Source organism: Legionella feeleii (assembly GCF_001467625.1).
In the GTDB taxonomy this organism is placed as follows: Bacteria; Pseudomonadota; Gammaproteobacteria; order Legionellales; family Legionellaceae; genus Tatlockia; species Tatlockia feeleii.
Genome location: NZ_LNYB01000031.1, coordinates 21,195 through 78,865 on the forward strand (window position 1 = coordinate 21,195; position 57,671 = coordinate 78,865).

The window sequence follows — 57,671 nt, forward strand, 5'->3', positions numbered from 1 at the left end:
ACAGGCTGTAACCCGGGATTTCCCCTATTACCATAGTAAATACCTTGATTACGCTACGCTGCATCAAGGCGACTGACTACTGACTGGTTGATGGTAGCCTGGGTGCAAGCCGCAGGCTGTAACCCGGGATTTTCCACTATTACAATAGAGGTTGCATAAACGCACTTAAATCCGGTCTTTCCCGCATGCGATATTGGTAAACAGCATAAAAGGCAATGACGTTCTTCAAGTAATTGCGTGTTTCATGCCAGGGAAGGGTTTCAATCCAGATGTCGATTTGCTTGGGGGGATGATTCCTGAGCCAATAATTCACTCGGCTAGGACCGGCGTTATAGGCTGCCGCTATTAACACTGGATGTCTATTAAAACGATTGGCTAATTGTTTTAAATAGGCAACACCGATGTTGATATTTTTTTGAAATAAAAACAGCTGATCTTTATCACCATAAGCAATTTTTTCGCGTTTTGCTACCACCTTTGCGGTAGCAGGCATCACTTGCATTAGGCCACGGGCACCCGCTGGTGAGATGACATCGCGGCGAAAACCGCTTTCCTGCCGGATAATGGCGTAGATAAATTCACTGGGAATTTGGTAATTTTTAGCATATTGGCTAATAGTGGGTTGATACGCCAAGGGGAAGCGTAACACCAATTGATTATTTAACTCATCGGTATTGCTTAAATAAACTGATTTACCATGCCACTGCAAATCAGTTGCGATCCAATATATCAGGGCACTCTTATCCTCTTTGGGGAGTTCACTCATAAAATCAGTGAGGAGCCTCGCGGCTTGTAACTCCTGTTTGGATTGGTAGAGGTACTTAATATTATCTGTAATGGGTTGGTAGGGTTTTAAGATAGCCATATTGGATACTGGCGGTTCATTTTCAAAGCTCGGAGTCCGGTTTAATCGCAGGCTGGCCAGGAAACCATAGTAATTCCTTGATTTTGCAACGGACTGATAGATCGCTTTGGCTTCATCTTTTTTCCCTCTGGCTTCCAGGGCGCGGGCCAACCAGTATTGCCAACATGGTTTATCTTTATCAGGAGAATGATTGATTAGGTACTCGACTTTAGCCCATTGCTGTCTCTTAAGCGCATAACGGATTTGCCAATCAAGCAGAACGTCGTTGTAATAAGCCGGGTTTATCTTGTTAAACCAGTATTGCGTATCTTCATGATTACGCATCGCCTTATAAAGTGCCAAATGGGCAAGAAAGGCTTGTTGTTGCGGTTTGGTCAATAATTTTTTAGTTTTGACATGTTGCCAGTATTTGATGGCTTGATCCATGTTGATGGATACCAGCCTTTTTAAACCATAAAGATAGAAATAATCGTGTAACTCACCAATCTCAAGCTGGGTAATACGGGACGGACTCTGGTAAATAGCAGCCAGTATTTGTTCGTCTTTGAGACGAGGTTGTTTATATTGTTTAAGTAAATAGCGGGCTAAAGGCAGATTGCGCTTGTCGAGTGCCAGGATAATTCGCTGGGTAATCAGTGCTTCATCAAAACTGTCGCTTTTCACCAGCAGCTTAAATAGCTCATTGCAAGCAGAGGGTTGGGAACTTCCTGATAGCCATAAAGGTTTGGCAGCTTCCAGAGCCTCTTGGGTTTTGCCTTCATAATAGTTTGCCAGGTGGTTATAACACTGGAGATTAATATCGTTTGAGTTTTGATAATGCTTAATGTAATTGGGCCAATCTTTTTGATGGGCTAAATGATATAGCCATCTTTCACGTAATTTTTTGGCGAGCGGCGTATCGCTGTCAATAAACGCATAAAAATCCGGACCAGGCTGCACAGGCAAGTTCTGGCTCCACTGTGTATAAGCCATAAACCGGTTTAAATAAGCTTCGCCTGATGACGCATGGGTCATCGCTGATGAATATATCAGGGCTAAAATAAATAATATTTTTTTCATAACCTCTCAGTTACCACAATTGAGGATCCCTTCAAATGGTTCGCTCCCTGTTGAGTTGCCTAATTTCTACAACCCAAGTTAAGGGAATATAAACTTTGCTATAGAATCATTATAGTTAAATTGATGCTAGCTGAGTACGCATAGCTGTAATCGTTGTTGCATAATCACCACTGGAGAATATAGCAGAACCAGCAACAAATTGGGTAGCTCCCGCTTGTGCTATACGGGCAATATTTTCTGTGCTGACGCCGCCATCAACACAAATAGGGAGCGAGGGATAGTGCTGTTTTATCAGACTGATTTTATTGATTATTTCCGGGATCAAGGTTTGCCCGCCAAAACCAGGATTAACGGTCATGACCAGAATAAAATCCAGGCGATGGATACACCAGTTCAGGCAATCCAGTGACGTCGCAGGATTTAGTACCAGGCCTGCCTCGCAACCTTGCTGCTGGATAAGTTGCAAGCTGCGATCGAGATGGATTGTTGCGTCAGGATGAATGCTAATTCGTTTGGCACCCGCTTTGGCAAATTGGACAATCAGATCGTCAACCGGTTTTGTCATCAAGTGCACATCAATCGGAACACTGGGAAAACGATTATGTAATGCCTGGCAAATGGGGGGGCCAAAGGTAAGATTAGGTACGTAATGGTTATCCATGACATCAAAATGAATCATATCAGCACCGGCCTGCATGACTGCAGTGACTTCTTCGCCAAAACGTGTCATATCGGCTGAAAGCAACGAGGGTGCAATAAGGTAGGTCATTCTAGGCCCTAAACGAAATAGAAGAAATTATAGCAGGCATTAAATTGTGATTTGAATACCTGCCAGATTAAGACACTAAGCTTCACTGAACGTGTAGTTAAAGAACAAATTAAGCGTATGGACCTGGAACCGTGTGTCAAATGCGCTTATTGTCCTTGTCGACATATAACGATAGTCGAGTCCGAAAGAAGTCTCATCACTATAAAAATAACTTAAGCCAAGAATGATTTGCCCAACAGGGGTATTGGCGCTTGTTTTTCCGCCAGTGATGAAAAATTCATTGGATGGTTGTGTCACTGTAGGGTTAGCGATACCGTAGAAATTAAGTTGGCTTGAAATATGCGCATAACCGATCCCTAAACCAATGTAAGGAACAAAACTAGGATCATCATCTTCGTCATAGATGTCATAGTAGCCATTTATCATCGCCCCACCGAAACTCGTATTACCTTTTATTTGTATTCCGGGTGTGCCGCCAGAGGTAGCAAAAGGAGCCAATGAGTTCACAACAAACGCATTGAAGGGAACGAAATGCCGTTTAAAGGACAAGCCATCGACAGTCAGTCTGGTAACAGGGTTGTAATCGAAAAATAATTCCCCTTCGACGCGGAAATAACAGATCCGATAGCCAATCTGACCACCGCCGCCACCGCCAATACTGTAAGCGATTTGTGTGCCTGCGAGATCAGAAACGACTCCCCTTGGACGAGGGTGAGTGCCGGCATTGATTCTGGGAGCATAAGACACTATCCCTGTTGCACCAGCGTACCAACCTTCAGCCGGAACCGCTGAAAACACAGAGCAACTAGCCAGCAATAAACCGGCCAAGCCAATATGACGTAATTGTTTCATGTGCGCTATCCTTATTTATAACTGCTTTGATCAAAGCGGTAGGTGACTCCAATGCTGGCTATGTGAATCTGGACGACCTTACCAAGGTGATTGGCACGATCAGTTCCAACATAACGATAGGCAATGTCAGCAGAATAATTTTCAGCAAAATTATACATTAAGCCGGCAGTGGCCTGATAAGCAAAAACATTATCCGAGCGTTTGAAACGGGTTCTGAAAGGTGCTTCACTGTCCAGTTCAGATTGAACCCAGCCGTAACCTAAACCAGCACCAATAAAGGGTGCAATACTGGGAACCATTTCGGGGAAATCATAATAGACATTGGCCATGCCTAAAGCGGCATTGAATTGCCCCTCAATGCCGAGCTGTCTTATACCCATCACTTGAAAATGGCCAAGATCGGCATGAACATAAGTAAACTCGGCTTCATAACGCAACGGAGTGCTTTTAAAGCCAACGCGACCACCCGCATTATAACCGCCATTGTACGAAGCGCGTGTGCGAGTCCAGCCATAATAGCTATTACTGATATTATCGGGTACATAGCTGTAGCCACCGAAAACGCTTGAATACCAGCCATCAACAGGCGCCGCTGCTGCAGCAAGGCCGGAAGCCAGTAATGCGGCAGAAAAAAGTGCAATTCTCATGACATACCTTGTTATTTTTATTATTTATATTTAAAGCAATCCAATGTTAGCGATTTGCGTTTATTTTGCAAGCAACTTTTGCTGCTTGTATTACCTCATTGATGCGTTAAGATGATAGATGCCTATGGACAAACGGAGCAAGGATATGCCCAGAATTATTGATCGCCTCGAGGACTTTGGTAAAGAACTTATTGATTTTATTTCAGATAGTTCTGAGGAAGGTAATAAACGTTTACAGGAAGTCTTTAAAAAGGCAAGCAAGGAATATAATCAATATCAGGATTCTTATTTATGGTCCTGGCTTTATTACTATACTCGCCAGCGAACCGCAGCATTTGAAAAAACCATTTCAGCGTTAGCGACTGTTGTTGATCCCATTATACAGTTGCAAGAGTTTAGAAAATTTGTCAGCGAAGGAGAATGGAAATCGACTTCAGCCAATATTGATCTCTACATTTTTTTAATTCGCTCCATCGAAGGCTATGAACCCGAAGAGGATCATGTTTTACGTACAGTCATCATACCACGCTTGAATCAGTTGATCTGCAAGGATATTGATAACCTGATTAAAGCGCATGAGAAAGCCATGCAGGAAGCTGAAATACGGAAAAAAGAATTGGAAGCAATGCTCGCTGGAAAGCGCAAAGAGATGGAGAATGTTGTTCTCTTTGATAATGAAAACACCGCGAAGGAGCATGCAGGAGAATACCCGGAAAAGCAGGTTTTCTCTCTGATCCGCCTTTCTCCTGAAGCAGAAAAATCGGACTGGCAATTAACCTGGCATGATTCAACCGGGAAAGCGAACCGATTGGAGGTTTATGGCGAATTAAAGCAGTTACTACAGGAAAGCAAGGTATTGCCGGAAGAAAACTCAAGCCGTCAGTTTAAAATAAAATCAGCCTGTACCAAATTAGTAGAGGAATTGCTGGCAAGAACTCCGGTGTTGCTGAATCCATCTGTGGGGCTGTTGAAAGATCTCACCTCTACTTATGTGCTATCCACCAAACCCATGCAAATTGTCTGGTATGACAGTTTGGGCAATCGGCAACCTTTAAATTTGCATAAATACCCTCAGCTTGAGGCGTGGTTAGGCCCTAAAACCGAGGTTACAGAAAAAGATTTATCTCGCCTGAAAATGTATTTACGCCATATTGTAGTACGGCGTGAGGTCGATGAAGATAAACAGAGCAATGTCTTTGAACTCTTACGTAAGAAGCATGGCGAGACGTTAATAGCAACGGACAGTATTGCTGCTGTTCCTCCTTACAAGCTTACCGCAGGAACTTATTTATTAATTCGTGAGCCTGATGCAAAAACCGGTGCCTGGGTTTTATATCAAAGGCAAAAGGGAGGAATCAATCAACGGATCAATACCGATAATTGGGAAACCTTTCATGAAATTCTTGCTCAAAATAAAGATTTTTCAGCGGCAGAATTAAGCCTGGTTGAAAAAAATAAATTGCGTGAATGCATCAAAAAAGCCGATAAAATTTTAGTAAAAAATAAATCGTTGTGCATTGCAGTTAATCATTTTTCTGCAGGCAATGCGACGACTTATGAACCGGGTACCTTTATTGTGACCAAGCAAAAAGAACAATGGCAGTTGTTCTATATTGATATGTTGCAGAAAGCCATTGAGGTGGATTTAACACAGTGTAGTCAGGTTAAGCCTCTTTTCGCACAGTGGTCTGGTTTACCTGAGGTTCTTGGAACAGTACAACTTGGCGAACTGTCTAAATTACTTGCTGATTTTAAGCCTGCTGCCCGTCTTAAGGGGGTCGATGTTTCTGAATTGGAACGATGCCTGGCAGCTGGAAAGCAAAAAAAGGAAAAACAAGGAGCAGAAGAGCCAAACTTAACAACACAAACCCTTACTTCTCCTGAAGTACCCAGTAAATCGTTATGCTTGGCAGTGAATCATTTCTCACCTGCCAATGCGGCAGGTTATAAACCCCGTTCATTTATTGTCACCAAGTTGGAAGACCAATGGCAACTGTTCTATATCGATAGCTTGCAAAAAGTCATCCCGGTTGATTTGGATCAATGTAAGCAGGTCAAGCCTCTTTTTGCGCAGTGGCTTGTCATGCCCGAGACTTTGGGAGAGGATGAATTAGAGGCGCTGTCTAAGTCGTTAGGTAATTACAGACCTGCTGCCCGTCTTCCGTCTCAGGATCTTTCTGCAGTGGAAAAATTTTTGTTTGGTAGGCAACAGGCACAAACACACCCACAGCCGACAATGGTAGACTCCCCTACCATACCGGAAAAAATGCAGCAGGTGAGTCAGCCCCGGTTATTTAATAATACGGCTAAAATTCCCCTGGGAAGCGATGACATAGACTCGCCTGTTTTTACAGTGTAACCGCTTACCTGTCTCGGCATGTCCGAGACATCCAGCTATCGGGGACTCAGGGTTATATCGTAACAGGGTTAATAAAAAATTTTTTTTGCAAGCCACTCAAACATCATGGTTTGGGTGGATTTAGACGCAGTATCCATACTTTGCATACAAACAAACGAAACATTCTCTTTTTTGTCCGCTTGGGCCAGCTTATTTCTGATTTTGGTGGGATTATGACTAGCCGGATTTATCGTAATGGTTGCCAGGGAATTATCAAACACCACCTTTTTTGCTTTAATTTCTAAATGGTGTGACAGAGAAATCGGCCAAAATTGTCGTTGATCACGCAATGGATGGTTGAGGTTTTGAGCCAATAACTCGGGTTGTTGGAGAAAAAAATTTTCCAGGGTCGCTTTCTTTATTGGAAAGGGGGCGTGAGGCAGATGAAAAAACTTCCTTTGCCAGCCTGCTAGTCGGGCACTATTTTCTTGGACTTTTCGATGCTCATTCAGTTTGTTTTTTTTAAAATAGCCTAGCCATTTTTTTTCTGTCTGCGTTTTCCAATTCCCCCGGAAGACAAGTTTAGAGTCACGAAAAAAATCTTCATAGTGAACTGGGCGAATTAAGAAACAATCATCATTAAAATAAATAAAATGATTGGCTAAACCTTTGATTCGCCATAAGACAGATTCGATTGCCAGGCTGTTAAAGGTAGGCAAACAATGTTCAAAACCCAAAAAAATCTCACGATGATCAATGAGTTTTACTTTGTTTTCATGAGGGGTACCGGCAAACGTTTTCATCAGCGGAGGCGTTTGTGCATCGGTAACAATATAAATGGTTCGCAGCCAAGGCGCGAAACGCAATAAGGAATGGACACAGTAATCGAGTTCGCCTTGTTGATTAAATCGGGTGGGTGCAGCAGTTTCAGGTCTTTTATCAAGACCCATTTTAGCGAGATAGGAGGCCAATTTTTCAGCATGCGCTTGATCGTAACCATCTACCCAGGTGATCACGGCATCGACTGGCTCATGAATTGAATGGCTACTCATTTAAAATCCTGAAGTAATTGGATAGCGCCAATCACGTCCAAATGCTCTGGGACTGATTTTAACACCAGGAGCAGCTTGACGCCGCTTGTACTCATTTCGCTTGATCAAGCGAATCACTTTGTTGACATCACTAGCAGAAAAACCCATTTGAATAATCTCTTCGGCGGCAAGGTCATTTTCCATATAGGCTTTAATGATTGCATCCAAAATGGCATAGTCTGGTAAACTGTCTTGATCAGTTTGGTTTTCTGCAAGTTCAGCACTTGGCGGGCGGGTAATGACTCGTTCAGGAATCACTGCTGATAACCGATTGCGGTAGCGAGCCAGGGCATAGACCTGGGTTTTCAGGACATCTTTCAATACCGCAAAGCCACCCGCCATATCGCCATATAAGGTCGCATAACCGACAGACATTTCACTTTTGTTGCCCGTTGTTAAAACCATCTTGCCCGTTTTATTGGATAGGGCCATTAACAACATACCCCGAATTCGAGCTTGTAAATTTTCTTCAGTGGTGTTGTCTTCTGGCAGTTGGGCAAAGCAGGGCGCCAAGGTTGTTAAAAGACTTTTAAAGGCTGGTTCAATAGAGAGGAGGGTGCTTTTTACCCCTAAGGCCTGCAACTGTAATTTGGCATCTTCGAGACTCATGTCAGCGGTGTAGCGAGAAGGCATCATGACAGCATGGACTCGATCAGCACCTAAAGCATCGACGGCAATTGCTAAAGTCAGGGCAGAATCGATTCCTCCTGATAAACCAAGCAAAACCCCTGGGAACCCATTTTTTTCAACATAATCGCGGGTACCGCAAAGCAAGGCTTCATAAATTAATTGCTCTGGATCAAGAAGCGCTGTGATGTGGCCTGTTATTTTTTGTTGATCAAGAATCACTGTCTCCAATGACTCAGTAAAGGCTGGGGCACGTGCACAGAGCGAACCTTGTTGATCAAAGGTCATCGATTGACCATCAAAAACCAATTCATCCTGGCCGCCTGCCTGATTAACGTAAAAAATGGAGATACCACGTCGTGCATGGGTCTGCAGTAGATTTTCGCGTAGTTGTTGTTTTTCATAATCAAAGGGGGATGCATTGATGCATAGCAGGGCATCAATCCCTTCCTGGATCAGTTGCTCGACAGGACCTTCTTGCCAGATATCCTCGCAAATGCAAAGACCCAGGCGATATCCTTTAACGGTTAAAATGCAAGGCTTTGCAGCCCCAGGTGTAAAATAACGTCGTTCATCAAAAACACCATAATTAGGTAACTGTTGTTTATGGTAACGGGCAACAAGATTACCTCGATAAAAAACGCTTGCAGCATTAAAACATTGTTCTTTTTCCAAACTAGGATGACCAACAATGACATAACAATCATTGGTATTTGCCTGAATAGTTTGTAATGCCTGCTCCACTCTCTGATGCAAATTTTGCCGAAAAAGCAAATCTTCTGGCGGATAGCCGGTAATAGATAACTCTGGAAAAAGGATCACATCATGCTGTTCTTGTTGGGTTTGAATCACATGGACTAGTTTTGCAGTATTCGTTTCAATTGCTCCAACAGTAGGATTAAGTTGGGCAAGCAAAATGGTTAAAGTTTGATGCATATGGTTTTGGTACAAGCGCGACATAAAAATGATTTAGTTTATAACATCAGGCTGATTATGTCGTTAATTATAGACATTATATTTAATTAATCGACTCGGCCTGAAAATTAGTACAGTACGATATCAAAAATAAGCCAACTTCGGTATAATATTGCGTTCAAGTTTTGTTATAGAAGATTGCCTATGCTAAAGGAAGCATTATCACGGATGGCTGATGTTTTTTTACCTGCCGTGTTGATGCATGGTCAAGAGTACCAACAAAAAGGACATGTACTCAATATTCGTCTCAGTGATGGTTTGCTGAAAGCACGTGTAAAAGGGCATTCTGGTCAGATTTATGATGTTCATATCGATCTGAAAACCTGGCCGGCAAAACCAGCTCACTGCAGTTGCCAATACAGGACGAATTGTAAGCATGCCGCAGCCAGCCTGTTTGCGTTACAAGTTAGGGAAAACTACGAAATTCCTGCTCCCTCAGGTAACAAGCGTGAGCAATCATTAAATACCTGGTTAACAACTTTACGTGAAAAAGAAGTAAAAAAACCGTCGGTAGACAGCTCACATGAGCTTGTTTATTTGCTTGAACCCCAGCTTGGTGGCCATGAACATCGCATGGTGATAAGGCTGGCAATCGCTAAACGCCTTAAAAAAGGGGGGGTAGGCAAAAAAATAATCCTCAATAGTATCTCAGAGGGAAAAAAACAACACTTCGCCGCGGAAGATAATGAAATTGTCAATTCCTTACTCGTGAAATGTGCAGTTCAAGGTTGGTTTGAACGCTTAACTATTCGTAACAGTGATTTGATAGAGAAAATTCTGGCTACTGGAAGAGCTTATCTAAATACGGATGGGGAACCCTCACTAACCCTGGGCGAGCGGGTGGAGGCCAATTTTTGCTGGCAATTAGAGGCGACAGGCCAACAGCATTTGGTTTTAGAGGTTAATGGTCAACAAGTACTCCCTTTATTGCTTGATAGGCTTTTGTATTTTGATGAAGATAACTATGTCATTGGTTCTTTAAATAGTCCTTATAGTCTGGGCGAATTAAAAAACATAGTAAATATCCCTGTTGTTGGTTTGCACCAGGCTTCAGAGGTCGCGATGAAAATCGCTGAAACTTACCCGCAGTTACCCCTGCCTAAAATTTATGACTATAAAGAGGTTCGTGCCCTTAAACCCCAACCTGTACTCATTTTTGATGCAATCGAATTAGACGTTTCTTCGGCGGCTGCAGCTCAAAATACACATACAATTCTTTTAGTTATTGATGTGCTTTTTGACTACGAAGGGTTAAGAGTAAAACTTGACGATGTCTCTCCTACCCTGGTGCGGGAAGAGAATGGACGTTTGGTTGCTATCCGGCGTGATGTGGTTGAAGAGAAAGAAAAAAATAATGAAGTAGAACAAATTCTTAAACTTCGTAGCGCAACGTTTACTGAGAAATTGCATTCTCCTTATGAATTACGTGATGAAAAAATATTGGCTCATTATAGTGACACTGATGATTTACCCCGTTTATACAACCAGGTTATTCCCCTGTTGAAAACGAAAGGATGGGAAATCGAGTTTGCCCATCCTTTTTATGAAGAAATTGTTGATGCTAATGAGGTTGAATGGTTTTCTGAGTTGGCTGAACGCGGTAATGATTTTTTCTCATACCAATTAGGTATTTTAGTTGATGGAAAACAGGTCAGTATTGTACCCCTGGTCGCAGAGCTTATTGATAGATTTGATAAGGACAGTATCAATAATTTACCAGACGATGAAAAAGTAAGATTGCGTTTACCAGAAGGGAAGGCCTTACAGGTGAGCTTGGGACGAATCAAACCATTAATCCGTTTTCTTTTGCAGTATGGTACTCGTCATGTCAGGGATGCCCAACCCTTAGAGATAAGCCGTTACCAATTAATCCTGATGCAAGAAACAGAGCGGGCAATGACAGCAGTTTCTGCCCGTTGGCAAGGCGGTGAAAAATTTCGGGAACAGCTGCGGCAACTAGTGACATTGGCTGACTTGCCAGCAGTTGAATCACCAAAAGGCTTGCGTACTGTTTTGCGCGATTACCAGCATCAAGGATTGAATTGGTTGCAATTTTTACGTGTTTGTCGTTTTGGCGGGGTATTAGCTGATGATATGGGGTTAGGTAAAACGGTACAGACTTTAGCTCATCTACAGGTTGAGAAAGAGCAGGGGCGTTTAACCAAAGCCAGTTTAATTGTTGCGCCAACGAGTCTTGTGGGTAATTGGTATGAAGAAGCAAAGCGTTTTACGCCAGAGTTAAACGTTTTGGTCTTTCACGGTCTTGAACGCCATGAGGATGTGTTTGATGATTATGATTTAATTATTTCGACTTATGGTTTGATTCAGCGGGATAAATCACGTTTTATTGATTATCCTTTTTATTACCTCATTCTTGATGAAGCACAATCAATCAAAAATGCACGCACCAAAACAACGCAAATAATCCAGCAGATTCAAGCCGAACATAGACTGTGTTTGTCGGGCACTCCTTTGGAAAATCACCTCGGTGAATTGTGGTCTCTCTTTCATTTTTTAATGCCTGGGTTATTAGGTGACGCCAAACAGTTCAGGCAATTTTTTAAAACACCCATTGAGAAGCAGGCCGATATGGAGAGGCGAGCGTTATTAGCCAAACGTGTCCAACCTTTTATGTTGCGCCGTACTAAAAACCAGGTTGCCAATGAGTTACCTGATAAAACGGAAATGACTCGGACGATTGAGTTGACTGGTGCTCAACGTGATCTTTATGAAGCAATTCGGATGAGTATGGAGAAGAAAGTACGGGAAGCGATCGCCAAAAAGGGAATGAGCAAAAGTCAGATAGTCCTTCTTGATGCCTTACTCAAGCTAAGACAGGTTTGTTGTGATCCAAAATTGTTGTCGATGCCAGGTGCTGAGATTGCGCATGGAACTTCAGCCAAATTGGATACCTTGATGGAGTTATTGGAAAGTTTAATGGATGAGGGGCGCCGGGTTTTGGTTTTCTCACAATTTACTTCCATGCTCAAATTGATAGAAGAGCAACTCATTAAAAGAGACTACTCTTATCTAAAGCTAACCGGGCAAACTCAGAATCGGCAGGTCTTGGTCAATACTTTTCAGGAAGGGAAGATTCCTATTTTTTTGATCAGTTTGAAAGCCGGTGGTACTGGTTTGAATTTAACACGGGCTGATACAGTGATTCATTATGATCCCTGGTGGAATCCAGCTGTAGAGGATCAAGCTACTGACAGAAGTCATCGTATAGGCCAAGAAAACCCCGTATTTGTTTATAAATTAATTACTTCTGGTACGGTGGAAGAAGCTATTTTGGCAATGCAAGAGAAAAAAAGACAATTATTTGATGGGATTCTATCTGACAAGTCGAGTGCTATGAGCACCTTGACTGATAGTGATGTTGAACAATTTTTTATGCCATTACCTAAATCATAAAAACAGTTTTTAATCCAACGAAATGATAGATCGCTGATTGCAAAGCTTCACATCATAGCCTATTCTAGCATATGAGAAAATTTATGGAGAAAACTCATGAGACAATGGAAGGCGTTTTTAGCATTGATTCTTACGGTATTATTTATACCTGTTGCCCTGGCGCAATCACCTGCTGGAACATGGACAACAATCGATGATAAAACAGGCAAGAAAAGAGCAGTTGTTCGTATTAACGTGTCTGGAAACACACTTAGTGGTACTATTGTGAGTGTTTACCCCCAACCAGGCGATACAGGGATTTGTTCAAAATGCCCAGGCGGCTTTAAAGACAAACCAATCAAAGGATTGCAAATTGTATGGGGATTAAAGGACAAAGGTAATGGTGAATGGGATGGTGGTCAAATCCTTGATCCAAAAACCGGTAGAATCTACCGTGCCAAGATGACTTTGAAAGGCAATAAGCTCTATGTAAGAGGTTACGTTGGTGTTTCTATACTTGGCCGTACTCAAGTTTGGGTTCGCTAAGCAGGTAGTTTTAGCAGAGTTTTGTCCTTTTTATAATCTTGATGTTTAAAAAGACACACTAAAGTGTGTCTTTTTTTGTTTGATATACAAATAATTCTCAAATTATAGCGGTTTACCAAAATCATGGCAGAAGTACAAACACGAAAAAATACGGCAGTGGATCCATTGAAGCGTCCTCCTCATTCGGCTGAGGCTGAGCAAGCCATTATCGGTGGATTGATGCTTGATAATCAGGTTTGGGATAATGTGAATTCAAAATTATGCGAGGCAGATTTTTATCGCACAGAACACCGCATTCTTTATCGTGCCATTGCCGAATTGGCGAAAAAAGAACATCCTTTTGATGTTGTCACGCTGTTGGATACCCTAAAGTCAAACAATGAACTCGATGATGCTGGTAGCGAAACCTATCTCTTTGAGTTAGCCAATAATACCCCCAGCGTAGCCAATGTGTCTGCTTATGCAGATATCGTGCGTGAGAAATCAGTGCAACGCCAATTAATTGCTGTTGCCGGACAAATTGCCGATGCGGCTTATAATCCAGGTGAAAGAGAGGTCACGGAACTGCTTGATTTTGCTGAAACGAAGGTATTTGCTATTGCGGAACAAACGGGTGGTGATAAAGGACCCGAAAACATTAAATCAATTCTTGCGAAAGCAGTGGAAAAAATTGATACACTTTATCACAATGGTGATGCGCTCACTGGACTGGCAACGGGACTCAGTGATCTTGATGAAATGACTTCAGGTTTACAACCTTCTGATCTGGTTATTGTTGCAGGTCGGCCTTCGATGGGTAAAACAACCCTGGTCATGAATATGGCTGAACATGCAGCGATCAAGTCAGGGAGGCCGGTATTGGTTTTCTCCATGGAGATGCCCGCAGATTCACTTGCCATGCGGATGATGTCATCTTTGGGACGGATTGATCAACATCGCATTCGTACTGGTAAGTTAGATGATGATGACTGGCCGCGTGTAACGTCTGCTGTACATATGTTATCTGAAGCGCCTCTCTTTATTGATGATACGCCGGCACTAAGTCCAGCGGAAATGCGAACTCGCGCACGGCGTTTGGCCAAAGAGCATGGTCGCCTTGGGCTGATAGTCGTGGATTATCTCCAGTTAATGAAAGTGCCTGGTTTCAAAGCGGATAATCGTACGGCAGAGATTTCAGAAATTTCACGGAGTCTAAAATCATTGGCCAAAGAATTGGAAGTTCCAGTTGTTGCCTTGTCGCAGCTTAATCGTAGTTTGGAGCAGCGCCATGATAAACGGCCAGTAATGTCTGATCTGCGTGAATCGGGTGCGATTGAACAAGACGCGGATTTAATCTGCTTTATCTATCGTGATGAAGTTTATAATGAAGATAGCCCCGATAAAGGGGTGGCGGAAATTATTATTGCCAAACAACGTAATGGTCCGATTGGCAAAGTTCGTGTTGCCTTTCTTGGTAAATACACGCGTTTTGAAGATTTGGCTTTTGATGGTTACCAAGGGGTAGATTAACGTGACTAGGCCTACTCGGGTTCAAATTGACTCAACAGCGCTTATATATAATTTGAATCAGGTGAAGCATCATGCACCGAATGCCAAGGTTATCGCCATGGTTAAAGCGAATGCTTATGGTTGTGGTATACCAGCTGTAGTACCTGTACTTGAAGGGCAAGTACATGCTTTTGGTGTTGCTTGCCTGGAAGAGGCAATGGCTATTCGTGCTTTAGGGGTGCGTAGTGATTGTGTACTCTTTCAAGGGGTATTCAGTGCTGATGAGTTATATACTGTTGCGGCGCATCACTTTCAATGTGTGTTGCATCAACCGCATCAGTTACAGTGGTTATTGGCTACGCCGTTGCCTTCTAAAATTAAAGTATGGGTTAAAGTAAATACCGGTATGCATCGCCTGGGCTTTCCACCTGACGATATCTACGAAGTCATGAATGCGTTGCATAATTGTCCCTGGGTTGATGATGAAATTGGTTTAATGACTCATCTTGCCTGTGCTGATGAACCGGACCATCCGAGTAACCAAAATCAATTGCGGCTTTACAAAGAACTTGATTTACCGCCATTAAAAATCATACGTAGTATCAGTAATTCTGCTGCCATATTGACGCTCCCTGAAACCCACGAAGACATCGTGCGGCCTGGCATCATGCTCTATGGTGTGTCTCCCTTTGGAAATAAGACTGGCCAGGAACTGGGGTTAATGCCAGTCATGCGTTTTGTTTCTGCTATAAGCGCTCTCCACCATTATCCGGCTCAGGCAAGAATTGGTTATGGTGGCACTTGGCAAACTGCGAGACCATCTGTTGTAGGGGTAGTGGCGGTAGGCTATGGTGATGGCTATCCTCGCCATATCGCGCAAAATACTCCGGTTTGGATAAACGGCTATCTGGCCCCCATTATTGGTCGGGTATCGATGGATATGTTAACTGTTGATTTAACAGATTGTGCGGAAGTAAATATTGGTGATCTGGTTGAGTTGTGGGGGCAACATATCGCGGTAGAGACTATTGCGTTGTCAGCTGGTACTATTGCTTACGAATTGCTATGTCAATTTTCTCCGCGGGTACGCCAGGATAAATTGTTATAGCATTAGGGATTGTTTACATTTCTCTAGCGAAATCTAAACAGCCCAATGACGGTTGTGGATAATATCTAAACGTGATGGTAGAATAGCAACCGATTTTACAACGATTACGCAGGTGAATTCGCATGAAAAAATTAGCGTTGGTATCAATCTCCCTATCCGTGTTTATTACTGGTTGCGCCCAAGTAAACAATGAGGGAATAGGAACGGTGACAGGGGGTGTTGTTGGCGGTCTTATTGGTAGCCAGTTCGGTAGTGGTTCAGGCAAAGTTGCTGCAGCTGCTGGTGGCGCATTATTAGGAGCTTATCTGGGTGGTAATATTGGTCGCACAATGGATCGCCTTGATCGCTTGGAAATGCAAAAGGCTTTGGAAACTGCACCAACAGGACGAGCAGTAAATTGGCAAAATCCGGATACTGGTAATCGTTACACTGTTCAGCCGACAAGAACGTATTATACGAACCAACAGCCTTGCCGCGAATACATTACAAAAGCAATTATTGGTGGTAAACCGCAACAAATCTATGGCAAAGCTTGCCGACAAGCGGATGGTTCCTGGCGTGTAGTAAGCTAAGAGCTAATCTGTTATCTATCTATGTCGGGCCCTTTGGCCCGACATTCACATTAAGGCTAATGAACCCTAGTGAGCATACCAAATGCTGTTGTTATACCCGTCAGGGTAAGAGACGCCATACCACTTATTCGGTTCATTATATCCATAACCAGCGTAGTAACCGTTATCGATGTAGGAACCATTTTCATAATAACCAACAGCGATAGGGTCATAGGCTGGGCCACTACTTTGGTAAATGGTGCAACTGCTCAAAAATATAACGGGAAAAAAGACTACTAGTAGTGGAACAAGTTTCTTCATGATGGCATCCAAGCATGGTCTATGTAATTAAAAGTATAGCTAAATTACTTGGATAATTTGGGCTGTCTCAACTGGCGATGTAATAGTACGGTCGTCCGGTAATTCGATAGTTAGCTTCTTTCTGGTTACTGGTGGCGCTAAAAAGGTTATGCCAAGTGAGTCTGAAATAGTTAACTTCTTTAGAGATATAGACGCTGCAGGATCCTGGGCAGTTAATTCGTTCGCTGGTGCCAAATCCGGTCTTGGCTCAGCTAAAGGTGATATAGAGGCTTCTGAAATTCTTCGCCTATTGAGTGGCGGCAGTAGAAATGGCAAAACTTCCTGAGCGGCTTTCTCGTTACTGAGAGGCGCTAAAGGGGGTGAAAAAGGAATCACAGGGGAAGTAAATTTTAGCTGTGCACCAACGACCTTATCTCCTTGTGTACAATTTTCAATAGAAACAGCAGTGGCGTTTTCTGCCACATCATAGAGAACCTTTGATTGGTTTGGCCCCTCTAGTAAATGGCCTGTTAACAAGAGATTCAAGATAATTGCCAGTCCTTTTCCGGCACCCCCAAAATAATAATGCTCTATCTTTCCTTTGCTTGAAGTGAAGGTATTGGCATTATCTGCACTGCTAAGGCTGCGCTTTTTGTAATCATGATTTGCAATATAGGCAGGAAAATTTTGGATATAGTGAGTGGGAAAGCCACCGCTATTATCTTTAATAACTACTGAAACAGCGTCCTTATCATTCAAGTCAAGTTCGATACTCATTTCCAATTGAGTCGTGGATTGCTGGTTTTCTACATAATTCTTTAAAATGGCATCAACGCTATTTTTCAAGAGCTCAATAAAAAAACGATCAAGTGTATCTATAACCAGTGGAGCAGACTCTAGGTAGTTTGCGTCTAAAAAATTAAAGCCTCTTTCTTGTGCAGGCTTAGCCCATAATGCCTTGATAGCTGGCCAGTGCAATGCTCCACCCACACCAGTTAAGGTCTCTCCAAGCAGAGTGCGAAGCTTTTTAAAGGGGGTGAATAACTCTTGATTAGCAGGTTCGGCTGCATGCTTGACGTAAGCTTCACAGTAACTTTTTAAATCTAAAGATAACTTTACGACAAACGGATTAGGGGTAGGAGCGATTTTGATTGTAGTCATAGGGGGTAGTTAATTTAAATCCAGGTTGCTCGAATATTATCATGTCGCTCTTAAAAAGGGCAAACCCATGATTTTTGGAGTGACCTGATTTGAACGGAGTAGTCAGAAAAACAATACAGAACCTGTTCTTATAGTAACGCATTGGGTTTGGTTTACTTCTGGAGAGACTGTTGCGCATAGAATGTCCAGATACTATTTGTGCTATATTTAAACAGTATCTGATACGTTGCTTAATCTATTTTTTGTAGTTAGAACAAAGTAGGCGGATGAGAGGTTTAAATTACAACATTCTTTCAGGGAGCGAGTCATGGCCGACCTAATTTTTTCCGCTTTGCCACAACCAAGGCGTCCTATTGTTTATGTTCATCCTTATGTCACCGTAACACAATGCGTTGAAATGATGACTAACGATAATATTGGTGCCCTTGTTGTATTGGATGATGATACGAATTCTAATCTTCTGGGAATGGTGACAGAGCGAGATATCATTAGGTCTTGTCTGTTCCAGGGGTTGGATCCAAAAAAAGCAACTGCAGCCGATGTACTTTATTCGGATGTTAGTGTCTTAAATTTGTTTGACCCTATTGAATTGGCTATGGAAACCATTACCAAGACAAAGAGACGCCATGTTCTAGTCTCTGAACAAGGTAATCTGGTTGCTATTCTTTCAATTGGTGACTTGTTGTTTCATTTACTTGAAGACAAAACACGCGTCATTGAACACCTTGAAAATTATATTCATACCTCTTATTAGAATTCATCAAATTGTACTACTACCATAATGCCGGATAAAATCCGGCATCCGCGTCTTCATGAGATCTATTTCGATAACCCAACTAAGTCGTTTCGGTAATTGGTTTTGTCCTTGCGGCCAGAATCATGCCAGCAAGCTTTTTCAGATCAAAATTAATATTGAGATAGGGTTTATTAGTGAATGAAATGACACCAATTTCAGCACTGGGAGTGAGTTGGATATGACTAGTGACACCATTGACCCAACCATTTTTGGTCAGTTGGACGGGAAGACCCTGGGCTGGAAAATCGACGGTCCAGCCTAGTGCCATGGCATCTTTACCAAAATCCAGGGGGTTATCAAATTGGGATTGGTAAACATAGCTGGCCTGAGCAAGAATCGTATCTTGTAGGGCTGCTGGTGATTTACTCAGTTGATAACGGGTGAACTTTAATAAATCAGCCATTGTTGAATAAATTCCACCACTGGGTTGTTCAAAACGAAATTCCCAATCTTTTTTAATCAGATCACCATTGAGCCAATAACTGGCTACTTTGCGTTTGGTCTGTTCGGGGGATAAGGTGACAGTGGTATCGACTAATTCCAGTGGCTTACTAATGAGTAGTTGTAGTAAATTGCCATAATTAGTATGCATTTCTTTTGCTAATAATTGACCCAGTAGGCCGAAAGCGACATTGGAATAAAGGTAATGGCTTCCAGGGGCATAAGTGGGTTTGTAACTTTCATACCAACTGATGAATTGGGGCATGTCGTAGGGATAATTAGTTTGATAATCATTATCTTGCGGAAGAGTTGGTAGCTGCCGTGGAAAACCAGAGCTATGGGTTGCTAAATCCAGCAAGGTAATTGGATGTATTTGTTTTCCTGTTCCATTGAGCAAACTATCAATAGGCGTATTAAGTCGTACAACACCCTGATTGACCATTTTTGCGAGCATTTGCGTAGTAAACACCTTGGAAACTGAGCCAATAGGCCATACCGTATTCATCCTGGGACGCTGACCATTGTTTTTTACTGTTTCACCACAACTAATGACTGCTCTTTCATTGCCAGAGATGATCCCAATCATGAGCGCTGGAACGCTACTCTGTTCAAAAATAAACGTTTGAACATAGCTCGTCATTACAGCGAGGGGGAGTGTTTTGATGTTCTGTTGTTCTATAACCTGGCATTCTGGTATAGCTGCTTCGGTGAGGAACGGGAGAAATAATCCACAGATAACGCTTAACATTCTTGTACTTATAATCATAAAATATTCTTGCCTCTATAATAGCTGGATTTGAAAATAGAACTTAATGTACAACTTAACAAGATGAGTTGTATAGTGATGACATTATTGCTAATGAAGGAATGAGCATGCGGATCGCATTAAAAATTATTTTGAGCACACTTCTTTTTTGTTCTGTTTCTAGTGGATTTGCTGAGATAGCTGCGCCAGCGTGGTTTAGTCTGGATAAAAACAAGCAAGTCAAACTGCGGGTCGAGCTGTTTCTTTCTTCTGTGTGCCCTCATTGTAAGAAGGCAGATGAATTTTTTCGTACGTTGGAAGCGAAGGAATCCTGGATTGAAGTCCATCGTTACATTATCAACGAAGATAAAGTAGCGTTAGAGTTTTTTAATCAGCGATTGCAACAACAACACGTGGATAGTTTTGCTATGCCAGCCATATTTTTTTGCGATTCTCGCTGGGTAGGATTTGATAGCGCAGAAAATAGCGGTAAGGTGCTATTACGGGCTTTGAATTATTGCCATCAGCAAATTGTTGCAGCCGATCAATTAACACCGTTAACTCGCACTCTGCTTAAACAGTGGGCGACAGCGAGTTGGTACGATATGAGTATTGAATACAAGCCTTCTCCAGCCCTTTTTATCCCTATGATGGCTTTAACGGATGCCTTAAATCCTTGTGCCGCATTTTGTATAATGGCTTTGTTTGCATTTCTGTGGTTAACACCAACTCAATTAGCCCAATTCACCCGGGGTATTGCCTTTATTGTGGCGGTCGGGTTGGTACATTTTTTCCAGCAAGCCTATACTGCTGCGTTTTATCATACCTGGACTTGGTTATCTATTTTCTCAGCTTTGCTTGGTTTAGGCCTTTTGGCCTACGTGGGCTCTAATTATTTTAAAGTTAAAACGGAAAAACCAATTTATATCACGGGTATTTTAGTCGTGCTTACAGCCATGGTTATACAGGCCTATCAGCAAACCTGTACACCCAGCTTTGCGCTTGTATTTGAACAGTGGCTTGCTGCACAGCCTGTATCGCCTACAAGACTGGCGCTTTATCAATTGGGCTATCAACTTATCTATTTGGTGCCTTTGTTGGTATTAATAATTGTTTTTTCTTTTTTGAGCCACTCAAAGTCCCTGGAAAAGCGTCGTTTGGTCATTACTCAGGTATCTTGGATGATTTTGACGATTATTGGCTGTTTCTTCATTTTTTACCCCAAAGGCTTATCCAGTCTCTGGATTTCTTTTGTGGCGTTGGCGGTTGCTATATTACTTGGATGGCTGACTGCAAAGCGAAGTGCTTAGCTCGTTTTAATAAGCTATCTAAAATTGATTTTCTTATCTGGAGTTATATAACCGCTATGAATCTTGGCGAATAAAATGGCCAAACCACCTTTTTTGCCTATTCCTTGTGATGTGGAGCAGGGAAAAACTTATTTCTGGTGCGGTTGTGGCAAGAGTAAGAAACAACCTTTTTGCGATCGAAAGGATTGCGGCGATAAATGTGTTCCTTATCGGGCTATACTTACAGAAACGATTTTTTTTTGTGGTTGCAAGCAAACAAAAGAACCACCCCTCTGTGATGGTTCGCATGCCCAGCTGGCACTTGACTACTTAAAGAAACGTAAGCAGCAACTTTGAAGGGATACTATCATGATGGATCAGCAGTTAAAAAGGAAGGTTGTTAAGACAATTACTCAATACGAGCAACAATACGACAAGTTGCAAATGGAAGTTAATGCCCTTAAAGGCACCCTTAATGAATTGAGTTTGCAGGCATTAAAGGAAACAGCGCAACTGGAATCCGGGATCAAGATCAAGATTAAACAAATTAAAAAGCATATTACTCACTCTGATTCTATTGAAGATTTAGCTCATAAAATCCAAGAAAATTTAGTCGTGATGGAAAAACAATTGAAAGACTATAAAGCAAATGAGCAAAAGCGTTGGCAGGATAACGAGCAAAAAATGATGGCATTGGAAGAGAAGCTCATTAAAATAGAACGTAAGGGTGAGGAAATTAAAAATCTCTTATCCAATGAAAAGATTAATTTAAATCGAGATAGCTTAACTGGCCTGCCAAATCGTACTTTGTACGGCGAATATATCTCCTATGCCTACTACCGTTGGCAAAGGGGCTTTGGTGATTTATCACTTGCCCTGGCAGATATCGATCATTTCCGAGAGATCAATGAAAAATATGGTCATTTAACTGGCGATAGGATACTGCAAGAAGTAGCCACTATTTTTAAAACATCCATTCGTCGTGCTGATTTTTTGGCGCGCTATAGTGGTGAAAAATTTATTTTCATATTTGAGAGGACTCAACAGAAAGATGCAGCGATGGTTCTGGAAAGCCTGCGCAGAGCAATCGAAGAATGCCAATTTTTTCATGATAAAACAAAGATTGACGTAACAGTCTCTTTTGGCCTTACTACTTTAACACAAGGAGACGAGTTGGAAGGACTTTTGATCAGGGCAGACAAAGCAGTTTATCAGGCAAAGATGGGTGGTCGGAATCAAGTAACAACACTTTAGCTGTCAATAGCTATAAATAATCACCTACTATTAAAAAACTTGATCTAAACTAGTTGATTTGGGATCATCAGTGCATTCAGATAGGTGAGTTTTTGTATGAGTAAGTTAATTGATATTCCAGTTGTCGTTGAAAGCGGCCAAAAATACAAAACACCACAAGGTTTTGTTGCTATCAAAGATGGGGTTAAATCGGCCGGTTTATCTTCTGAGCGTTTGCCCAAACCTAAATGGTTACGTATCGTTAATCAGACCACGCCTGCTTACAGTCAAGTAAAAGAGCAAGTTGTAAAACACAGACTTGCTACAGTTTGTGAGGAAGCAAAATGCCCTAATATTGCCGAGTGTTGGTCTCACGGTACGGCAACGATTATGCTAATGGGCGCTGTTTGCACGCGAGCCTGTCGATTTTGTGCTGTAGATACGGGAAATCCACATGGCTGGCTTGATACGGAAGAACCTGAAAATACGGCTAATACAGTTGCAATAATGAATCTTGATTACGTGGTGCTTACTTCAGTAAATCGAGATGATCTGGCTGATGGTGGCGCCAAACATTATGCCGACACGATCCGGGCTATTAAAGCACGAACTCCAAAAACGAAGATTGAGGCATTAACGCCTGATTTTCAGGGAATAAAAAAAGATATCGCTGTTCTTTTGGATAGTGGTGTGGATGTTTTTGCACAAAATGTTGAAACAGTGGAGCGCTTAACGCATCCTGTCAGAGACAACCGTGCCGGTTATTGGCAAACTTTGAATGTTTTGGCCTATGCCAAACAATATCGGCCTGATGTTTTAACAAAAACCAGCCTGATGCTTGGCCTGGGGGAGACGGATGAAGAAATTCTCAAGACAATGGATGAGTTACGAGCACAAAAAGTGGATATCTTAACCTTGGGACAGTATTTACAACCTACCAGAAATCATTTGCCAGTTGCTCGTTACGTCACACCAGAAAAATTTATTGAATTTCGTGAAATTGGTCTCCAAAAAGGATTTTTCGAAGTGGCTTCGGGGCCTTTGGTGCGTTCAAGCTATCGCGCCGATCGTGTGTTTAAGCGAGATAATCTCGGTTTATAAACGTTTTTTGAAGAGTAAGTTATTTTTCATAACAATCTGTTGTCATTGCGAACAACGTGAAGCAACCCAGTATAGAGTTCTAACAAAGCCTTGTCCCGGGTTGCTTTGACCAGGCTCGCAATGTACCCATGAACGCTTGCTCTAAAGATGCTCTAACCCAGGTAAAACACAGTGAAACCGTGTTTGAGAATTGGCAAAGATTATTTTTTTGTATTTCCACTGTTACTTAATACCACATACCTGACACGATTGATAAAAACCAACAATTGTAAACTTATCTTCTGCCAGGCGGTTTAGTTCTTGTCGTTGTTCTTCCCAGTCTGCTTCACTTTGTCCTTGGGCAAGTGCAGTACTTTTATAAGCATCATGTCCAGCCAGGAGCAGTTTTTTACTGCGCTCCGTAGTTAACAGTGGTTGTATGAGGTTAGCATCTTTTATCTTGAATCCGTTTTTTTTCATCCAATAGACAAGTTTCATACCAAATTCGCCATCTCGCTGTACACCATCAACTTCGTTATCAGGAGAGGGTATGTCTTGACGATTGTAATGCCAGGCTTTGGATGGGGGATAGGAAAAGGCTGCACTAATAATGCCTTCCTCTGCGATATAAAACCCGCCTTTGTTTAAATGGTGATAAAAAAGGTTGATTGCTTCCCGCGGACTGTGTAAGTGATGCAGGACGAAGCGGCAGTATATTAAATCAAAAGTCTCATGATGTTTGTCCAAATCATAGACAGAAAGTTCTTTAAACAGTATATTTTTGTCCTCTTGCCGATCACAATATCGTTTGGCTCTTGCCAATTGTGCGGCACTGATATCAACAGATAAGACCTGGCCCTGTGGGCCGACCTGTTTAGAAAGGTAGTGAGTCATAAGGCCTGAACCACTACCAACATCCAAGACGCGCATTCCAGGCTTAATGCCATTGCGCTCAATGAATGCCTGGGTAGTTGGATTAAAAGAGAGATCAAGAATATCGTAATCGAGGCCTTCTTCGGTTATTTCAAAATCATAACGCTCTTTATGTTGATCGCTCATGGAGTCTCCGTATCCCGCGCAGGTCGGGCTCCTAGCCCGACGCAAGCTTGTTGCTTGAATAGGTCGGGCCAAGAGCCCGATCTACGTTATTGTTTTATATGGTAGTCAACCATTTGTTGCAACTGCTCCTTCATCGTATAGGGAGGTTCCCAGGCCAAAAGTGTTTTTGCTTTATCAGAATTAATCTCTAAATTATTCAATAATTGATCGGCCAATTTGGTTTTACCAATGCGACGAAACCCCCATTCCAACACTTTATGCGGTATAGGCAGAAGGACAGTCTTTTTACCCATTGCCTTGGAGAGTTGCTGCAGTAATTGAGTAGTAGTGACTACTTCTCTATCAGCAACCAGGAACAGTTGATTGGCTGCTTGAGCATCCTCAACACATCTGGCAATAAAATCAGTGAGATTAGCAACCCCAATAAATTGACGTCTGTTTTTTACTTTGCCAAAAGGAAGAGGGAGTCCTTTATTGACAAGATTTAACAATTTTTCGAAATTGCCTTTAACCCCTGGCCCATACACGAGAGGTGGTCTAATAATAACCAGCTCCATGTTAGTAGCGAGTTGCTTTAACCGCTGTTCTGCTTCCCATTTGGCTTGGGCATAAGGTACCTGAGGATTGGGCTGTGAATTTTCATTAAAAGGATTGGCGTGGCTAGTATTTCCTAACACACCAATACTACTGATAAAAATAAAGCGTTTAACACCCAGACGGTTTGCTTCTTTGGCCAAATGCTCGGTAGCCTGACAATTGATTTGCCGGAAGGTCTCCAGGGGATTATCACTTGTTTCACGCAGAATATGGGCTCTCGCTGCACAATGAACAATGGTATCCACACCCTGGATGACTTTATCCCAATTGGTCTCGGCAGTTAATTCACCCAAATTATAGATAGTCAGTTCGTCCAGTTGCAGCTGTTTTTTGAGTTGCGACACTGACCGCAAGGCTGACTCTGAGCGAACAGTGGCTCTTACTTCATAGCCATTTTGGCCTAAAGTTTTAACTAATTCCTGCCCTATAAAGCCACTCGCACCAGTAACCAGAATTATCTTATTGGACATATTCGTCTCTTTTGCGGTATTGCTGAATACGATCAAGCAATTTACTGCAAACCATTTTCACTGGCGAATAATCGTAATTATGGCTCTTCAAGGCGCGCATTATCTCTTTATTTTGATTGAAAATATTTTTTAGTGATTTATTTGTAGTACCGCCTAAGCGCATTTTGATCATCACTTCAGGAATATAACTGACCTTGATGTTATGTGAAAATAGAAGACGTAATAACAATTCATAGTCAGCTGCTAACTTATAGTCCAGATTGAAAAGCATGCCATAGTTATCATGAACTTCCCTGCGTGCATAAAAAGTGGGGTGGGCAGGAATCCATCCTTTGGCAAGGAGGGCTGAATTATAAGGACTGGAACGCCAGTAGCGTGCAACCTGATTGATATTATCCTGATTAACGTAAACCAAATCTCCATAGCAGGCATCTACTTCAGGATCTGCCAGAGCTTTTACTACATTACTAAGCACATGCTTATTGGCAAGCATATCATCTGAATTCAAGAGGCCAATGACATCACCCGTTGCTTTAGAGACTCCTTTATTCATTGCATCATAAAGGCCATTATCGGGTTCTGAGGTCAGGTAGGCAATGTGCTCGCGGTTTTTTTCAAGAATTTCTAGCGTACCATCAGTAGAGCCGCCGTCAATGATGATATGTTCAATGTCTTGATGAGTTTGCATTTGAATTGTTCGCAATGTGTCACGAATTGTTGCTTCGCTATTGTAACATGCGGTAACAATGGAAATTTTCATAGTAACCTCAAATTAAGATTGTAAAAGTGGGAAAGGGCGTATCGTTCTTTGAACCATAACAACGAAGGCATAACCTAATAAAACCAAACTTGCACCGGCTGATGAAAGCGCGGCTCCTACGAGCCCATAGTGTGGCACTAAAACGGCATTACCTACAACCATGATAAAAAAAGAAGCAAGATTGATTAACAGGATCAATCGATCACTGTGTTGGGCATAAAGAGTATACAACGGTACATCGGCGACGCTGCGACATGCAGCACCAAACAATAGGAAATAGAAGATATGTAAATTAGAAAGATAAACCGATTTATTGATAAGGTTCACGAAGGGGTAGACAAGCGCTATGCTTAAGGCAGAAAACACGAGGACAAAAGCAGTCGTATATTTAAGCATATGCATTGCTTCGCCATAAAAAAGCTGGCGATCATTCTGTTTCCACGCTGCTAACAGTTGTGCCAACCGCATTTTGGACACCCCGGTATTGACCAAATTGTGTAAAGTTACACTGAGGCCAGCATAAAACGTGTAGATCCCAACTGCTTCCATTCCGCAATAATAACTCACAAAAAAACGCTCTATGTACAGGAGGCTTAAAGCCGAGAATGCAGTTACCAAAAAGGGACGTGAAACTTTCAAACCTTGCCACATTGTTTTCCAGCGCACGGGATGTATCCACATGCTCTTCCACGGAAGATTATAGAGGGCTGTAAACCCTATAAAAATACTAAAGGCTGCCCCTGTAATCCAGACAATAAAAATAAGATTGAAATAGCGGCTGGCAGGAAAAAAATAGAAAACTGGCAGCAAGATATAGATCCAGAGTCCCTGGCGAAGAAAATAAATGAAATTGGCTAAATAAGGACGAGACAAGGCAATAAGAATCCGCATCAACTCGTTGGAAGCGTGCTCGAATATAATAAGGATGAAAAACCAGAAACAAAGTGAATAGGGTACAAGGCTCAAATAGAACAGGATATAAAAAGCCGGGGCGGTCAGGACGAAGGTAAGCCCGTAGAGAATGAATTGATCTCTTATGATAAGCACTTGTTCGATTTCGGAAGCGCCCACCAGTGTCCTGGATGTGTAGTTATAAAACTCCAGACCAAGAAAGAAAAGGGCATAGGCCACTATGGCGGCCATAACACCGTACAAGCCAAGTTCACTGGGTTGGAAATACTGCACTAAACAGATTACTAATAAAAATTTTGCTGCCAGGGTGAGACCCCGTATAGCAATTGCTGACAAATTGTAAAACCAAGAAAAACGCATCAATTAATAACATCCTTAAATGGGTTTTGGCCTGCTTTTCCCTGTTTCGAACGATGAAAATCAGCAAAAAGAGTTCGAATTATCCTGTAGAGCTAAAGGTTTGGCAATCATTTTATAATATGTAATCCCATCTGGCTGTATTTTTTTTGATTATTTATCGGAAGAGGCCGGCAGGACGACAGAATAGTATAAAAATAACACAATTCGAGATTTTTTTTGTTGTGAATGATACTATCGCACATGTTCGATGTTCGTGATGCCTAGGATCAGGTTTAGTGAATTTAAGGAGTAAATGTGAGAGGACAGCAAACTGAGGCAGTTTACAGCAACGATGAAATTAATGTAGTAGCACTCTTGCGTCTGTTGTGGCAAAAAAAGTGGATTATTTTTTTCGTTGTATTATTAACTACAGCAATTGGATGTTTGAAGATTTGGAATACCCAGCCAGTTTTTGAGGCTAAAGCCTATATTGTACCGCCAACAGCCGGTGATATTGCTCCTTTTAATTATGGCCGTTCGTATGACAAGAATTCATTATTAAAACCTTTCCAGGTAAAAGATGTTTATCAGGTATTTGCCTCTTCCTTGTTATCCCAGGCAAGCATGTGGACTCTTTTTAATAAAGCCTATTTACCTACATTGCCAGTTAAACCACGCGATAAAGCATCTTTGAACACACTTTATAAAGGTTTCAGTAGTATCTTGACCGTTAAGGAAGGTATTAAATCTCCAGTGAATTATACGGTGGTTGCCAGAAGTACGAGCAGTGCAGAAGCAGCCAAATGGGTAAAACGTTATATTGATGTCGTTAAACAAGATGCGATCAGTAATATGCTTAACATTGCTATGAGCGAAAACCAAAGCCTGGCTCATGATTTCGAGCAGAGAATCAATATTGTGCGTGAGATAGCAAAAGAACAACGTTATGATCGCATTAAGCAGTTACAAGAGGCCTTAAATGTTGCTCAGGTAATGGAGTCAGATGCTAAATTGCCGCCAAAAAAGGCTTCTTTGAATAAATCCGGTTTGCACGAGCGTAGCAGCAAAGTACTGAAAGCAGAAATAGCTACCCTCAATGCACGGCAATCTGACGACGCTTTCGCCCCGGAATTACGTAAGTTAGAAGGTGAATATAATTTTTTACGTAAGATTACTATAAACCCTGCGGATGTTGCTGTTTTTCGCTTGGACGGCAATATTGATATTTCGGATACGCCTATAGCACCGAGGAAACGCTTGATCCTGGCTTTTTCTCTAACGCTGGGTTTAGTGCTGGGTGTGGTACTGGTACTTATGCAAGCAGTCTTTGCAACAAATCGTGCAAATGAATTGGCAGAAAAATAACTGCAAGTTCGCCAAAGCTGGCTAAATCACGTTATTGTTCTGAATTGGTTCATGGCCGGAGCCTGCTTCGTGCCATGATTGTTGTTATGAAGAATTGAAATTGAAATGAGGATAGTTGGATGAAAGCGCTCGTTACCGGTGCTGATGGTTTTATCGGATCTCATCTTACTGAGTTATTAGTGAGGGAAGGTTACCAAGTGAAGGCACTCTCTCAATATAACTCATTTAATTATTGGGGTTGGCTGGAAGACATTCATTGTTTAAATGATATTGAAGTCTTAACAGGGGATATTCGTGATCCCCATTATTGTAAACACATTACCAAAGGTGTCGATGTTGTATTTCACCTGGCGGCATTAATTGCAATTCCCTATTCTTATGTTGCACCGGACAGTTACGTAGACACCAATGTTAAAGGTACGCTAAATATTTGTCAGGCTGCCCTGGAGAATGAGGTTGGGCGTATTATCCATACATCCACCAGCGAAGTTTATGGGACGGCAAGATACGTACCCATTGACGAGAAGCATCCTTTACAAGCGCAATCCCCTTATAGCGCTTCTAAAATTGGTGCAGATGCGATGGCAATCAGTTTTTTTAACGCTTTTAATCTGCCATTAACGATTGCAAGACCTTTTAATACCTATGGGCCAAGACAATCTGCGCGCGCAGTCATCCCGACAATTATTGCCCAAATTGCCAGTGGCCGGGATCGGATTGAGTTAGGTGATGTAACGCCAACACGGGATTTTAATTACGTTGAAGATACTTGCCGGGGGTTCCTCGAGTTGGCCCGTTGCGACAAGGCAGTCGGTGAGGTGGTAAATATTGGCTCAAACTATGAGATTTCTATTGGCGATACGCTGAATCTTATTCGGGAGCTTATGCAGAGCAATGTTGAGTTTGTTCTCGATGAGCAACGTTTGCGGCCGGAAAAATCAGAGGTTTCCAGACTATGGTGTGATAACACTAAAATTCGTAATTTAACCGGGTTTGAACCCAGGTTCTCTATCAGTGAAGGGTTACAAAAAACAATCGAATGGTTTACCTCGAGTGATAATTTAGCCAAATACAAGGCAGATATTTATAATGTTTGAGTATTATTATGTTTAATTTCCTCATTCAGTTTATTCGTGAACAATACCGCACGGATGATTTTATCCCTTTGCATGCACCCAAATTCATTGGCAATGAACGCGATTATGTTCTTGCCACTATTGAGTCCAGTTTTGTCTCTAGTGTCGGTGCCTACGTTGACAAATTTGAACAGGAAATGGCTGCCTACACCGGTAGCCCCAGTGCGGTAGTCACTGTTAATGGTACCAGTGCCCTGCATATGGCTTTAATTCTGGCTGGCGTCAGCCAGGGGGATTATGTGCTGACCCAGCCATTGACCTTTGTCGCAACCTGTAATGCTATTAGTTATTGCAAGGCAGAACCAATATTTTTGGATGTCGATAGGCGAAATCTCGGTTTATCACCGCAAGCGGTTGATGCCTGGCTGGATGAGTTTGCATTTATTGATGAGGCAGGCCTTTGTCGTCATCGAGCAGATAACCGCATTATCCGCGCCTGTGTGCCTATGCATACCTTTGGGCACCCGGCAGATATTGATGGTTTGCTCGATGTCTCGGAACGTTGGCATGTGCCGATAATTGAAGATGCTGCTGAATCGCTGGGTAGTTTATACAAAGGCCGCCACACAGGTACTTTTGGTAAGATAGGTGTTTTGAGTTTTAATGGAAACAAGATCATCACCACAGGTGGTGGTGGTATGATTCTAGCAGATAAAGAGCTGGGTATTCGGGCAAAATATTTAACAACAACTGCCAAAAAACCCCATCCCTATGAATTTTACCACGATGAAACAGGCTTTAATTACCGTATGCCCAATATCAATGCTGCACTAGGGTGTGCTCAGTTAGAGCAACTGGATTCTTTTATAGAAAATAAACGGTTGTTAGCAAAAAATTATGCGGCCCTTTTAGCAAATACTTCGTTGCAATTTATATCCGAGCCCGAGGGTTGCCGTAGTAATTATTGGCTTAATGCCGTGATATGCGAGAATCAGCAACAGCGCGATGAGTTGCTGAAAGCAACTAATGAGGCAGGGGTTATGACGAGGCCGATCTGGCAACCTATGCATCAGTTACCTATGTTTAAAAATGCATTGTGTGGTTCGCTCAGTAACGTAGAATGGTTTGCTGAGAGAGTGGTTAATTTACCAAGTTCTGTTGTCATTCAGAGAGATGTGCATGCGTAAGATTGCGGTTTTTACAGCTACAAGGGCAGAGTATGGCTTATTGTATTGGCTCATGAAAGCAATTCAGGACAGTAGTGATTTGGACTTACAGGTATTAGTAAGTGGTATGCACCTGGCGCCGCAGTTTGGGGAAACCTGGAAAGAAATTGAAGCGGATGGCTTTAAGATTGATGAAAAAGTGGAGATGCTACTCGCTTCCGATTCCCCTGCGGGCGTTGTAAAGTCAATGGGTCTGGCTACCATCGGTTTTGCTGATGCCTTGTCCCGGCTCAATCCGGATGTTTTATTTCTATTGGGTGACCGGTTTGAAACCCTGGCAATTGCCCAGGCTGCATTAATCATGAAAATCCCTATTGCCCATGCCCATGGGGGTGAATTAACTTTGGGTGCCTATGATGATTCAATAAGGCATGCGGTTACCAAAATGTCATCCTTGCATTTTGTGGCGGCTGAAGAGTATCGCCGCCGCGTAATACAAATGGGGGAGGAACCTGGCAGCGTATTTAATGTGGGTGCACTGGGGTTGGAGCACACTATAAAAACAGCCTGTCTTTCATCTGCCGGGTTGGCGGATGAATTGCAAATTCCCCTTCATGAACCTTATTTTTTAGTGACTTATCATCCTGCAACCAATGCCGATGAACCTGTTGAAGCTTCTTTTAAAGCCTTGTTACAGACGCTGGAGGACTGGCCGAACCATCAGGTACTTTTCACGTATCCTAATGCGGACAATGGCGGCCACATTATTATTCAACTGTTGGAACATTATTGTAAAACTAATCCGGGCCGAGCTTTTGCCGTGAAATCACTTGGCTTTAAAAAATACCTGAGTGCTGTCGCACATGCTGAAGCCGTGATTGGGAACTCTTCAAGCGGCATCATTGAGGTCCCTGCTTTTGGGGTGCCAACCGTCAATATCGGTTTGCGTCAGGAGGGGCGATTGGCCGCTGATTCCATTCTTCACAGCAGGACTGATTATCCTGCAATTAAAGAAGCCTTGAGTAAAGCGTTAAGTCCGGCGTTCAAAGAAAAATGCCGTCAAGTCATTAATCCCTATGGTAATGGGGAGGTATCAGGACGAATTTTACCTGTGCTTAAAAACTATCAATTATCAACTGTAAAACACTTTCAAGATTGGAATTTTCACTATGCATGACCATAAAAAACCGGTTTATATTATTGCTGAAGCGGGTGTAAATCATAATGGCAGTAGAGATCTTGCTTTTCAGTTGGTCGATGCGGCGGCTGAATCTGGTGCTGATGCGGTAAAATTCCAAACCTTTAAGGCAAGCAGACTAGCCAGCAAAAAAGTTGAAAAAGCCAATTATCAAAAATCAACGACCGATAAAGCTGAATCTCAATTGGACATGCTCGCGAAACTGGAGTTACCGGAAGCCTGGCACAGCGATTTGCAAAAGCATGCCAGGGAAAGAGGTATTGAATTTTTATCAACAGCATTTGATGAGCAGAGCTTACAATTTTTACAATCACTCAATTTACCTGTTTATAAAGTTCCTTCAGGTGAGTTGACCAATGCGCCTTTGCTGTGGCGTTTTGCTAAAACAGGTAAGCCGCTGATTATTTCTACTGGAATGGCTACTTTGGCGGAGGTTGAGGAAGGGTTGGCGATTGTAGCCCATGCGTTGCAATTCCCAGAGGAGCCGCGCAGAATCGATGAGGTCTGGCAATGCTGGTCTAATCCCCAGATGCGGGAAATGTTAAAAGGCCACGTCACTTTACTCCACTGTACTTCGCAATATCCTACGCCCTGGCATGAAGTGAATCTGCGTGCAATGGATACTCTGGCGGCAGCATTTGGTTTGGATGTTGGCTATTCTGATCATACTGAAGGAACAGTGATTCCTGTTGCAGCTGTTTCTCGTGGTGCGAGAGTGATTGAAAAGCATTTTACCCTCGATAGGACTTTGCCTGGACCTGATCATCAAGCCTCTATCGAGGTGGCTGAACTCAAAAAATTAGTGTCTGATATTCGCGCCCTGGAAATTGCATTAGGCAGTCCTGTCAAGGCACCACAAGCCAGTGAATGGGATACACGAAGGGCAGCCAGGCAATCGATTGTTGCCGCCCATCATTTACCAGCAGGCAAAGTCATCGAGCGTAGTGATTTAACTACAGCAAGAACGGGTGGTGGTTTACCACCTAGTTTGTTTTGGGAACTAATTGGCTCTACCAGCAGTAAATCGTATGAACCCGGTGAGGTTTTTGAGTTATGATTTTAAATAAGTTTCAGAGGCCTTTAATTTTACTTGGTGCCGGAGGGCATGCTAAGGTTTTGCTCTCGTTGGTCAGGGCTCTGGATTTACCTGTATTGGGCGTATGTGCTCCTGAATTGGTAAATCAAGGAGCAAATTTCTGGCGGGATATCCGAGTCCTTGGGACTGGAGATGATTTAACTGAATTCAATCCTGACGAAGTTGCTTTGGTCAATGCTGTTGGGCGGCGCGTGGGAGATACGAATAGCAGGCAGCGCATTTTCGAAACATTGAAAGCAAAAGGTTATTATTTCCCTGCACTTGTGCACCCGGCAGCTTGCGTCGATCCGGATGCCCATCTCCAGGAAGGAACACAAATTATGGCTGGTGCAGTGGTCCAGGCTGATGCAAGGATTGGTAATAATGTGATTATTAATACGCGTGCCTCTGTTGATCATGATTGTGTCATTGAGGATCATGTTCATATTGCCCCAGGTGCGGTATTGTGTGGCAATGTGTACGTTGGCAAACGTGCTTTTGTTGCCAGTGGCGCTACCTTGATTCCGGGAACCAAGGTAGGTAACGATGCAGTAGTTGGGGCTGGTGCCTCTATTGTACGGGATGTAGCACCAGGAGAATTGGTCTTACCGGCCTTAATACGCCGGACAGAGTTCAGCCTAGAAACATATTGCGGTGATGAAAAATGATAAATTGGGAAACATTACTGATAAAACCCGATACAACAATGAGTGAGGCAATAGAAATTCTTGATCGCGGTGCACAGCGAATCGCCCTCGTTGTGGATGAACAAAGCCGTTTATTAGGAACTGTAACGGATGGTGATATAAGGCGCGCCCTGATTAAACATCTCGCTTTAGATTTGCCAGTACGGGAGATGATGTGTGAGACTCCCAAAAAGGCAGATGCTGATTGGAGCAAAGAACTCATCCTGGCAACTATGGAAAAATACCAGCTTTTGCAATTGCCCATTGTAGATCCTGATGGGCGAGTGGTCGGCTTGGAAACATTGCATGATATCCTAAGAAAACGCCATCGCGATAATCCTGTTTTTCTCATCGCCGGTGGATTTGGTACGCGTTTACATCCCTTGACCCAGGAGTGCCCAAAGCCGTTGCTTAAAGTGGGTGACAAAGCTATTTTAGAGCTGATTATTGAACGTTTTATTGATGCGGGTTTCCATCGCTTTTTTATTTCGACCCATTTTATGCCTGAGATGATCAAAAAACACTTTGGTGATGGTAGTCGCTGGGGGGTTACTATTCGCTATGTGCATGAAGAACATCCACTTGGTACCGGTGGTGCTTTGGGGTTGTTGCCTCATGACGAAATTGATTTACCTATATTCATGATGAATGGTGATTTGCTAACTTCCCTGAATTTTCAGAATTTGTTGGATTTTCATCACGAGCATGAGGGTGTAGCAACTATTTGTGTGCGTGAGTATGAGCATCGAGTTCCTTTTGGTGTATTGAATTTTCATGGCCATCAAGTCACTTCAATTGTTGAAAAACCAGTGCATCGCTCTTTCATTAACGCAGGAATTTATTTACTTTCTCCTGAGTTTGCGCGTAGTGTTTTACCAGGTGTTCGTATTGATATGCCTGATTTGCTCCAACATCACATTGACAAGGGAAAAAGTGTTAATATGTTTCCCATCCATGAATATTGGTTAGATATTGGGCGCATGGATGATTTTAAAAGAGCACAGGAAGAGGTTAGTTTGTTAGGTTTTTAAGATGATTAAGCAAAAAAAAGTTTTGGCAATTATACCGGCCAGAGGCGGCAGTAAGGGATTGCCTGGGAAAAATATTCGCCCTTTAAATGGGATACCTTTAGTCGCGTGGCCTATAAAGACAGCTTTGAGTTCTCGCTATGTTGATAGGGTTATCGTGACAACGGATGATCCAGAAATTGCTAAGGTAGCGTTGGCGCATGGAGCTGAGGTGCCTTTTATGCGGCCAGCCGAATTCGCCAGGGATACTTCGCCTTCATCAGAGGCAGTAATTCATGCAATTAAATTCTGTGCTGAGACGGATGGGCCTTACGATTATTTTGTCTTGCTGGAGCCGACTTCTCCGTTAACGGAAGCGGCTGATGTTGACAAGGCTCTGGAAACGCTGGTGGCTGGCGAAGGATTATCAATCGTTGGGGCAAGTAAAGTTGAGGCTTCTCATCCTGTTTACTGTGCAACGATAGGTGATGATAATTTTTTGCGGCCTTATAACCGGGAAAGTTTTGCTAAACCTATCCGCAGGCAGGATGTGGATGATGTGTATTTTTTTGAGGGTTCGCTTTATATATCAGACACTAAAAAATACCTTGAGACAGAAACTTTCTACCACGAACGCACGTTGCCTTATATCGTTCCTGCTTGGAAGTCTTTGGAAGTTGATACGCTATTAGACTTCTTAAAAATAGAAACCATATTGAAAAATAAAGATTTATTAATTTAAAACCAGGAGCGTTTACATTTCTACTATCTCGGCACTTATGGTTTGATTTTCTGTGCTCCGCTGCGGTGCTCGACAGTCAAACCATTAAGCGCTCAAACTAGCGACATGTAGACGACACCTGTCCATTGAATGGAATAAAAATGAAAAACGACTTTAAATCGCGTCTGTTGCACGTAATTCCTGGTGGCGCTCATACCTATTCGCGTGGTCATGATCAATATCCTGAAAATGCACCGCAAATTATGGTACGCGGAAAAGGGGCCTATACCTATGATGACCAGGGGATTGAATACCTGGATTATGGCATGGCCTTGCGAGCAGTAAATATTGGCTATGCAGAAGATGAAATCGATCAGGCAGCTTTTGAGCAGATTAGGAATGGTAATAATCTTACCAGAGCTTCGATGATCGAATTGGAAGCAGCTGAATTGCTAGTTGAGCTGATTGACAGTGTTGACATGGTGAAGTTTACTAAAAATGGCTCAACCGCTGTTTCAGCAGCTGTTAAATTAGCAAGAGCTTATACTGGTCGCGATTTGGTGGCTCGTTGTGCCGAACAGCCCTTTTTTTCCTACGATGATTGGTTTATTGGTTCCACGCCGATAAAACGTGGTATACCTGCTAATGTCATCGAGCAAACCAAACTTTTTAGCTACAACGATCTTGCTTCATTGGAAGCGCTTATTGCGGAATATCCGGAGCAAATAGCCTGTGTGGTTTTGGAGCCAAGTGCTATGCAGCATCCAGCGCCATCGCTCACTCATGCCGGTGAAACCTATCTTCATGATGTTCAACGCTTATGCAAGAGGCATGGTATTGTTTTTGTCCTTGATGAAATGATCACCGGCTTTCGTTGGGATCTGAAGGGGGCGCAAAATTATTATAATGTTCAACCGGACCTTTGTACTTTTGGCAAAGCAATGGCTAATGGTTTTGCTGTAGCAGCGATAGCAGGCAGGCGTGAAATTATGGAGCTAGGTTCAATTGAATTTCCTGGCCGTGAGCGTCTTTTTCTACTCTCCACAACCCATGGCGCCGAAATGTGTGGCCTTGGTGCTTTCGTTAAAACAGTGGAGTTTATGCAACGGCATCAGGTTGTGGAACACATATGGAATTACGGTAAGTCTTTAATTTCTTTAATGAATCAGAAGGCTGCAGAGGCAGGTATCGCAGATTTCTTTAAGGCAGGCGGGATAGAATGTTCGCCCTGGTATGCAACTTATGATGCGAACGGGGAGACTTCTTTAGCATTCCGTACCTTATTTTCGCAGGAAATGATCAAGAATGGGGTACTGATGCCCTGGATCGCTTTGAGTTACCGGCATGGTGATAAAGAGTTACAAAAAACGGCAGCAGCACTTGAAAAGACTTTTAAAATTTATGCACATGCTATTGAACAAGGTTCAACAGAAGGTTATTTGCAAGGTGAGATCATCAAGCCGGTCTTCAGACGTCATAATTAAAAATGGGTCGTATCGAGTAGATTTATGAATCAGGTACTAATAAAAGATAAAGTTGTTGTTGTTACTGGCGGAGCAGGCCTTTTAGGAGCCGAATTTGTTCAGGCCATTGCCAGGAATGGCGGTATTGCTATCATTGCTGATCAAAATAGGGAAGCAGCACTTGATGCCGTAGAAAGAATAAGTCAACACGATCTGGAAGGGCGTGTTGATTTGGTAACATTGGATATTACAGATAAGACTTCAATTCTTGATGTGGTTAAAACAGTATCCGAAAAATATGGGAAAATAGACGCGTTGGTCAATAATGCTTATCCGCGAAATAAAAATTATGGCCGGCGATTGATGGAGGTCGAATATAGCGATTTCTGTGAAAATGTAAATCTTAATTTAGGGGGATACTTCCTTACTTCCCAGCAATTTGCTGCTTATTTTATGCAACAGGGTTATGGCAATATTATTAATATTGCTTCTATTTATGGTGTTGTAGCGCCCAAATTTGAAATTTATGAGAATACAGCGATGACTATGCCAGTTGAATACGCTGTAATAAAATCGGGTATCATTCATTTGACTAAGTATTTTGCAAAATCATTTAAAGGTAAACAAATCAGAGTTAATTCGTTAAGCCCTGGAGGCATTTTGGATGCTCAACCCGCTTCTTTTGTAAGCGCTTATAAAGAGGAATGTCTCAATAAAGGGATGTTGGATAAACGCGATTTATCTGGCTCCTTAATTTATTTACTGTCTGATCTGTCGAGCTATGTTAATGGCCAGAATCTCATCGTAGATGATGGATTCACAATTTAATTAGGTGTTTTATGACTGAGAAACTTAAGCGTTGTTCTAATTGTTTACTACCAGAAACTTATGAAACCATCGAATTCGATGAGCATGGATGTTGCAACATTTGTAACTCAGCGAAAATTAAAAAAGAAAAAATTGATTGGGTAGCCAGGAAAAAACTATTGGATCAATTGATAGAGAAATACCGTGGTAAAGGCGATTATGATTGTATTATTCCTTTTAGCGGTGGGAAAGATAGTACTTTTCAACTCTTATACCTGATGAAGGAATACAAGATAAAACCATTGGTTGTTCGCTTTAATCACGGTTTTATGCGTTCGGTTATTAATGAGAATAATCAGCGGACCTTCAAGAAATTAGGGGTTGATGTGATTGAGTTTACGCCTAATTGGAAAATCGTAAAAAAACTCATGCTCGAATCATTTATCCGTAAAACGGATTTTTGCTGGCACTGCCATACCGGCATTTATTCCTATCCCATGCAAATCGCCATTAAATACAATGTTCCACTCATTTTTTGGGGTGAGCCCCAGGCTGAATTAACAGCTTATTACGATTATCTGAATGACGAAATCGAGTATGAAGATGAGAAAAAATTCAACATGATTAGAAACCTTGGGATATCGGCAGATGATATGTACGGTATGATTAATACCCCTGAAGATCCAATCGATCGACGAGATTTGAACCCGTTTACTTATCCTAAATTAAGTGAATTAAAAAAACTGGGCTATGCATCAGTGTGTTTGGGAAGTTTTATTCCTTGGGATTATGAAGCCAATACCAAGTGGATTAAAGAGGAACTTGGTTGGCAGCCAGATGAGTTAGAAGGTGTGCCCAACGAAGTTAACACCACTGGTGAGAAGATTGAGTGCTTTATGCAAGGTACCCGTGATTACATTAAATACATCAAGCGGGGTTATAGTCGTATTACGCAAATTAATTCAATTAAATTACGTAACAACAAGATCACCAAAGAAGAAGCTGAAAAATGGAATGCTATAGAAGGGCAACGACCTGAATCGTTGGATGTTTTTTTAAGCTATGTTGGTCTTACTGAAGAAGAATTTAATACAATTGTTAAACAAATGGCCATACCGCCTTATGAGCATGATTTTGAAAATAATCCGAAAGCGAAACCGGTATGGGATACTATTAAGTGGTATAGAGAAGGTGAATGGATAAAATAATAGGCATCTTGGATTATGGCATGGGGAATATTAATTCAGTTTATAATTCCTTGAGCTATTTGGGCTATGAACCTGAAATTGTGAAAACTGCCCAGGCAATTGAGCGCTGTTCACATCTGATTATTCCAGGTGTTGGTTCTTATGCAGTTGCTATGGCCAATATTGCGGCGCTTGAAGTAGATACTGTCATAATGAAGCATGTACAAGAAGGAAAACCCTTACTTGGAATTTGTTTGGGAATGCAGATTCTTTCTACAGAGGGTGAAGAGGGTGGTTACTCTAAAGGTCTGGGATTGATTGATGGCAAGGTTGAGTTTCTTGATCTTCCCGATTTGCCTGTTCCTCATGTTGGCTGGAATTCCTTGACATTTAATTTTGACCATCCCATTTGTAACAACCTGAAAAAGCATGTCGATTTTTATTTTGTTCATTCTTATTTTTTCAATGCCAGTGATACAAGCAATGTGTTGGCTTTAACTGATTATGGTAAACAATTTCCCGCTATTGTCGTTAAGGAAAATGTAGTTGGTATTCAATTCCATCCTGAGAAAAGTCAAGATAACGGTTTGTTATTGCTTGAGAATTTTTGTGAGTGGGGTGGGGCATGTTAAAAAAGCGAATCATTCCAACGCTGTTGCTAAGTAATGGCAGGATGGTCAAAGGCAAACAGTTTGACAATTTTCGTGACACCGGTGATCCGGTATCAGCAGCAAGAATTTACAATGCACAAAATGCCGATGAGTTATTTTTTTTGGATATTGATGCTAATCGGAAAGGCAGTGCTTTTGACATTTTGGAGAAAACGGTCCATGCGGTTTCAGCAGAATGTTTTATGCCTTTGTCAGTAGGAGGTGGTGTTGATTCGATTGAAAAAATGCGCCGCTTACTACTGGCCGGTGCAGATAAGATTTCGATTACCACTGCGGCGCACACCACACCGGATTTAATTGGCGAAGCAGCGAATCTATTTGGCCGGCAATGTGTAGTAGTAGGCTTGGATGTCAAAGTGGAGAATGGAAACTATTCTCTTTACAGCCATTGCGGTAGGCAAAAATCAACCAAGTCGTTACGTGATTTTGTCCTGGAAATGACAGAACGAGGTGCTGGCGAATTTGTTATGAATTCTATCGATAACGATGGCATGATGAATGGTTATGATTTGCAATTAGCCAAAGAGGTGAGACGCTATACGGATCGACCCCTTATCATTGCCGGCGGCGCCGGTACTTTTATGCATTTGGTCGATGCGTTTAAAGAAGCCCAGGTGGATGCTGTTGCCTGCGCCAGCCTTTTTCACTTCGGTGATAATAACCCAATTCGTGCCCGTTCCTATTTGTTGAATCAGGGCATACCCATGAAGCTGACCAAATGAAATTAACCATTGAACTACACTCGCTCAGTGAGTACCTGGCAAAGCAATTACAAACTTTTTATCCTGATGGGGTACCAGTAAAGGATAGTATCAACAAGATAATGCCGACAGTCATTGAACGGCTGGATTACTGCTTTTCTCATATTCGCAAAAAATATTATTTCGATGAGGGACAGGCGGTATTTAATCATTTGAATTCTGATCACTATGCCATGTTTTTGTATTTCGTTGCCAATGAAGCGTATCGGCAGCAATTTATCAATGTGGCGGAAAAAGCATTTTTATTGAATAAAGCCTTACATGGGATTGATGCTTTTTATTCTATTGCTCTTCCAAATGTGTTTTTGTTTGTCCACCCGATAGGCACCATTCTTGGAAACGCGCATTACTCAGATTTTTTGGTAGTTTATCAGAATGTCACTGTTGGAACTGATGTAAATAGTGTCTATCCTCGTTTTGGTGAGGCAGTCGTGCTATATGCAAAAAGTTCGGTAATTGGTAAGTGTGATATTGGTAATAATGTAAGTATCGCCGGCAATACCTTTATAAGAAATACTGATGTGCCCGATGATTCCGTTGCCGTAGGTTTCTACCCTGAAGTTAGGATAAAGAAGAATAGTAAGAATAATAAATATGATTTTTTTCTTAACCAATAGGGTCTGTTGCCGTTTCTACTATCCTGGCCGAAAAGCTGGCGCAATAGCTGCGGAGCGCAGGCAATGCTATAGAACAGGATTTTGTAGTAAATTGACAAGTATAAATTTTTTTATAATAATCCGCTTTTTTTCGCGCAGACACAACTCGCGTCCACAAGATTTTACACATAGCCTCGTTAGCCTCAATTCCTCAAGGTTATGTGAGCGCAGTGGTCAGTGTGGATGTATTCTCAGTGAATTAAGAGCAAGAAACAAGGAGTGTCAATGCGTTTGATACCGACAATTCTATGTGGTGGAGCAGGTTCCAGGCTTTGGCCGGTTTCCCGTGAATTGCATCCTAAACCATTTATTCGCCTAGCTGATGGGCAAAGCCTATTGCAGAAGACTTTTCTGCGGGGAGCGGCTTTATCCGGTGTTGAGGAAATTCTCACAGTCACCAACCGGGAATTATTTTTCAAAACAGAAGATGAGTTTCGGGAAGTTAATGCAGCTGACCTAACCATGTCTTTTATTCTCGAGCCTTTTGGTCGTAATACCGCAGCTGCTATTGCTGCCGCAGCCTTGCGCATTGTTAATCTGTATAATGAAGATACACTGATGCTGGTATTGCCTGCAGATCATCTTATCTCCGAACAGGAAGCATTTGCGGTAGCAATTGCACAAGCGGTTGAGCTTGCTGAACAAGGCAAGTTGGTTACTTTTGGCATTCAGCCTGATCGGCCTGAGACTGGTTACGGTTATATCGAAGCGGATGGTACCAATGTATTAAGTTTTGTTGAAAAACCTTCCTTGCAAAAAGCACAGGAATACCTTGATTCTGGGCGTTTTCTGTGGAATTCAGGCATGTTTTGTTTTTCCGCTGGGATCTTATTGCGGGAGATGGAGCATTATTGCCCGGATATTCTTCTTGCTACTAAAACTTGCCTGGAACAATCCCATACAGCAACTGGAAAAGGGTTTTCACAACTGGAACTCGATGCCCAAAGTTTTAGCACCGTTCCTGAAAACTCAATTGATTATGCCATTATTGAAAAATCGGCGCGAGTTGCTGTTGTGCCGTGTAGCATCGGTTGGAGTGATATTGGCTCCTGGAATGCTTTAGGGGATTTGGCTGAGCCTGATGCACAGGGAAATCGTATTGAAGGCGAGGCACTGCTCCATGACGTATCTAATTGTTATATTCGCAGTAAGGAGCGTTTGATTGGAGCTGTGGGGGTTGAGAATCTATTCATTATTGATACGCCCGATGCGTTATTGGTCGCTGATAAATCACGTGACCAGGATGTGAAGCGTATCTATGCCCAGTTGAAAGCACAAGGTCATGAAGCACATAAACTGCATCGTACCGTGCATCGTCCCTGGGGAACCTATACTGTGTTGGAAGAGGGGCCACGCTTCAAAATCAAACGTATTGAAGTAAGGCCGGGAGCAAGCCTTAGTTTACAAATGCATCATCATCGCAGTGAACACTGGATTGTTGTGAGTGGTATGGCCAAGGTCATCAATGGCGAGCAGGAAATGTTTGTCAGAACGAATGAATCGACTTATATTCCTGCTGGTCATAAACATCGTCTGGAAAATCCTGGTGTGCTTGATCTGGTTATGATTGAGGTACAGAGTGGTGAGTATATGGGCGAAGATGATATTGTCCGATTCCAGGATGTTTATGGTAGGGTGTGAAATTCTTTCCTAAAAGTATTTGCTAGCTACCCAATGCAAAAGGGGAGAGGTTGGAAGTTGGATTAAAAATGTTCAGTCTTGATCCTTAGCCAGCCCTAAATTTAAGAACAACGAAAGAACAATCAAATAGGTTTTGGGCTGGTAAAACTGAGACTATTGAATTTGTTTCGTAACTGACAAATATATCACGAGGTGTTTGGTGAAAACGGCATTAATTACAGGGGTTACTGGTCAAGACGGTGCCTATTTAGCGGAGTTCCTTATCAACAAGGGCTATACAGTCCATGGCATTAAGCGTCGATCGTCCCTACTGAATACAGGTCGCATCGATCATTTGTATCAGGATCCCCACGAAAAGGATCTTCGCCTTATTCTCCATTATGGTGATATGACTGACAGTACTAGTTTAATCCGTATCATTCAACAAACCAAACCGGATGAAATCTATAATCTGGCTGCGCAGAGTCATGTATCTGTTTCCTTTGAGGAGCCGGAATACACTGCCAATTCGGATGCTTTAGGTGCATTGCGTATTTTAGAGGCAATTCGGATCTTGGGTTTTGAACAAAGAACCAAATTTTATCAAGCTTCTACATCTGAATTATACGGTTTGGTTCAGGAAACCCCACAAAAAGAAACGACACCTTTTTATCCTCGCTCACCTTACGCTGTTTCTAAATTATATGCCTACTGGATTACAGTGAATTATCGTGAAGCCTATAATATGTTTGCCTGCAATGGTATTTTGTTTAATCACGAATCCCCCATTCGCGGTGAAACCTTCGTAACAAGAAAAATTACACGAGGTCTTGCGCGTATCAAATGTGGTTTGGAAGGATGTTTGTATTTAGGAAACATCAATGCCAAGCGTGATTGGGGGCATGCAAAAGACTATGTTGAGATGCAATGGTTGATGTTGCAGCAAGAAAAGCCAGAGGATTTTGTCATTGCAACCGGTGAACAGCACAGTGTGCGTGAATTTATTAATTTGGCCGCGAAGGAAATTGATTTAGAGCTTCATTGGGAGGGTGAGGGGATTAATGAGAAGGCCTACGACAGTGATGGTGTATGCCGAATTGCTATTGATCCTCGCTATTTCAGACCTACTGAAGTAGATACTTTATTGGGTGATGCCAGTAAAGCGCGTCAGAAATTAGGTTGGGAACCACGAATTCAATTTCATGAGTTGGTAGAAGAAATGATTCGCGCAGATTATGAAATAGCTTGCAGAGATAAATTTATTAAAGAAAATGGTTACGAAAAATAACCTGCGCATAGTGGAAGAGGGCTTCCAGGACCTGTTGCCAAGCCAGTAGATTATGGCAACAGACCCAATTTTACGAATTGTAATGAGTGAGTGAGATATGCATCATAATGCCAAAATATATGTAGCCGGACATCGTGGGTTAGTGGGTTCAGCATTAGTTAGAGCCCTGGAAAGGCAAGGCTATACAAATCTGTTACTCAGAACGAAAAGTGAGCTTGATTTAACAGACCAGGCAAAGGTTCATGCATTTTTTGCTCAGGAGCGTCCAGAGTATGTCTTTATGGCTGCAGCAAAGGTAGGTGGTATTGTTGCCAATAATACCTATCCTGCTGATTTTGGTTATCAAAACCAAATTATTCAAACTAATCTTATTCATGCTTCCTGGGAAAATAAGGTCAAGCGCTTATTGTTTTTAGGCTCTTCTTGCCTTTACCCACGAGATTGCCCACAACCCATGTGCGAAGAGCATTTGTTAACCGGCCCGCTTGAGCCTACCAACAAAGCGTATGCACTCGCAAAAATATCAGGCATTTCAATGTGTGACTCGTTTAATCGACAATATGGCACCAAATATTTGGTCGCTATGCCGACGAATCTCTATGGTCCAAATGACAATTATGATTTGCAAGCTTCTCACGTCATTCCGGCCTTAATGCGAAAAATTCATGAAGCGAAGATTTCTCATGCGCCGTTTGTTGATGTTTGGGGTTCGGGTGCACCTAAACGTGAGTTTATGCATAGTGATGATATGGGGGATGCAGCGATATTTTTATTAAATTTACCGGACGCCCAATATGATGAATTGCTTCACTGTCCGGTAAGCGGCCCACTGGTAAACATTGGTTATGGCAAAGATATTTCCATTAAAGAGCTGGTCGAGTTACTTTGTCGAATTGTCGATTATAAAGGTGAGGTCAGATGGGATAGCTCCAAACCTGATGGTACACCGAAAAAGCTATTGAATACTGACAAAATCAGTAAAACGGGATGGCAACCGAAATTGGTTTTAGCTGATGAGTTAAAGAAAATATATTTTGATAAGTTTGTTAATGAAAATAAAGTTTCTTTGGCAGGTACTGTATGACACGGTTTTTTTTTATAAGACCTAGCTATTTTCTTTATTTGATTTGGTTGATATTACTGGTTGTTTTTTATATTCAACCTATTGAATATTTGAAGCCAGTTGGCTTCGGTGTTTGGGGTTTCATCCTGGGAGGATTGCTGGTTTTTACTCTGGGTGAGCAATCTGCCCGATTTTTCCCAGTCCGTCAGGAGGCTGCTGTTGCCGTTTCAACGCAGCACCTTAATCGTGTTGTGCTTTTTTCTTCTCTGCTTGGTTTATTGGGTATTTTGTGCCTGACTTATGACAAGCTAGTATTGAGTGGCCTTGATTATTCCCATGGCTTGGCTTTTATCCGTGAACTGCGTGTTCAGCAACTTGACAAGGGTGTGGATGTTCATCGTTCATTTTGGCTGTATTTAGGCTATCCCTTTTTCTCGTTTAGTTATCCGGCTTTAATGCTGTTGGTGATTAATGCTGCCGAGATCAAGCCTTCAGTAGGCCGTTTTGCCCAGCTGTCTGCTAGTTCACCCATCATCTATGCTTTATTGTATGGCGGGCGCATGCCAATATTTATTTTATTCTTTCTTCTTTTGACCTGCTGTTTTATAAGAAAATTTCATGGGAAAACGTTTTTCCCCAGAGAACATGCCTTATTGGCGAAATTGCTTATGTTAGGGATTTGTTTTGCTTTATACAGCAATCATGTCTTGGTTGAGCGTAGACAGAATTCCAATCAGACTTCTTATAATGACTTCATGAACTTTGTTGTTCAGGAAAGTTGGGGGGCGGCGCCAAAACAATGGATAACGACCCTGATTGAGGATGATATAGTAAGTAAAGATACTGCGATGACACTTATGACGAATTCAATGTATCTCACGAATGGGGTAGTTAGCTTAAGCAAGATAATAGACAATCATAAAAAATACACACCTTACTGGGGAACTTACCAGGTTGGTATTTTATCGCCTTTATTACGTGTTTTTTACGCTAACAACACGGTATTGTCTACCATGAAAGAGAATATGGTTGATACCAACATCTATGGTTTTTATACGACTGCCTGGGGAGCCTGGTTCCTGGATTTCGGACTCATAGGGGCAATTCTGTTTATTGCAGTCTGGGGATATGTCAGTGGTACTAGTGCCAAGTATGCCAGAGATCCGGCTCGATTAGGTTCGCAGCTAATTTTAGCGTATTGCTATACCTCTATTGTGGTCAGTATCTTTAATGGGCCCTTGGGGGGTTCTAATAGTTTTCTCATTTTTGTTTCTCTCGTTGTTGTGGCAGTCATGTTAAGGGGAATTGGTGTGAAACCTGTTGCTCAAAGCAGATTGGGCTCCTGATTTTTTAGTTATAGGATAAATGATAATGACCGATGTAATGTTTTTTTCTCACCATAACACTGGCTCTTGGTGGCAGTATTTGGCGGATAGCTTAAACTTTACAAAGTCTGTTTGCCTGGTAAGTGATTTGCGTGGTGAGGGTGATATTTGTATCGTTGATGATTTTTATGCCAATCTACGTGAAAAGGATTGTGCCCAGATTGCCATCCAGCATTTTTCCCCTGCACTTTGTGATGATATCATTCGTCGTTGCCGAGTTTTACGCAATCAACAAAAAGCTCAAGCTTTAGCGATGATAGGCGCGATGTGGTTAACCTTCGACGCATTAATAAAAAAAGAAAAACCAAAATTACTGATTACTTTTATTATCGATCGCTATGTTTTGGATGTTTTAAACCGAGTATTGCAATCTTACAATATACCGTTTTTGGGGTTGACTGCATCGATTGTACCTGACCATGTTATGTTTATGGTAAGAGGGAAATTGATCCATTTACGTGAACCTGAGAAGCAGGAGATTGAGAACGCCAGAAAACAATTAGTCAATGAATCATTTACGCCATCCTACGTGAACAATAGTAAAAAATTTGGTCGTCTGCAGTATTGGCGTACCTTTTTATATTTTAAATTACGCGGGGCAGCGTTCGAATTGATTCGCCATTTAAAGCGCGATAAATTGAATTTGCATTATCTCGAAGCGTTAAATCGCCTGGATCATAAACCGCGCTGGCCTGATTATAAAGTGCTTAATCTATTACATGATGACTGGGAAAAGAGATTGGCTGAGGTCGCCCCTGATAAGCGGGTTTTTTTGGCATTACAATTACTTCCCGAGGCCTCTCTGGATTATTGGCTTGATGATCTTGCCTTGCTCAATAATGAACAGGTAGTCGAGGAAATTTGTAAGGTTCTTGGTAAAGCTGGCTATACTGTTTTTGTTAAAGACCATCCCTTGCAATTTGGTTTCAGAAAACGGGAGGTTATGCAGAAGCTGGCAAAATTACCCTATGTTGTTCTCGTTCCTTATGCTGCTCCAGCGACCCATTTAATTAAAGAATGCCCGATTACAGTGACGTTTACCGGTACTATTGGTTTTCAAAGTGCACTCGCTGGTGCGTGTTCAATTGTTAGTGGCGCTTATTATTCAGACGAGCAACATTTTGTGCATTTCCACAATTTGCATGATATTACTTTGTTACCGGAAAAAATTGCAGCTTTTCAGAAAGACAAACCACAAAAGATTAGTGATGCTGCGATAGATAGCTTATTAACTAACCTTTTATCAGCCAGTGCGCCGGGAGATCTTTTTAGTTTCCGACGCTTTGATAGGAATCAGCCCCAGCACGTAGAAAAAGCCGCAACGTTGGTTGAGTCATTGAATAAATACCTGCCACAGTTTTTGGTTGCTAGAAAAGAAAGTAAAGTACAAGAATCCTGCTCCGTGTAGTCCTGTAACCCGTTTGCAAGCAAATGGGTTAGCTGAGATGCTCTAAATCATTAGTACTGACGCTGGCGAATGCAATCGGCATCAGGTTCTCAGACAAGTTGAATTCCTTTCTGAGCCAATCTCCGCTGAAGGAAATAGGCAGTCAGTAGCATAATGCACCCCAGTACTAACGTACAGGAACCCATAAGCAGATAGTAATTCTGATACAGGGGTAAGCTTTCTAGTGCGGAGCTTTTATTTGCTGGAATTGCTACGAAACCAGCTATGCGTCCGGAAATAGTGTTGGATAAGGAGGCTGCCAGATACCAGACTCCCATGGCGAAGGCTAGTCCCTGACTGTCGCAATAAAGCCCGATCATACTTAAGCCAATTGCTGATACCCATAGTTCTGCCAAAGTAATGAGTATGTAAGTAAACCCTATATAATTACCATCCACATAGCCATTAACTGCATTGGTTGCTGCAAAGGCCATCACTAACAAGGCAACGCCTGCTAACAAGGTTCCGCCGGCGAATTGGTAAGGGATAGTGAATTTAGGGAAGAAACGGTAAAAACGCGGTAATTGAGTACCTAAGGCAATAATAAGCAGCGGATTAAGCATTTGATATTGCGCTGGAGAAACATGAAAATTCAAAAGTTTTAAATTGGAATTATTCTGTGCAAACAAGACGAGGGTTGTATTCATCTGGTTATAAATAATAAAAAATACCACGGCTTCCACAATTAATAATAAGGCAACTAATTGTTTAGTCCTGGTTTCCCCGGTGAGCGCCAAGGTTCTTAAGAGAAACCAAAAAATCCCCAAGCCGCAGCCAATAGTCACAATGATACTGGCAACATAAATATATGAATAAGCAAAGAGGGTGAAGAAATAAATCATTATGAGATAAACAAATAGATAAGCTTTATTTGAGCCGGAAAAAGAAAGGGTATCTTTACCCCAAATGACATTGTCATAAAGAGAATAACGTTTGGCGAAGTTTAAAGCGGCAATTGCCTTGCCAACAAAAACCAAGGTTAAAATTGACAAAGGGCCATAACGACTTTCCATCATTGCCGGGGCGATGATTGTTGCAAGCAAGGCACCGATATTAATTGCCATGTAATAGTAAGTCATAGCCGATTTGGCTTTAATGGCATCATCAGAATAAATATGAGAAACCATACTTGATGAGGTACCTATTAAGAGGGAGTTGGAGGCTGGTATTAATGCGTAAGCGGCGAGAAAGAGCAGATCTCCATATTTACTTAAGGTGTAACCACTTAACATGACAAGTAAATAAGCAGAGGCTAAAAAAATACTGCCCAGCAAGATGGCACGACGAACACCTAATACTTTATCCGCCATAAAACCACCTAGAACAGGCATGAGATAGCCCGTAGCCTGGCTAATTCCTATAAAGGCATAGGCTTTTTCTTGATCATAACCTAGACCATGTGTAAGGAGGGGACGGGTCAGAAAAAGAATTAAAACAGTATTAAGTGCATAAGATGAAAACTGGCTCCAAAAGGTAATCAAAACGATATTATTGGTTTGCTGTTGACGGGTATCCCAGCGCGTAAAATAATTTTTTATTGTTTGATAAACCACATGAGCTCCTTAACAAGTGGCGTACGAACGGTATTAGCGAAATGTAAATAGTCCCTATTTTTTAGCCAGTACCACATCAATAATATGAGTATCATGATAAGGAAAAGTAAATATTTGTCCAAAAAGACGTTTCAATCGTTCTAATAAAAAATTTTTGGGCAACATTCTCATCGAAATACTGTTTAAAAACCAGGTGCCCTCGATGCCAAAATGAGCCAGTTCGTCAATATTTTGCAAGGTAATAGGGATTAGTAACCGTTGATGATGAATCACTTTGAATTGATGCTGTGCAAATACATGGAGTAACTCATCCAAACCTGAAGCGACGGTGGTATTTTTGACCATTGCTTTATAATAATGGCCAACAACGCTGCTCAATAAAGAGCCTTTGGCAATGAAATCGGCTAAATGCTGTTGAGCGACTGGAAATGATTCATAAGTTGTCGTGATCAGAGAAAAATGGCCATTAGCCCGAGTCAACAGATCAGCTTCGTTAAATAGAGTATGAATTGGGATATAAGCGTTGATGAAATGAGCTAAGGTTAAATCCTGGCTGTGGTGCGGTAGATAACGGCTGGCCTCGGTTGCACTGGCTTCTATCGTGGTTAAAGGTAAGGCCTTACGAGCACGGGCCAGCATTTCTGTTGAAATATCTATACCCGTAAAATCCGCTTCTGGCATCAATGGTCTTAGTTTTTCCAAAAAGGCACCATTACCAACGCCAAAATCCAGAACTTTGTAATGTGGTCTTAACCCCAGATGTTCTTGCTTAATCTGTGCTATCGCCACTTTGTGGCTGTCACTAATAGAGCCAAATCGATCTGCGGTTGCATAATTCCCCGCAATCTCGTTATACATGGCCTTTAAGGACATGCAATTTTCCAGTTCATAAACATTCGGACAGTATATCGCCAATTGCGTGCAGGGAATACTCTTTAAAGGATTAAATTGCTGCTGAAGGTTGGCATTGGCTTAGAGAGGCATCGTAATTTTTTATTTATTTTCAATTAGAAAAAATGGTTTAAGCCGATCTCTTAGTTTCCTCTTTTGCCATTTTTGAAAAAAAATCGTTCGATTTTACCTAATTTGCCGTATAATCTACGGGCTTATTTCGTTGCGGCCCAGCATGGTTTAAAAATAGCTTCTAGATAAATAGATTATCTATTGATAATTATGGAGAGGAGATGGCTTGGTTTAGCTTTTATTTGGTTATTTTAACGGTGTCTTGCCTCGTAACATGGTTGTTGCGCCGCTATGCTTTGGCAACAAGTTTGATAGATATTCCTAATCATCGCAGTTCCCATCAGGTTCCAACACCACGAGGTGGAGGTCTTTCTTTTGTTTTTTGTTTTTTAGCAGCAACATTTTTCTTATTCTATCTAAACTGTATCTCATTCTCTGTATTCGCTACTCTGCTGTTGTCTGGTGGAGGTATTGCTGTCCTCGGTTTCTTGGATGACCGTGGCCATATTCCGGCTAAATGGCGCTTGCTAGGTCATTTTATCGCAACAAGTTTTGCTTTGTATCTGTTAGGTGGCATGCCGGCAATTTCTCTTTTTAATTGGACTTTAGCTCCTGGTTTTATAAGTAATGTTTTAGCCGTTTTTTATCTGGTTTGGCTGTTGAATTTATATAATTTTATGGATGGTATTGACGGCTTGGCTGCAGGAGAAGCGATTACGGTATGTTTGGGTGGTGTTTTATTATATTGCTTGCAAGCGGATTTAATGGCAATTTTTTTACCTCTTTGTTTGGCTTTTGCGGTAACCGGATTTTTAATCTGGAATTTCCCTCCGGCACGTATTTTTATGGGGGATGCTGGCAGTGGCTTTTTAGGACTTGTACTCGGATTATTATCGCTTCAAGCTACCACGGTTAATGCCAATTTTTTTTGGAGCTGGCTGATACTTTTAGGTGTCTTTATTGTTGATGCTACGGTAACATTAGTGCGCCGTGGATTGGGTGGCGAAAAACTGTCAGAAGCACATCGCAGCCATGCTTATCAGTATGCTTCCCGCTATTATGGAGGGCATTTGCCTGTAACAGTGGGTGTTTTGGCAATTAATTTGTTGTGGTTGTTACCTTGGTCTTTACTGGTAGGGGTAGGTTATTTCAATGGTTGTTTAGGATTACTCATTGCTTATTCGCCTTTGATAGTCTTGGCTCTAAAATTTAATGCTGGAAAAAGAGAGTAATTTTTCTTTTTATTTATAAAAAATTTTTAAAAATCAAATTCCTTAATATTTTGTTAAGAATGATTGTGTAAACTTACAATCGAATGCTTTATTGTTCATTTTTTGTTCGAATTGTAGTCATCTAGAGCACCATGGAAGCGTTCTATGGAATAGATGATGGCTACTACTAGAAGGGAGATTTGTCATGTTAATTTTGACTAGGCGTATTGGTGAAACGTTAATTATTGGTGATGATGTAAATATCACTGTCTTAGGGGTGAAAGGAAATCAGGTGCGCTTAGGCATTAATGCGCCAAAAGACGTTTCTGTGCACCGCGAAGAGATTTATCTGCGTATACAACAAGAGAAAGAAACAACTGACACTGAAGAAGCGGTATAGGCATAACCCAGATTTCAGCGCAGTCATCCTGCCCCGAATCGTTTAATGAGTAAACAAAGCGGGGCAAACTCCCAATCCCTCTCCTCTCCATTTTCATTGAAACAAGCCACTTGAGTTATTCCTAAAGGGAATTGGCTGCTCCTGCTCTATTGATGTAATGAGGCATCACCAGATGACAAATAATGTAGCGTACCTTGTTGATCTCTTAAAGTGAGTTGGCCTAACTCATTAACTCCGCAAGCACGACCCGCAATTAACCCATTAGGTTGCGCAACGGCGATCTGTTTACCGAATAAATAATCCACCTCTTGCCATCGAGAGCTAAAGCTGGCAAACCCTTTTTGTAAAAATTCTTCTAAATGACAGTCTAACTGCTCAATTAAATTGGCTAAAATAATATTGCGATCAAAATGATGGCCTGTAATTTCATATAAGGAACACCAAGGTCTACCGATCAGAATTTCGTGCTGGGTTGCTGTATTAACATTAATACCGATACCGATAATAACTTGTGCACAACCATTTGTTTCGGCAATCACTTCGATTAGGATGCCGCACAGTTTTTTATCACCCCACAAGACATCGTTAGGCCATTTTAATAGAAGGTTTTGGTCCACATTACTATTGCGCAAACTTGCCAGAATGGCCAAACCTACCACCAAACTTAAACCTGACAGATGTGATAGGCAGCAATCTAATTCCCAGCGACTTGAGAAATAAATATTTTCACCAAAAGGAGAAATCCAATGGCGGCCAAAGCGCCCGCGTCCATTGGTTTGTGTTTCAGCACAACAAATTGCCAGGCATGCTCCAGAAGGTAATTCTTTTAAAAATCGATTGGTAGAATCGATAGCTGCGAATAAATGAAAATCGAGGGGTTTAGTGAAGGATTTGTTAGATAAATAATGGCGAATTAATTCCTCATCAAGGACTTGCATGGGGGTAGCCAATTGATAGCCTTGCTGTGGCAAACGTTTAATAACAAGACCTAATTCTGTTAATTGGTGGACGTGCTTCCATACTGCTGTGCGAGACACACCCAACTGCTCACCAAGACTATTGCCACTATGGCATTGGCCATCAGCTAACTGATGCAGCAGTTGTAGTTGTAGGGAGCTGAATTGTTTCATGACCAAGGCGCCTAACCAGTGTGTTAATTAAAAGGAAGTATATCAGATTCATTTCGGTACTCACGACTCGATAGCTGTTGTCAATACAAGGCGTGATGATGCTGTGCAAGAAAACTCCTCGTTTAAGCGAGGAGTTTTGGCTATCGGATAGTAGAGCAAAAATCTAACCAGCGCGGCGCTTTATGGAGAGTGCCAGAAAAATATAAGTCCAGCCATCGACAATCATCTCAATAGCGATAAATAAACCAATCACCCATAAACCACTAATGGGCCAATGCGCTAATATCATGATGCCAAGTGCGATGGCAATAAGGCCGGCCAGCAATAACCATCCCCATCCTGCTGATCCTTTAAGCATCAATGCCATAAAAAAACGACTGATCCCGATAATAATGAGTACAGAGGCTAACATGGCAGTAATTAAGGTGGAGGCTAGAATAGGATCATAAATGATCAGGCAGCCGCCAATAAGATAAAGGACAGCAATCAAGGCATGCCAAACCACGCCTTTCCAATGTTTACATTTAAAAACATCAATAATTTGGGTGACTCCGGCAACAATTAGTAATGCTCCCAAGAAGATCATACTGGCTAGAGTTAGGCCTACAACCATTCCCAAGCCAATACATCCCAGGATAACAAACAAGATTCCCAAGGCGAGTAACCATCCCCAGTTACGGCTTAAACTATCTGTCGCCATTCCCAAATCTGCTTTTTTAGTTGCCATAAAAATATCCTTATTTAAATTCCTTTAGCAATTAAACTATAGACGAAATTACTTAATTTTTATATTTACAGGTCATATATCGCTCAAGCTATTGAAGAGTGAGGAATCGACAACGACCCTAAAATTCGATTGGATTAACGTATGGTCGAATTTATGCTACTATGCGCAATATTTAATCTGTTTTGAGATGCTAAATGGCAGTAAAAAGTTTTTGGGTACGAGTTTGGGGATTACCAGAGGAAAACGAATCTTATGTTCCTTATGTATTGACCTTTATGTTTTTATGGGCGCCAATTGTCTATCTTTTTAGTAGTTTATGGGCATTATTCAGGAATGAAAAAGAAGAACCTCAGCAGCAACTTGCAGAAACGAATAGACTGTTTTCCCAGCTCACTGCAGAGGATGAATTGCGAGCAAACACAGAGCACAGCATCGAAGTGTTTGAGCAAGTTGTGCCTGTAGTCGAGTTTGGAACGACATTTAATGTATACAATCATGACAGCCTGCAACGTAGAGACTCTTCATCCATTGAAGTAGAAGAGTTCGAGTTAATGGTCGAACAGTTTCAACAAAAGCCTTATTCCCAGGATGAGATGGCTAATACACCATTGACTGCATTTTTGGCGGCCAGGGTTTTTAGTTCGACGAGAAAGTACTTGGAGTCCCATCATCAGGAAGTACTCAACCTTCTAGTTAAATTATGTGAATTAGCTAAAACCTCTAAACCTGCGCAAGAGTTATTAACTACTGCAAATAATCAAAACATGGAGTTAAGCCCCGAAGTGATTGAGATGGGTATGCCATCAAATACTCCATTGATGTTGTTAATAAAAGCTGGTGATAGCGAAGCGGTTAAATTATTACTTCCCTTTTATTCAGCAGAAGATTTAATGAAAGCGACACCTCGAGGTAATAGTCTGCTCCATATGGCAGCAATTACTGGTCAAGTAGAGGTGCTTATGCTACTAAAAAACAGAGCATTAGAGCTAGGTGTTTGGTCTCAATTAAAAGAGTATAAAAATCAAAAAGGGTTTACAGCCTTCGATATATTAGACAGTTTCCGGTTACTCGCAAGAAACTGTTTATTCAAAAACCTTTTAGATTATGCCGATGACTTTTTAGGTGGCGAAGAAATTAACAAGGCCGCAGTTTCAAATCAAGGGAAAAAGTGTTTATATGAAGTTCGCAGTAAAGAACTATTACAGTTTGCTGAAGAAGTTGAATCTGTGGCTAAAGAGGATTTAACAGCATCTTGCTCCGCTCCAATTTCGTGTGCTTAATTATTCTTGTTCGACTCGACTAGCCCCGCTAGCATTAAAAAATAGTAGGATCTTTGATAATTTGATAACGAATCTTGTTGACCTGTGGGTTGTAACACAGGGCTGCACTACAAGTTAATTGGGGCATAAAAGAAACCATTTGCCACTCTATTTCATGCAAGGGATCGCTGATAAGCTCATCGCTTGGGGGCGTAATTGGTACATCAAATTGTTGGGTTGGGTAAGCGAGTCCTAAACCGCTTGCCTTAATAAACGCTTCTTTCTGTGCCCAGATATGGAAAAAAATTAAGGGTTTAAGAAAATTTGGGAGTGTGGAAAATAGTTGTAATTCTTTAGGTGAAAAGGAGTGCTTGGCTATACCCTCATAAGGCCTGGGTGAAAAAAACTCCAAATCAATGCCTATAGGGAATCGCCGTCCTACTGCCAGTAGGGCTAAATCACGTGAGTGGCTTAAGTTGAACTCCAGTTGCAAGCAATTTTCAACCTGGGGTTTACCGTGTTTACCATAAGTAAATAGGAGTTGGCTTGCCTCCTGTTTCAGGTAACGAGCTAAAATGAGGCGTAACATGGCTCGTGCGGCGGTAAACCGGCGTTGATGACGCGGGAAATGGTAACGTTTGGCTCGAGCCTGCTCAGTGCTGTCAAGCAAGGAGTCCGCTTGGACGGGAGGGTGTATTAAAGGAAATTCCCAGATATCAATCTGATTGTCTTTTAAACAATAATCACCGGAAGGTATGGTTTCAAAAAGCAACATGGGAAGTATTCCCTAACAAAGAGTGACTAATAGAATGTTATCAACGGTGGCGTCAAAAAGCAGTTGCGGTTATCATAGCGCATGAAAATAAAATTCGCCAACGAGTAACTGAATGAGTCGACAATTTTTAGATTTTGAACAACCTATTGAAGAGTTAAATCAGAAAATTCAAGCGCTGCGGATGGTAGGTAGTGACAATGAGGTCAATTTAAGCGAAGAAATCGCGCGCCTTGAAGCAAAGTGTGAAGAATTAACTGCAAATATTTTTTCTAATTTGGAGCCTTGGCAGGTTGCGCAAATGGCTAGACATCCATTGCGTCCGCAAACTACCGATTATATTGAGCATATTTTCACCGATTTTCAAGAGTTACATGGCGACAGGCACTATTCTTCTGCGCCCGCCATTATTGGTGGTGTAGCTCGTTTAAACGGTGAAGCTGTTATGGTTTTGGGGCATCAAAAAGGTAAACGTACCAAAGAAAAAGTTTATCGTAACTTTGGTATGGCGCGGCCAGAAGAATACCGCAAAGCACTGCGTTTAATGAAGATGGCAGAAAAATTCAAGCTTCCTATTTTTACTTTTATTGATACCGCGGGTGCTTATCCTGGCATTGGCGCTGAAGAACGTAACCAATCGGAAGCTATTGCGCGAAATTTATTAGAGATGGCCAAACTTAAGACGCCAGTCATTTGCACCGTAACCGGTGAAGCAGGCTCAGGTGGTGCCTTGGCTATTGGTGTGGGTAATCGCGTGCTCATGTTGCAATATGGGATATACTCCGTTATTTCCCCGGAAGGTTGTGCTTCTATTCTGTGGAAAGATGCCGCTAAAGCAAGTGAAGCCGCTCGGGCTATGGGTATTACTGCTGATAAAATTCTTGAGTCGGGTTTAGTCGATAAGGTAATCCCTGAACCGCTGGGAGGCGCTCACCGTAATGTGCTTGATATGACTGCTCGGTTAAAGGAAGTTCTTATTGATGAATTACGTTCGTTGAAAAATCTTTCTGCAGAAGAGCTTTTGAACCAGCGCTACGACAAATTTATGGCAATGGGGGCTTGTTGACACAATCTTTGCTAACAATCGATTGGCTAACGCAATTAGAGCGTTACAATCGGATTTTTGTTGGTTTTAGTGGAGGACTTGATTCCACCGTATTGTTACAACGCTTGGCTATAGAGCCTGCACTATTCCCTAAATTGACAGCAGTTCATGTTAATCACGGACTCAGTCCTAATGCATTGGTTTGGCAGGCGCATTGCCAACAGTTTTGCGCAACACTTAAAATACCTCTGATTATCAAATCAGTTGAATTTGCACGCCAGAGTAATATCGAAGAAATGGCCAGAAAAGCAAGGTATCAGGTGTTTGCTCAATTGCTTGAAGAGTCAGATTGTTTAGTATTAGGACACCATTTGAATGATCAGGCAGAAACCTTGCTATTACAACTCTTTCGTGGTGCTGGTATTGAGGGTTTATCTGCAATGGCCGTTGAAAAAGAATTCATGCAAGGGAATTTGTT

Annotated in this window: 52 protein-coding genes (1 of these 52 only partly in view); 35 read left to right on the top strand and 17 right to left on the bottom strand. The window is 41.9% G+C overall.

Annotated elements, in window-relative coordinates; all coding sequences use genetic code 11:
* Positions 1 to 139 precede the first annotated feature (139 nt).
* The 4 genes from Lfee_RS05225 to Lfee_RS05240 form a co-directional block, all read right to left on the bottom strand.
* A complete protein-coding gene (locus tag Lfee_RS05225; protein WP_058444585.1) occupies positions 140 to 1,924 on the bottom strand; it encodes a lytic transglycosylase domain-containing protein in 1,785 nt (594 codons plus the stop codon).
* Positions 1,925 to 2,039: 115 nt separating this feature from the next.
* Positions 2,040 to 2,693, bottom strand: a complete 654-nt coding sequence (gene rpe / locus Lfee_RS05230) for a ribulose-phosphate 3-epimerase (RefSeq protein ID WP_058444586.1) — start codon at positions 2,691 to 2,693, stop codon at positions 2,040 to 2,042.
* A 75-nt stretch (positions 2,694 to 2,768) separates the two neighbouring features.
* Positions 2,769 to 3,545, bottom strand: a complete 777-nt coding sequence (locus tag Lfee_RS05235; protein WP_058444588.1) for an outer membrane protein — start codon at positions 3,543 to 3,545, stop codon at positions 2,769 to 2,771.
* An 11-nt stretch (positions 3,546 to 3,556) separates the two neighbouring features.
* Positions 3,557 to 4,192 carry an outer membrane protein gene (locus tag Lfee_RS05240; RefSeq protein WP_058444590.1) on the bottom strand — a complete coding sequence of 212 codons (636 nt, stop codon included), beginning with the start codon at positions 4,190 to 4,192 and terminating at the stop codon, positions 3,557 to 3,559.
* A 145-nt stretch (positions 4,193 to 4,337) separates the two neighbouring features.
* On the opposite strand from Lfee_RS05240, the gene Lfee_RS05245 reads away from it, so the two are divergent.
* On the top strand, positions 4,338 to 6,551 hold the full coding sequence (locus Lfee_RS05245; protein ID WP_058444592.1) for a hypothetical protein: 2,214 nt from the start codon (positions 4,338 to 4,340) through the stop codon (positions 6,549 to 6,551).
* A gap of 68 nt (positions 6,552 to 6,619) precedes the next feature.
* On the opposite strand, the gene Lfee_RS05250 is transcribed toward Lfee_RS05245, so the two are convergent.
* Together Lfee_RS05250 and Lfee_RS05255 are read right to left on the bottom strand one after the other, a co-directional pair.
* Complete coding sequence (locus Lfee_RS05250) at positions 6,620 to 7,582, bottom strand: stealth family protein (protein WP_058444598.1); 963 nt, start codon at positions 7,580 to 7,582, stop codon at positions 6,620 to 6,622.
* Positions 7,583 to 9,184, bottom strand: a complete 1,602-nt coding sequence (locus tag Lfee_RS05255; RefSeq protein WP_058444798.1) for an NAD+ synthase — start codon at positions 9,182 to 9,184, stop codon at positions 7,583 to 7,585.
* Positions 9,185 to 9,367: 183 nt separating this feature from the next.
* On the opposite strand from Lfee_RS05255, the gene Lfee_RS05260 reads away from it, so the two are divergent.
* The 5 genes from Lfee_RS05260 to Lfee_RS05280 all read left to right on the top strand — a co-directional run bounded on the left by Lfee_RS05260 (position 9,368) and on the right by Lfee_RS05280 (position 16,330).
* Complete coding sequence (locus tag Lfee_RS05260; protein WP_058444600.1) at positions 9,368 to 12,637, top strand: DEAD/DEAH box helicase; 3,270 nt, start codon at positions 9,368 to 9,370, stop codon at positions 12,635 to 12,637.
* Positions 12,638 to 12,733: 96 nt separating this feature from the next.
* Positions 12,734 to 13,162, top strand: a complete 429-nt coding sequence (locus tag Lfee_RS05265; RefSeq protein ID WP_058444602.1) for a DUF2147 domain-containing protein — start codon at positions 12,734 to 12,736, stop codon at positions 13,160 to 13,162.
* 123 nt (positions 13,163 to 13,285) lie between these two features.
* A complete protein-coding gene (gene dnaB / locus Lfee_RS05270; protein WP_058444604.1) occupies positions 13,286 to 14,671 on the top strand; it encodes a replicative DNA helicase in 1,386 nt (461 codons plus the stop codon).
* A gap of 1 nt (position 14,672) precedes the next feature.
* A complete protein-coding gene (alr, locus tag Lfee_RS05275) occupies positions 14,673 to 15,758 on the top strand; it encodes an alanine racemase (protein ID WP_058444606.1) in 1,086 nt (361 codons plus the stop codon).
* A gap of 122 nt (positions 15,759 to 15,880) precedes the next feature.
* Positions 15,881 to 16,330 carry an RT0821/Lpp0805 family surface protein gene (locus tag Lfee_RS05280; RefSeq protein ID WP_058444608.1) on the top strand — a complete coding sequence of 150 codons (450 nt, stop codon included), beginning with the start codon at positions 15,881 to 15,883 and terminating at the stop codon, positions 16,328 to 16,330.
* A 339-nt stretch (positions 16,331 to 16,669) separates the two neighbouring features.
* Here Lfee_RS05280 and Lfee_RS05290 read toward each other — a convergent pair whose 3' ends face one another.
* On the bottom strand, positions 16,670 to 17,770 hold the full coding sequence (locus tag Lfee_RS05290) for a hypothetical protein (protein WP_058444612.1): 1,101 nt from the start codon (positions 17,768 to 17,770) through the stop codon (positions 16,670 to 16,672).
* Between the two features lie 307 nt (positions 17,771 to 18,077).
* On the opposite strand from Lfee_RS05290, the gene Lfee_RS05295 reads away from it, so the two are divergent.
* Positions 18,078 to 18,524 carry a CBS domain-containing protein gene (locus Lfee_RS05295; RefSeq protein WP_058444614.1) on the top strand — a complete coding sequence of 149 codons (447 nt, stop codon included), beginning with the start codon at positions 18,078 to 18,080 and terminating at the stop codon, positions 18,522 to 18,524.
* A gap of 82 nt (positions 18,525 to 18,606) precedes the next feature.
* Here Lfee_RS05295 and Lfee_RS05300 read toward each other — a convergent pair whose 3' ends face one another.
* On the bottom strand, positions 18,607 to 19,773 hold the full coding sequence (locus Lfee_RS05300) for a serine hydrolase (RefSeq protein ID WP_058444616.1): 1,167 nt from the start codon (positions 19,771 to 19,773) through the stop codon (positions 18,607 to 18,609).
* 107 nt (positions 19,774 to 19,880) lie between these two features.
* On the opposite strand from Lfee_RS05300, the gene Lfee_RS05305 reads away from it, so the two are divergent.
* The 4 genes from Lfee_RS05305 to lipA all read left to right on the top strand — a co-directional run bounded on the left by Lfee_RS05305 (position 19,881) and on the right by lipA (position 23,375).
* Positions 19,881 to 21,062 carry a glutaredoxin family protein gene (locus Lfee_RS05305; protein WP_058444618.1) on the top strand — a complete coding sequence of 394 codons (1,182 nt, stop codon included), beginning with the start codon at positions 19,881 to 19,883 and terminating at the stop codon, positions 21,060 to 21,062.
* Between the two features lie 75 nt (positions 21,063 to 21,137).
* On the top strand, positions 21,138 to 21,398 hold the full coding sequence (locus Lfee_RS05310) for a CDGSH iron-sulfur domain-containing protein (protein WP_058444620.1): 261 nt from the start codon (positions 21,138 to 21,140) through the stop codon (positions 21,396 to 21,398).
* A gap of 12 nt (positions 21,399 to 21,410) precedes the next feature.
* Positions 21,411 to 22,295, top strand: coding sequence for a GGDEF domain-containing protein (locus Lfee_RS05315; RefSeq protein ID WP_058444621.1), 885 nt, complete (start codon positions 21,411 to 21,413; stop codon positions 22,293 to 22,295).
* 96 nt (positions 22,296 to 22,391) lie between these two features.
* Positions 22,392 to 23,375: a lipoyl synthase gene (gene lipA, locus Lfee_RS05320; protein ID WP_058444623.1), complete on the top strand. Its 984-nt coding sequence runs from the start codon at positions 22,392 to 22,394 to the stop codon at positions 23,373 to 23,375.
* Positions 23,376 to 23,597: 222 nt separating this feature from the next.
* Here the strand turns inward: lipA and Lfee_RS05325 are convergent, their stop codons facing one another.
* The 4 genes from Lfee_RS05325 to Lfee_RS05340 all read right to left on the bottom strand — a co-directional run bounded on the left by Lfee_RS05325 (position 23,598) and on the right by Lfee_RS05340 (position 27,512).
* Positions 23,598 to 24,413 (bottom strand): class I SAM-dependent methyltransferase, encoded by an 816-nt coding sequence (locus tag Lfee_RS05325; protein ID WP_058444625.1) that lies wholly within the window; start codon positions 24,411 to 24,413, stop codon positions 23,598 to 23,600.
* Positions 24,414 to 24,499: 86 nt separating this feature from the next.
* A complete protein-coding gene (locus Lfee_RS05330) occupies positions 24,500 to 25,480 on the bottom strand; it encodes an SDR family NAD(P)-dependent oxidoreductase (protein WP_058444627.1) in 981 nt (326 codons plus the stop codon).
* Positions 25,470 to 26,240 carry a glycosyltransferase family 2 protein gene (locus tag Lfee_RS05335; RefSeq protein ID WP_058444629.1) on the bottom strand — a complete coding sequence of 257 codons (771 nt, stop codon included), beginning with the start codon at positions 26,238 to 26,240 and terminating at the stop codon, positions 25,470 to 25,472. Before Lfee_RS05335 ends, Lfee_RS05330 begins: the two co-directional genes overlap by 11 nt.
* 12 nt (positions 26,241 to 26,252) lie before the next feature.
* Complete coding sequence (locus Lfee_RS05340) at positions 26,253 to 27,512, bottom strand: lipopolysaccharide biosynthesis protein (RefSeq protein ID WP_058444631.1); 1,260 nt, start codon at positions 27,510 to 27,512, stop codon at positions 26,253 to 26,255.
* Between the two features lie 294 nt (positions 27,513 to 27,806).
* On the opposite strand from Lfee_RS05340, the gene Lfee_RS05345 reads away from it, so the two are divergent.
* The 19 genes from Lfee_RS05345 (at position 27,807) to Lfee_RS05435 (ending at position 48,094) form a co-directional block, all read left to right on the top strand.
* Positions 27,807 to 28,856 carry a Wzz/FepE/Etk N-terminal domain-containing protein gene (locus Lfee_RS05345; RefSeq protein WP_058444633.1) on the top strand — a complete coding sequence of 350 codons (1,050 nt, stop codon included), beginning with the start codon at positions 27,807 to 27,809 and terminating at the stop codon, positions 28,854 to 28,856.
* A gap of 119 nt (positions 28,857 to 28,975) precedes the next feature.
* The gene (locus Lfee_RS05350) at positions 28,976 to 29,953 is read left to right on the top strand and encodes an NAD-dependent 4,6-dehydratase LegB (RefSeq protein WP_058444635.1); all 978 of its coding nucleotides are present in this window, start codon (positions 28,976 to 28,978) and stop codon (positions 29,951 to 29,953) included.
* 8 nt (positions 29,954 to 29,961) lie between these two features.
* Complete coding sequence (locus Lfee_RS05355; RefSeq protein ID WP_058444637.1) at positions 29,962 to 31,119, top strand: LegC family aminotransferase; 1,158 nt, start codon at positions 29,962 to 29,964, stop codon at positions 31,117 to 31,119.
* A complete protein-coding gene (gene neuC / locus Lfee_RS05360) occupies positions 31,112 to 32,275 on the top strand; it encodes a UDP-N-acetylglucosamine 2-epimerase (protein WP_058444639.1) in 1,164 nt (387 codons plus the stop codon). The genes Lfee_RS05355 and neuC overlap by 8 nt, the downstream gene beginning before the upstream one ends.
* Positions 32,268 to 33,353, top strand: a complete 1,086-nt coding sequence (gene neuB, locus Lfee_RS05365) for an N-acetylneuraminate synthase (protein WP_058444641.1) — start codon at positions 32,268 to 32,270, stop codon at positions 33,351 to 33,353. Before neuC ends, neuB begins: the two co-directional genes overlap by 8 nt.
* On the top strand, positions 33,350 to 34,039 hold the full coding sequence (locus Lfee_RS05370; protein ID WP_058444643.1) for an acetyltransferase: 690 nt from the start codon (positions 33,350 to 33,352) through the stop codon (positions 34,037 to 34,039). The genes neuB and Lfee_RS05370 overlap by 4 nt, the downstream gene beginning before the upstream one ends.
* A complete protein-coding gene (locus Lfee_RS05375; RefSeq protein ID WP_058444645.1) occupies positions 34,036 to 35,088 on the top strand; it encodes a nucleotidyltransferase family protein in 1,053 nt (350 codons plus the stop codon). Before Lfee_RS05370 ends, Lfee_RS05375 begins: the two co-directional genes overlap by 4 nt.
* 1 nt (position 35,089) lies before the next feature.
* On the top strand, positions 35,090 to 35,806 hold the full coding sequence (locus Lfee_RS05380) for an acylneuraminate cytidylyltransferase family protein (RefSeq protein ID WP_058444646.1): 717 nt from the start codon (positions 35,090 to 35,092) through the stop codon (positions 35,804 to 35,806).
* Positions 35,807 to 35,946: 140 nt separating this feature from the next.
* Entirely contained in the window at positions 35,947 to 37,269 is a 1,323-nt protein-coding gene (locus tag Lfee_RS05385) for a glutamate-1-semialdehyde 2,1-aminomutase (protein ID WP_058444648.1), read from the top strand.
* A 24-nt stretch (positions 37,270 to 37,293) separates the two neighbouring features.
* Positions 37,294 to 38,076 (top strand): oxidoreductase, encoded by a 783-nt coding sequence (locus Lfee_RS05390; RefSeq protein WP_058444650.1) that lies wholly within the window; start codon positions 37,294 to 37,296, stop codon positions 38,074 to 38,076.
* 11 nt (positions 38,077 to 38,087) lie between these two features.
* Positions 38,088 to 39,263, top strand: a complete 1,176-nt coding sequence (locus tag Lfee_RS05395) for an N-acetyl sugar amidotransferase (protein WP_058444652.1) — start codon at positions 38,088 to 38,090, stop codon at positions 39,261 to 39,263.
* A complete protein-coding gene (hisH, locus tag Lfee_RS05400) occupies positions 39,251 to 39,874 on the top strand; it encodes an imidazole glycerol phosphate synthase subunit HisH (RefSeq protein WP_058444800.1) in 624 nt (207 codons plus the stop codon). The genes Lfee_RS05395 and hisH overlap by 13 nt, the downstream gene beginning before the upstream one ends.
* Positions 39,868 to 40,635 carry an imidazole glycerol phosphate synthase subunit HisF gene (gene hisF, locus Lfee_RS05405; protein WP_058444654.1) on the top strand — a complete coding sequence of 256 codons (768 nt, stop codon included), beginning with the start codon at positions 39,868 to 39,870 and terminating at the stop codon, positions 40,633 to 40,635. The genes hisH and hisF overlap by 7 nt, the downstream gene beginning before the upstream one ends.
* Complete coding sequence (locus tag Lfee_RS05410) at positions 40,632 to 41,291, top strand: LbetaH domain-containing protein (RefSeq protein WP_058444656.1); 660 nt, start codon at positions 40,632 to 40,634, stop codon at positions 41,289 to 41,291. The genes hisF and Lfee_RS05410 overlap by 4 nt, the downstream gene beginning before the upstream one ends.
* 264 nt (positions 41,292 to 41,555) lie before the next feature.
* Entirely contained in the window at positions 41,556 to 42,971 is a 1,416-nt protein-coding gene (locus tag Lfee_RS05415) for a mannose-1-phosphate guanylyltransferase/mannose-6-phosphate isomerase (protein WP_058444658.1), read from the top strand.
* Positions 42,972 to 43,170: 199 nt separating this feature from the next.
* Positions 43,171 to 44,238, top strand: a complete 1,068-nt coding sequence (gene gmd, locus Lfee_RS05420) for a GDP-mannose 4,6-dehydratase (RefSeq protein ID WP_202972487.1) — start codon at positions 43,171 to 43,173, stop codon at positions 44,236 to 44,238.
* 97 nt (positions 44,239 to 44,335) lie between these two features.
* The gene (locus Lfee_RS05425; RefSeq protein ID WP_058444662.1) at positions 44,336 to 45,322 is read left to right on the top strand and encodes a GDP-L-fucose synthase family protein; all 987 of its coding nucleotides are present in this window, start codon (positions 44,336 to 44,338) and stop codon (positions 45,320 to 45,322) included.
* Positions 45,319 to 46,647: a hypothetical protein gene (locus Lfee_RS05430; RefSeq protein ID WP_058444665.1), complete on the top strand. Its 1,329-nt coding sequence runs from the start codon at positions 45,319 to 45,321 to the stop codon at positions 46,645 to 46,647. The genes Lfee_RS05425 and Lfee_RS05430 overlap by 4 nt, the downstream gene beginning before the upstream one ends.
* A 25-nt stretch (positions 46,648 to 46,672) precedes the next feature.
* Complete coding sequence (locus Lfee_RS05435; protein ID WP_058444667.1) at positions 46,673 to 48,094, top strand: hypothetical protein; 1,422 nt, start codon at positions 46,673 to 46,675, stop codon at positions 48,092 to 48,094.
* Between the two features lie 89 nt (positions 48,095 to 48,183).
* On the opposite strand, the gene Lfee_RS05440 is transcribed toward Lfee_RS05435, so the two are convergent.
* Both Lfee_RS05440 and Lfee_RS05445 read right to left on the bottom strand, forming a co-directional pair.
* Positions 48,184 to 49,686 carry a peptide MFS transporter gene (locus tag Lfee_RS05440; protein WP_058444669.1) on the bottom strand — a complete coding sequence of 501 codons (1,503 nt, stop codon included), beginning with the start codon at positions 49,684 to 49,686 and terminating at the stop codon, positions 48,184 to 48,186.
* 54 nt (positions 49,687 to 49,740) lie between these two features.
* Complete coding sequence (locus tag Lfee_RS05445) at positions 49,741 to 50,559, bottom strand: class I SAM-dependent methyltransferase (protein ID WP_058444671.1); 819 nt, start codon at positions 50,557 to 50,559, stop codon at positions 49,741 to 49,743.
* A 311-nt stretch (positions 50,560 to 50,870) separates the two neighbouring features.
* On the opposite strand from Lfee_RS05445, the gene Lfee_RS05450 reads away from it, so the two are divergent.
* Positions 50,871 to 51,881 carry an MraY family glycosyltransferase gene (locus Lfee_RS05450; protein WP_058444673.1) on the top strand — a complete coding sequence of 337 codons (1,011 nt, stop codon included), beginning with the start codon at positions 50,871 to 50,873 and terminating at the stop codon, positions 51,879 to 51,881.
* A 184-nt stretch (positions 51,882 to 52,065) separates the two neighbouring features.
* On the top strand, positions 52,066 to 52,260 hold the full coding sequence (gene csrA, locus Lfee_RS05455; RefSeq protein WP_019217553.1) for a carbon storage regulator CsrA: 195 nt from the start codon (positions 52,066 to 52,068) through the stop codon (positions 52,258 to 52,260).
* Positions 52,261 to 52,406: 146 nt separating this feature from the next.
* Here csrA and birA read toward each other — a convergent pair whose 3' ends face one another.
* Positions 52,407 to 53,390, bottom strand: a complete 984-nt coding sequence (gene birA, locus Lfee_RS05460; protein WP_058444675.1) for a bifunctional biotin--[acetyl-CoA-carboxylase] ligase/biotin operon repressor BirA — start codon at positions 53,388 to 53,390, stop codon at positions 52,407 to 52,409.
* Between the two features lie 163 nt (positions 53,391 to 53,553).
* Positions 53,554 to 54,117: an HdeD family acid-resistance protein gene (locus Lfee_RS05465; protein WP_058444677.1), complete on the bottom strand. Its 564-nt coding sequence runs from the start codon at positions 54,115 to 54,117 to the stop codon at positions 53,554 to 53,556.
* 194 nt (positions 54,118 to 54,311) lie between these two features.
* Here Lfee_RS05465 and Lfee_RS05470 point away from each other — a divergent pair, with 194 nt between their 5' ends.
* Positions 54,312 to 55,397, top strand: coding sequence for an ankyrin repeat domain-containing protein (locus Lfee_RS05470; protein WP_058444678.1), 1,086 nt, complete (start codon positions 54,312 to 54,314; stop codon positions 55,395 to 55,397).
* A 34-nt stretch (positions 55,398 to 55,431) separates the two neighbouring features.
* Here Lfee_RS05470 and Lfee_RS05475 read toward each other — a convergent pair whose 3' ends face one another.
* On the bottom strand, positions 55,432 to 56,151 hold the full coding sequence (locus tag Lfee_RS05475) for a 4'-phosphopantetheinyl transferase family protein (protein ID WP_058444680.1): 720 nt from the start codon (positions 56,149 to 56,151) through the stop codon (positions 55,432 to 55,434).
* 112 nt (positions 56,152 to 56,263) lie between these two features.
* Between Lfee_RS05475 and Lfee_RS05480 the strand changes: the two genes are divergently transcribed.
* Together Lfee_RS05480 and tilS are read left to right on the top strand one after the other, a co-directional pair.
* The gene (locus Lfee_RS05480) at positions 56,264 to 57,214 is read left to right on the top strand and encodes an acetyl-CoA carboxylase carboxyltransferase subunit alpha (protein WP_058444682.1); all 951 of its coding nucleotides are present in this window, start codon (positions 56,264 to 56,266) and stop codon (positions 57,212 to 57,214) included.
* Positions 57,211 to 57,671 carry the beginning of a tRNA lysidine(34) synthetase TilS gene (gene tilS / locus Lfee_RS05485; RefSeq protein WP_058444684.1) on the top strand. It continues 832 nt past the right edge of the window, so the window shows 461 of its 1,293 coding nt (coding positions 1–461); its start codon is at positions 57,211 to 57,213; its stop codon lies beyond the right edge, outside the window. The genes Lfee_RS05480 and tilS overlap by 4 nt, the downstream gene beginning before the upstream one ends.

Excerpts from the sequence above, each read along its gene's own strand:
- Lfee_RS05225 (WP_058444585.1), bottom strand. The coding sequence starts at position 1,924 with ATGAAAAAAATATTATTTATTTTAGCCCTGATATATTCATCAGCGATG.
- rpe (WP_058444586.1), bottom strand. The coding sequence starts at position 2,693 with ATGACCTACCTTATTGCACCCTCGTTGCTTTCAGCCGATATGACACGT.
- Lfee_RS05235 (WP_058444588.1), bottom strand. The coding sequence starts at position 3,545 with ATGAAACAATTACGTCATATTGGCTTGGCCGGTTTATTGCTGGCTAGT.
- Lfee_RS05240 (WP_058444590.1), bottom strand. The coding sequence starts at position 4,192 with ATGAGAATTGCACTTTTTTCTGCCGCATTACTGGCTTCCGGCCTTGCT.
- Lfee_RS05245 (WP_058444592.1), top strand. The coding sequence starts at position 4,338 with ATGCCCAGAATTATTGATCGCCTCGAGGACTTTGGTAAAGAACTTATT.
- Lfee_RS05250 (WP_058444598.1), bottom strand. The coding sequence starts at position 7,582 with ATGAGTAGCCATTCAATTCATGAGCCAGTCGATGCCGTGATCACCTGG.
- Lfee_RS05255 (WP_058444798.1), bottom strand. The coding sequence starts at position 9,184 with ATGCATCAAACTTTAACCATTTTGCTTGCCCAACTTAATCCTACTGTT.
- Lfee_RS05260 (WP_058444600.1), top strand. The coding sequence starts at position 9,368 with ATGCTAAAGGAAGCATTATCACGGATGGCTGATGTTTTTTTACCTGCC.
- Lfee_RS05265 (WP_058444602.1), top strand. The coding sequence starts at position 12,734 with ATGAGACAATGGAAGGCGTTTTTAGCATTGATTCTTACGGTATTATTT.
- dnaB (WP_058444604.1), top strand. The coding sequence starts at position 13,286 with ATGGCAGAAGTACAAACACGAAAAAATACGGCAGTGGATCCATTGAAG.
- Lfee_RS05280 (WP_058444608.1), top strand. The coding sequence starts at position 15,881 with ATGAAAAAATTAGCGTTGGTATCAATCTCCCTATCCGTGTTTATTACT.
- Lfee_RS05290 (WP_058444612.1), bottom strand. The coding sequence starts at position 17,770 with ATGACTACAATCAAAATCGCTCCTACCCCTAATCCGTTTGTCGTAAAG.
- Lfee_RS05295 (WP_058444614.1), top strand. The coding sequence starts at position 18,078 with ATGGCCGACCTAATTTTTTCCGCTTTGCCACAACCAAGGCGTCCTATT.
- Lfee_RS05300 (WP_058444616.1), bottom strand. The coding sequence starts at position 19,773 with ATGATTATAAGTACAAGAATGTTAAGCGTTATCTGTGGATTATTTCTC.
- Lfee_RS05305 (WP_058444618.1), top strand. The coding sequence starts at position 19,881 with ATGCGGATCGCATTAAAAATTATTTTGAGCACACTTCTTTTTTGTTCT.
- Lfee_RS05310 (WP_058444620.1), top strand. The coding sequence starts at position 21,138 with ATGGCCAAACCACCTTTTTTGCCTATTCCTTGTGATGTGGAGCAGGGA.
- Lfee_RS05315 (WP_058444621.1), top strand. The coding sequence starts at position 21,411 with ATGATGGATCAGCAGTTAAAAAGGAAGGTTGTTAAGACAATTACTCAA.
- lipA (WP_058444623.1), top strand. The coding sequence starts at position 22,392 with ATGAGTAAGTTAATTGATATTCCAGTTGTCGTTGAAAGCGGCCAAAAA.
- Lfee_RS05325 (WP_058444625.1), bottom strand. The coding sequence starts at position 24,413 with ATGAGCGATCAACATAAAGAGCGTTATGATTTTGAAATAACCGAAGAA.
- Lfee_RS05330 (WP_058444627.1), bottom strand. The coding sequence starts at position 25,480 with ATGTCCAATAAGATAATTCTGGTTACTGGTGCGAGTGGCTTTATAGGG.
- Lfee_RS05335 (WP_058444629.1), bottom strand. The coding sequence starts at position 26,240 with ATGAAAATTTCCATTGTTACCGCATGTTACAATAGCGAAGCAACAATT.
- Lfee_RS05340 (WP_058444631.1), bottom strand. The coding sequence starts at position 27,512 with ATGCGTTTTTCTTGGTTTTACAATTTGTCAGCAATTGCTATACGGGGT.
- Lfee_RS05350 (WP_058444635.1), top strand. The coding sequence starts at position 28,976 with ATGAAAGCGCTCGTTACCGGTGCTGATGGTTTTATCGGATCTCATCTT.
- Lfee_RS05355 (WP_058444637.1), top strand. The coding sequence starts at position 29,962 with ATGTTTAATTTCCTCATTCAGTTTATTCGTGAACAATACCGCACGGAT.
- neuC (WP_058444639.1), top strand. The coding sequence starts at position 31,112 with ATGCGTAAGATTGCGGTTTTTACAGCTACAAGGGCAGAGTATGGCTTA.
- neuB (WP_058444641.1), top strand. The coding sequence starts at position 32,268 with ATGCATGACCATAAAAAACCGGTTTATATTATTGCTGAAGCGGGTGTA.
- Lfee_RS05370 (WP_058444643.1), top strand. The coding sequence starts at position 33,350 with ATGATTTTAAATAAGTTTCAGAGGCCTTTAATTTTACTTGGTGCCGGA.
- Lfee_RS05375 (WP_058444645.1), top strand. The coding sequence starts at position 34,036 with ATGATAAATTGGGAAACATTACTGATAAAACCCGATACAACAATGAGT.
- Lfee_RS05380 (WP_058444646.1), top strand. The coding sequence starts at position 35,090 with ATGATTAAGCAAAAAAAAGTTTTGGCAATTATACCGGCCAGAGGCGGC.
- Lfee_RS05385 (WP_058444648.1), top strand. The coding sequence starts at position 35,947 with ATGAAAAACGACTTTAAATCGCGTCTGTTGCACGTAATTCCTGGTGGC.
- Lfee_RS05390 (WP_058444650.1), top strand. The coding sequence starts at position 37,294 with ATGAATCAGGTACTAATAAAAGATAAAGTTGTTGTTGTTACTGGCGGA.
- Lfee_RS05395 (WP_058444652.1), top strand. The coding sequence starts at position 38,088 with ATGACTGAGAAACTTAAGCGTTGTTCTAATTGTTTACTACCAGAAACT.
- hisH (WP_058444800.1), top strand. The coding sequence starts at position 39,251 with ATGGATAAAATAATAGGCATCTTGGATTATGGCATGGGGAATATTAAT.
- hisF (WP_058444654.1), top strand. The coding sequence starts at position 39,868 with ATGTTAAAAAAGCGAATCATTCCAACGCTGTTGCTAAGTAATGGCAGG.
- Lfee_RS05410 (WP_058444656.1), top strand. The coding sequence starts at position 40,632 with ATGAAATTAACCATTGAACTACACTCGCTCAGTGAGTACCTGGCAAAG.
- Lfee_RS05415 (WP_058444658.1), top strand. The coding sequence starts at position 41,556 with ATGCGTTTGATACCGACAATTCTATGTGGTGGAGCAGGTTCCAGGCTT.
- Lfee_RS05425 (WP_058444662.1), top strand. The coding sequence starts at position 44,336 with ATGCATCATAATGCCAAAATATATGTAGCCGGACATCGTGGGTTAGTG.
- Lfee_RS05430 (WP_058444665.1), top strand. The coding sequence starts at position 45,319 with ATGACACGGTTTTTTTTTATAAGACCTAGCTATTTTCTTTATTTGATT.
- Lfee_RS05435 (WP_058444667.1), top strand. The coding sequence starts at position 46,673 with ATGACCGATGTAATGTTTTTTTCTCACCATAACACTGGCTCTTGGTGG.
- Lfee_RS05445 (WP_058444671.1), bottom strand. The coding sequence starts at position 50,559 with ATGTCCTTAAAGGCCATGTATAACGAGATTGCGGGGAATTATGCAACC.
- Lfee_RS05450 (WP_058444673.1), top strand. The coding sequence starts at position 50,871 with ATGGCTTGGTTTAGCTTTTATTTGGTTATTTTAACGGTGTCTTGCCTC.
- csrA (WP_019217553.1), top strand. The coding sequence starts at position 52,066 with ATGTTAATTTTGACTAGGCGTATTGGTGAAACGTTAATTATTGGTGAT.
- birA (WP_058444675.1), bottom strand. The coding sequence starts at position 53,390 with ATGAAACAATTCAGCTCCCTACAACTACAACTGCTGCATCAGTTAGCT.
- Lfee_RS05465 (WP_058444677.1), bottom strand. The coding sequence starts at position 54,117 with ATGGCAACTAAAAAAGCAGATTTGGGAATGGCGACAGATAGTTTAAGC.
- Lfee_RS05470 (WP_058444678.1), top strand. The coding sequence starts at position 54,312 with ATGGCAGTAAAAAGTTTTTGGGTACGAGTTTGGGGATTACCAGAGGAA.
- Lfee_RS05475 (WP_058444680.1), bottom strand. The coding sequence starts at position 56,151 with ATGTTGCTTTTTGAAACCATACCTTCCGGTGATTATTGTTTAAAAGAC.
- Lfee_RS05480 (WP_058444682.1), top strand. The coding sequence starts at position 56,264 with ATGAGTCGACAATTTTTAGATTTTGAACAACCTATTGAAGAGTTAAAT.